Below are 54,541 nucleotides of genomic sequence, written 5' to 3'. Positions count from 1 at the left end.
CGCAATCGACAGGGGAAAGGCCAGCAGCACGGTGCGGCGCAGGCCGTAGATATCCATGCCTATGCCCATGAGCAGCTGGGCCACGCCGAAGGACAGTGCAAACAGCCCGGCAAACGAGCCAAGCGATTGTGCGGACAGGCCGAAGTCCGTGCGCAGACCGTCGGCGATGATGGAGGTGACGGTTCTGAAGGCCTGGCTCAGTGCAAAGCCCGTGAGCAGACAGACCAGCATGGCCCAGGCGGAAGAGTCGGGCTTGGGGCTGGCGTTCGGCGCAGCCTCGGCGGCGCTGTGATCGGAAGACATGGGCAATTTGTTGCGATGTTAGGTTTTGCACGGAGCCTAAATAATTCAGGCTGCCCGCGCTGTCACGAAAGAGCAGCAGGGGCAGCCTGAATGGCGATGGTCTTGATGGCCGGCCTACAGCTCGGTGCGCAGGCTCCAGATTTCAGGGAACAGCACCACGTCCAGCATCTTCTTGAGATAGCTCACACCGCCGGTGCCACCCGTGCCGCGCTTGAAGCCGATGACGCGCTCCACCGTGGTCAGGTGGCGGAAGCGCCAGAGACGGAAGGCATCTTCGATATCGGCCAGCTTCTCGCCCAACTGGTACAGATCCCAATACTTGTGCGGATCGCGGTAGACGGTGATCCATGCCTGTTTCACGCCCTCGCTGGCCTCATAGGGCTGGGTCCAGTCGCGCTGCAGGCGGTCGGCAGGCACGGCGATGCCTTCGCGGGCCAGCAATTGCAGGGCCACGTCGTACAGCGATGGCGATTCGTAGGCGGCCTGCACCTGGGCCAGCAGATCGCTGCGGTGGGCGTGGGGCTGGAGCATGGCCGCATTCTTGTTGCCCAGGGCAAACTCGATGCAGCGGTACTGGTAGCTCTGGAAGCCGCTGGAGTTGGCCAGATAGGGGCGCATGGCCGAATATTCGGGCGGTGTCATGGTGGACAGCACGGTCCAGGCGCTGACCAGCTGCTCCATGATGCGCGAGACACGCGCCAGCATCTTGAAGGCATCGGGCTTGGTCTCGCCAGAGGCATTGGCAATGGCTGCCGTAGCCGCGCGCACCTCGTGCAGCATCAGCTTCATCCACAGCTCGCTGGTCTGGTGCTGCACGATGAAGAGCATCTCGTCATGGGCGGGCGACAGCGGATGCTGGGCCGTGAGAATCTGGTCCAGATGCAGATAGTCGCCATAGCTCATGTCACGGCTGAAGTCGAGCTGGGCTTTCTCGTCGCGGACGATGGCTGCGCCGCCATGCAGGGGGCAACCGGAGGATTCATTCGTCATGGTCAAATCATCTTTGATAGGTCAGTGCGCGCAGCGTAACCGAATCCGGGCACACAAAGCCTGCAAGAACGTGGATGCATGCTGCCATCGCTTTGCGTAAAGTCGGGCCAGTCACAGACCGATGACAGAAAACGCACTCAGCCGAGATCAAGCCATGCCCAGTCCTCTGCCTTCCACCGCCGCTGCAAATTCGCAAACAGATGAGCGCATGATCCAGTGCTGCCGCTGGCTGGAGAGCGAAGAGCCCATGCCCGCGCTGGAGGAACTGGCGCAGCGGCTGGGACTCAGTCCCTGGCAGTTGCACCGCAACTTCAAGCGCACCACGGGGCTCACGCCCAAGGCCTATGCCAAGGCCCATCGAGGCAGGCATGTGCGTGCCGCGCTGGCGCAGGAGGCCAGCGAGTCGGTCACCGATGCGGCCTATCTGAGTGGCTATGAAGCCAGCAGCAGCTTCTACAAGGACGCACCGGCCATGCTGGGCATGGCGCCGCAGTCCTACCGCAGGCGCGGCCAGGACCAGCGCATCCGCTTTGCCCTGGCCGAGTGCTCGCTGGGCAGCCTGCTGGTGGCCAGCACCGACAAGGGCGTGTGCTGCGTGCTGCTGGGCGATGATCCCCATGCGCTGGTGGATGATCTGCAGCAGCGTTTTGCGGCGGCGCAGCTGATCGGAGCCGATGCGCAATATGAACAGACCGTGGCCCAGGTGGTGGCCCTGATGGAGCAGCCTCGGGTGGGGCTGGCCCTGCCGCTGGATATTCAGGGTACGGCGTTTCAGCAGCGCGTGTGGCAGGCGCTGCAGAGCATTCCGGCCGGCCAGACCGTCAGCTACAGCGAACTGGCCAGGCAACTGGGCCAGCCAAGCGCCACGCGGGCCGTGGCCAGCGCGGTGGCGGCCAATCCGATTGCCGTGGCCGTGCCCTGTCATCGTGTGCTGCGCAACGATGGCAGCATCTCGGGCTATCGCTGGGGCGTGGAGCGCAAGCGTGCGCTGCTGCTGCGCGAGGCCCAGCAGGCCCAACTCAAGCTCTCTTAAAGAGAGCTGTCATCGCATTTTCTTCAATGTTTCTGAATGGATATCTATCTGAAATCATTGATTGACGAGCGACAGCAGCTATGAATTTCACGAATGAAGCACAGACGCACTACGGCGCCGCCCCTGTGATAGAAAACCGCATGCTGCTTGAAGTCTCCATTGCCCTGCCCGCGCGTTACCGCTTCGACGAATTCGTGCATTTCCATGATCGCGACGAGCAGCAACTGGCCGAGCGGGTCGATGCCGTTGCGCACAGCCTGCACAAGGCCATCATGTGGAAGCGCAACCCCGCCTTGCTGCAGCTGCAATGGCAGACCGGACAGGTGCAGGCCCGCTTGCATGCAGCGCACGCAGAGCCGGCCGAGGCAGACCTGGCAGCGCTGCAAGCCATGGTGAAACGCATGCTGGGGCTGATCTACGCGCCTGGCCAATTGGAGCTGGCGCATGGCGATCACCCCGAGCTGGGAGTGCTGCTGTCGCGCCAGGCCGGCCTGCATGTGCCCGGCTCGCCCACACCCTTCGAGGCGCTGACCTGGGCCATCACCGGCCAGCAGATCACGGTGGCCGTGGCCGTTTCGCTGCGGCGCAAGCTGATAGCGCTGGCGGGCGAGCCGCTGGCGCAAGAAGGGGACATGCCGGCCCTGCACGCCTATCCCGATGCACAGCGCGTGGCAGCCTTGGGGCTGGACACGCTGCGCGGTGCGGGCTTTTCCCAGGCCAAGGCCCAGACCCTGCTGGCCGTGGCCCAGGCCGTTGCCGAAGGCCGGTTGCCGCTGGACGACTGGGCCGCCCGCAGCGCCGCCGGGCGCTGGGCCGAGGAGGATGTGGCCGCTGCCTCGGCGCAATTGCTGGCGGTCAAGGGCATCGGTCCGTGGACGGTGAATTACACCTTGCTGCGCGGCTATGGCTGGCCCGACGGCAGCTTGCACGGCGATGTGGCGGTGCGCCGGGCCATAGGCCTGCTCACGGGTGGCGACAAACCCGATGCGCGTGCCGCCAGCGACTGGCTGGAACAGTTCAAGCCCTGGCGCGCGTTGGTGGCCGCGCACCTCTGGGCCTCGCTGGCCGACAGCGCCTATTGAGAGGCGACAGGCGGCAGCGCTTCAGAGCGGGGGCGACAGCACCAGCAGCAGCAGGCGTGCGGGCTGGCCCGAGGCATTGGCCAGGCGGTGCTCGCTGTCCACCACCAGCGTGGCCGTGTCGCCCGCATGCAGCAGCACCTGCTCCTGGGCGGTGAAGACTTCGATGCTGCCTTCCAGCACATGAAAGACCTCGCGTGTGCCTGCGCGATGGGCCGCGAAATGGCTGGAGACCGCATGCGGCGGAAAGCGGTATTGCACGAGGTTCACACCCGCGCTGGGGCTGGCCAGGGCCAGGCGCTCCACGCCGCTGGCCTCGTCGACAAAGCGCAGGTTCTCGCCGGCGCGCGTGATCTGCGCGCTGGGCGCGCTTTGCACCAACTCGCCCAGCTCGCAGCCCAGACCTTGTGCAATCGCCATGGCATTGCGCAGGCTGGTGGCCAGCAGACCGCGCTCCACGCGCGACAGCGCGCCCGGTGAAACGCCGCTGGCCTGGGCCAGCTGATCCAGTGTGATGCCCAACTGGGCGCGGCGCGCGCGGACGGCGGCGCCGAAAAGCACATCCTGCTCCGATGCCTGCGATGCGGTGGTGGAGTTCAAGCCTGGCTCCTTGTCATGGCGTCTGTTCTTGTGTTGAAAATTTTCCTATGAGAAAATAATTTTGCGTATAGGAAATTATTTTTCGAGGATGAATGCAATGTACATGTTTATCAGTGCCTTGCCCGTGGCCACCGTCATCGCCGTCCTGCTGGCGGGCTGGCGCTCGCTGCATGCCGCAGCGCTGGGCGTGGCGGTGGCGCTGCTGGTGATTGCCCTGGCGTTTGCGCAGCCCGCTTCAACATGGCTGGCCGCCTGCATGCACTGGGCGCCGGTGTTGCTGGAAGTGCTGTTGATCGTGGCCGGCGGGCTGCTGCTGTCCGAGGTGCTGCGCGAGTCAGGGGCGCAGAAGGCCCTGGCCGACTGGCTGCTGGCCAGGGCCGGCAGCGGCACGGGCGCCGTGCTGCTGGTGGTGCATGGCATCACGCCGTTTGCCGAGTCGGTCACCGGCTTTGGCGTGGGCGTGACCATAGGCATACCGCTGCTCGCGCACTTCGGGCTGTCGCCGCGCAAGGTGGTGCTTATCGGCCTGCTGGGCCTTTGCGCCGTGCCCTGGGGCTCCATGGGGCCGGGGACGCTGGTGGCGGCCACCATGGCGGGTCTGCCGTTCAAGGAGCTGGGTCAGGCTTCGGCCCTGGTCAGCGTGATTCCGTTTGTCATCACCGGCATGGCGGCGGCTCTGGCGAGTGCGCCGGGGCGTCGCTGGCCGGCTCTGCTGCAGGGCCTGCTGTCGGGTCTGTCGCTGACGGCGGCCGTAGCCTTGATGAATACCCTGGCCGGCACGGCGCCCGCGGGAGCGCTCGGTGCCTTGGTGGTGGTGGGCTGGCATCTGCTGCGCCTGCGCGTGTCGCGGGCGGACGCGGACAAGCCGTCCCTGAGCGCGCCGGGGCGGCGTGCGCTGGCCGCCTATGCGCTGCTGCTGGGCGGCGTGCTGGCGGCCGCAGCGCTGCTGCGCACCCTGGATCTGCCCGCTGCCTGGCATGGGCTGGCCTCGCCGGGGCTGTGGCTGCTGGTGGCAGCGGTTTTTTTCACGCGAGGCCGGCCGGCGCGCCCATCGCTGGCAAAGGTCTGGCGCTCCTGGCTGCAGGTGGCGCCGGTCACAGCGCTGTTCATTGTGCTGGGCGTGCTGATGGCGGTTTCGGGCATGGCCGCGCAACTGGCGCAGGCACTGGCCCGCAGCGGGTCGCTGTATCTGCTGGCCGCACCCTTTGTGGGAGCGCTGGGTGGCTTCGTGACCGGCTCCAATACCGGGGCCAATGCCATGTTCGCGGCCACGCAGGCCGAGATAGCCCATGCGCTGGGCGCGCCGCTGCTGCCATTCATGGCCGTGCACAACGTCAGTGCCTCGCTGCTGCTCATGGCTTCGCCCGGCAAGGTGGAGATGGCGGTGCAACTGCTGGCGCAAGGTGCTGCCCAGCGGCGCTGGGTGCAGCAAAGCGTGCTGATGCTGGCCCTGGTCGCCGTGGCGCTGATGGGCGTGCTCAATTGGAGCTGGGCGCGGGCCTGATTGGAGGTCGCCCGGCCCGCCCCCGGTGCCTGCCTCAGGTCACGGCGTGTACGGTATTGAACTCGGGCCGTTGCCATTCGCCCGATTCCAGCACCTGACGCAGATGCTCGACGGCATTCCACACATCGGCAAAGCCCACATACAGCGGTGTGAAGCCGAAACGCAGAATGTCCTTGTGCTTGCCTGTGCCGCCGTCGCCCTTGCGGAAGTCGCCGATCACGCCGCGTGCAATCAGCGCCTGGACAATGGCGTAAGCGCCGCTGCCCTGGCCATTCACGCCCAGACCTTCTTCCCGGGTCAGGCAGACCTGGGAGCCGCGTGCCGCATGCTCGCGCGGTGTCGCCAGACCCAGGCCGTGGCCCTGGCAGCGCTCTTCCACGAGCTGGATGAACAGATCGGTCAGCGCCAGCGATTTCTTGCGCAGCGCGGCCATGCCTCCGAAAGCCTCGGCCTCGGTGTAGATGTCGATGCCGCACTGCAGCACGCTCATGCTGATCATGGGCTGGGTGCCGCAGAGATAGCGCTGGATGCCCTGGGCGGGGTGGTAGTCGGGCACGAACTTGAAAGGCTCGGCGTGGCCGAACCAGCCCGACAGCGGCTGCCAGAAGCGGTTGATCAGGCGCGGATGCGCCCAGACAAAGGCCGGCGCGCCGGGGCCGCCGTTGAGGTATTTGTAGCTGCAGCCCACGGCAAAGTCGGCATCGGCGCCCTTAAGGTCCACGGGCACGGCACCTGCGCTGTGGCACAGATCCCAGACGCAGAGAATGCCCTGGGCGTGGGCGGCGGCCGTGACGGCTGCCATATCGTGCATGGCGCCCGTGCGGTAGTTGACATGGGTGAGCATGGAGATCGCCACATCGGTCTGCAGCGCACCGGCGATTTCCTCGGGCTCGAGCAGCACCAGCTCCAGGCCGTATTCCTGGCAGACGGACTGGGCGATATAGAGATCGGTGGGGAAGTTGCTGCGCTCGCTGATCAGTTTTTTGCGGCCGGGCGCATCTTCGCGGGCGATGCGGGCGGCAGCGCTCAACACCTTGTAGAGATTGATGGAAGTGGTGTCGGTGAACACCAGCTCGCCCTGGCCCGCGCCCAGCCAGGCAGCGAACTGGTTGCCAAGGCGCTCGGGCAGCGTGATCCAGCCGGCCTTGTTCCAGGAGGTGATGAGGTCCTGGCCCCATTCCTGCGTCACCACTTCGGCCACGCGCGCGGCGGCGGCCTTGGGCTGGGCGCCCAGGGAATTGCCGTCCAGGTAGATCACACCCTGGGGCAGGGCAAAGCGCTCGCGCAGCGCGCGCAGCGGGTCCTGGGCGTCCAGAGCCTGGCAGTCTTGCAAAGTGGTCATTGTCTTCCTTCTCTCGTTTTGATAGCTACTGACGATGATTGTGTCTACGTCAGAGCCGGTTCTGATTCAAATATGACTGGACTCGGATTCGCCCATTGTGTCCGAGACCGGGGCGGCCCGGCCGCCTCGCAGCGAGGACATCGGTTTCTTTGCGCCAAGCGCTTCAGAGCAGGCTGCGCAACACGGCACGCACCGGCGAGGCATCGGCTTCGGTGAGCTTGAGCGGCAGAGCGATCAGCTCATAGTCGCCTTCGCTCACTGCGTCGAGCACCAGGTTCTCGAGCACGCGCAGGCCGCGCTGGCGGATCACCATATGGCTGTCCAGGCTCTTGCTGCTGGCGGGGTCTATGCTGGCAGTGTCTATGCCGATCAGCTTGACGCCCAGGTCGGCCAGCTTTTGCACGGTCTCGGGGGCATAGGCGGCGAGGTCGGCATCCCAGCCGGTGGGCGCTTTCTCGTAGGTGCGCACCAGCACGCGCGCGGGCAGGCCGGCATCGATGGCGTGCGCTATGTGACGCCATTCGATCAAGGGCCCGCAGCCTATGGCGTGGATCACCCGGCAGGGGCCGAGAAAGGCATCGAGATCGACGGCGCCAATGGCCGCGCCCTGCGCATCGTAGTGCAGCGGCGCATCGGCATGCGCGCCTACATGGGGCGAAAGATGAATGGCGCTGACATTGACCGGGCAGCCCGGGCCAATGCTGGCCACCCATTCCTGGCTATAGGGCGTGTCGCCCGGAAACACCGGTGCGGCAGGATGGATGGCAGGAGAAATATCCCAGATCTGGCGTGTCATGGTGCAACTAGCAATATGTGTATTTCAGCGGGAGCGTGACAAGTAGCGCAGCCTATGCCAAAGACACCGAGCAAGGGCCGCCCCGCAGCGATGGTGTCGTCCCCCTCCCGTAGCGCGCAGCGCGCAGAGAGAGGGGGAAGCGGCGGGGCCGCCTAGGCAAAGCCGCTCAGGGGGTGACCTTCTTTTTCCTATACCAAAGAGCATAGACCAGTACCAGCACGATCAGAAACGGCACGCCCACCAGCACGGTGGTGTGGAATTCCTTGGTAAACAGCGTGGTGACGATCACGCCCGCCATCAGCAAGGCGCCGACCAGGGTCAGCACTGGAAAGCCCCACATGCGGAACTCCAGCTTCTGGCCCGGGTGTTCGCGCTGCCAGCGCGGGCGGAAGAACAGATGGGTCACGAACACCATGAACCAGGCAAACATGGCGCCGAACATGGCGATCGACATCATCAGCTCCAGCGACTGCTCAGGCTTGAGAACGTTGAGCACCATGGCCACGGCCATGCCCAGGCAGGAGACGGCAATCGCACCCAGCGGCACGCCGCTTTTGCTGAGCTTGCTCAGGCCCTTGGGGGCATAGCCGCCGCGCGAGAGGCTGAACATCATGCGCGATGTGACGTAGAGCTGGCTGTTCATGGCCGACAGCGAGGCCAGCAGCACCACGAAGTTGAGTGCCGCGGCCGCGCCGGGGATCTGCAAAATCTCCATCACCTTGACGAAGGGGCTCTTGTCCGTGCCCGCATGGCTCCAGGGTACGACGGCCAGCATCAGTGCCAGCGACAGCAGATAGAACAGCACCAGGCGCAGCACCGTGGTGCGGAAGGCGCGGGTCACGGCCTGCTTGGGGTTCTGGGCTTCGCCGGCAGCAATGGCAATGGATTCCAGGCTCAGATAGCTGAAGATGGCCACGATCACGCCCACCCAGGTGCCCCACCAGCCGTTGGGGAAGAAGCCGCCATCGACAAAGTAGTTGTCGAAACCCACGCCCTCGGGACGGGTGCCGAAGACCACATAAGCAGCGATCAGGATGAAGGCCACGATGGCAATCACCTTGACCATGGAGAACCAGTACTCGACCTGGCCGAAGGCCTTGACGCTGGTGGCGTTGACGGCGGCCAGCAGGACCGAGAACAGCGCCACCCAGATCCATGGGTCCACCGTGGGGAACCAGTAGGCCATGTATTTGCCCACGGCGGTGACCTCCATGCCCACGGCCAGCACCACGGCGCCCCAGTAGGCATAGCGCACCACAAAGCCGGCCAGCGGACTGATGTAGTGCTCGGCGTAGGCGCCGAAGGAGCCCGAGGTGGGGTGGGCCACGGTCATCTCGGCCAGGCAGCCCATGAGCAGCAGGCCGATGAAGGCGCCTATGGCGTAGCTGATGAGCACGCTGGGGCCGGCAAAGCCGATGGCGAAGGCGCTGCCCATGAAGAGGCCGGTACCGATGGCGCCACCGATGGCGATCATGGTCATCTGGGCCGAGTTCAGGTGCTGCTGCAAGCCTGTCTCGCGTTGCTGAATACTGTCAAAGTTGGCCATTGCTGACTTGCGCGTGCGAAAAATCGAAGCGGCAAGTATCCCGCGAATGACCGGCTGCGGCGGCGTGGGGGTGAATGTCCCTGACCGCGCCGGCTCAGCGCTGCGTGCCGGCGTAGTTGCCGGGCGTCAGCGCATGATGGGCCTTGAAGGCGCGCTGCATATGAGCCTGGTCGGCAAAGCCCATCTGGTGAGCGACCGAGGCCAGGGGCTCGCCCTTGGCTAGCAGGTGGCGCACGCCATTGAGGCGCAGGTTGAGGCGGTAGGCCCCGGGCGTGACGCCGGTGACGGCCCTGAAGCGGCGGATGAAACGGCTGGGGCTCATGCCGCAGCGCAGGGCCAGGGCCTGGACGCTGGTTTCGTCTTCGGGGTTGCGGTGCAGGTGCTGCAGCGCAGGCAGGACGGCATCGGGCGGGTGACCCGGTGTGCCCGGGTCCGTGGCGGCGCAGCCCAGTCGATGCAGAAAATCCGTCAGCGATTGCTCGTGCTGCCGCAACTGCGCATCCGTGGCGCTGCCGGCAAGCGGCTGGCAGAGACGGTCTGCCCAGCGCGAGATTTCTGGCTTGTGCAGCGCGCGCCGTGCAAAGCGCAGGGCACCGACGCCGAGCCGCTCATGAACCCAGTCGGCCTGCACGAACAGCATGCGGTAAGACCAGGGCTGCAATGTCTCGGGGTTGCAGGCATGCCAGTGGCCGGGCTCGATCAGCACCACGCTGCCAGCACTCAATGTTTCGGGGCCATCGTCATGCAGAAACAGGGTCTCGCCCTCATCCACGATGCCTATGGAGTACTGCGCGTGTGCATGCAGCCGGTAGCTGTAGCAGGATTGGCGGCTGATGCGCAGCTCGGCCCAGGGCAGGGCCGGGTGGCGGTGGAAATGGTGACTGGGGGCTGGCATGACGGCCTCATCATGCCAGCATGCTGACCACGCTTGTCACCAGCACCATGGCCAGGGCCTGGTTCAGCCGCCGTTGGCGCAGGGGCGTGCTCAGCCACCGGGTCAGTGCGTGGCCCAGCGCGGCCCAGCAGCCAACGCCTAGCAGGCAGGCCAGCAAGGAGACGGCGCAAAACAGCAGCAAGGCGGTTGGCAGCGAGACCTGCTGCGCGGCCAGCGGGGCGACAAACATGCCGATGCCCGAAAGCGCCACCAGCCAGGCCTTGGGGTTGAGGCTTTGAATGGCAATGCCTTGCACGAACGCTCCGCCCGGACCGGCCGGCAGTGAGGCGGGGGCGCTCTCCCTGGCCGCCAGCCCATGGGCCCCGGGCTCCTTGGCCAGCTGCCAGGCCAGCCAGAGCAGATAGAGAGCACAGACACGCGGCGCCCAGCGCAGCAGCTCGGGCTGCTTGAGCAGCCATTGCCCGCTCTGGCCCATCAGCCAGACGATGACGGCATAGCTGACGCTGGCGCCAAGCACGTAGCAGAAGGCGGCTGCAGCGCGGCCGTTGCCATGGCGCAGGGCCAGCACGTTCACCGGCCCTGGCGTGATGGCGCCGGCGAGTGCAAATCCGGCCATGGCCAGAACAGAAGAAAGCATGGACAAACCTGAAACAAGAGGTCGCCAGTCTGAGTCCTGGGCTTTTCCAGGTATTGAACAAAATTGCGCCTTTGCTTGGTTAACAAGTGCAAAACGGTGTCTTTTTCAGACAAAGAGCGAAGCTGACTTGCGTTACGCTTGAATGCTTTCGCGAACCTGACCCCCGTCCCATCTCCCATGTCATCCGCAGCAGCTTCTAGTCCATCCCGAGTCTGGCCGGCCGTACGCATGGTGGGCCGTGCAGACATGGGTCGCCAGCGCAGCAATAACGAAGACTCGGTGGGTCTGGAGCCGCAGGCCAGGCCCTGGCCGGTTGCCGTGCTGGCCGATGGCATGGGCGGCTATAACGCGGGCGAGGTGGCCAGCGTCATGGCCGTGGAGCTGATCACGACCAGCGTGCAGCACGGTCCGGCAGCCGATGAATCCATACTGGCTGCGCAGTGCGAGCTGACGGACGCCCTGCACATGGCCAATACGGCCATCTATGCCGCAGCACAGTCCACGCCCGGTTGCAGCGGCATGGGCACCACGGTGGTGGCCGCCCTGGTGCTGGCGAACGAGGTGCTGATTGCCCATCTGGGCGACTCCAGGGCCTATGCCTGGCGCGCGGGCCGGCTGCAGCGCCTGACGCGCGACCATTCGCTGGTGCAGCAGGATATCGATGCCGGCCTGATCAGCGAGGCCGATGCCAGGACCTCACGCTACGGTCATCTGGTGACCCGAGCGCTCGGCGTGATGCCCCAGGTGGAGCCGGAGCTGAACCACTGGCTGCTGCAGCAGGGCGACCGCATTTTGCTGTGTTCGGACGGCCTGACTGATATGCTGAGCGACGCCAGCCTTGCCTCCTTGTTCGATGAAAACCTGCCGCTGGCGCGGTTGCAGGAGGCCTTGATCGAGGCGGCCAATGCCGCAGGCGGCAAGGACAATATCGGCGTGGTGCTGATCGAGCAGGACGCCTGATCCTGGTATCTGGCGGGACTCTTAGAGCAGACCGCTTTCCAGCAGAGGCAGCTGATGGCGCTGGCGCACGCGGTTGCAGGCGTCCGAACCCGCGGCAAATTCCCGGCAAGGGGAGGGGCGCCATTCATAAATGCCGCAGTACGCCTTCTCTCCCACCTTGCCCACCAGAGCTGCACAGCGTGGCCTGGCCCAGTCCGTGCCGCGCATGCGGCATGTGTAGTCGGTGACTTCCTCAACCAGTCCTGCGGGGACACTGCCCCCATGCTCCTGGGACTCGTGCACGGAAAAATCGACACGAAAGGACGCGCAACAGGCGCCGCAGCTAAGGCAGGGATGGGTCATGGGAGGGCGGAATTTTTCCGGTGGGGCGGCGATTTTCGCAGCTGTGCAAACCCTTTGGTTGTGCCGGGCCGCAGATTTGTCAACCGCGCCGCTCAATACCCGCCCAAAAGTCCATGCTGCTGGTGCCAATTCGCCACCGTTGTGCACCAATCGCCTACAGTAAATGGAAAATGAGAATCAAAATCAATTAATAATGCGCTATGAGTTCTTTGCAGTCCCCCTCGGCGAGGTCTGAGGCAGTGTCAGTTACTTCGTCCATGAATGCTTTTTCTGTTCAAGCGTCCGAATCCGGCGTGCCATCTTCCAGCGCTGCAGCCACGGCTGCCGCAACCGGGCCAGTCATTGGGCTGGACCAGCTGGTGGTGAATCAGCCAGCCCTGGTGGTGGATCTGGCTTCCTCCGAAGGCGAGGATGAAAGCCTGCTGCTCAGACTCATGGAAATCGGCTTTCTGCCCGGCGAGTCCGTGCGCGTCGTCGCCACCGGTTTTCCCGGCCCCGACCCGCTGGCCGTGCGCATAGGTCAGGCGACGTTTGCGCTGCGCCGCCACGAGGCGTCTCAGGTGCTGGTGCAACTGGAGGCAGCAGCATGAACGCGCGCGAATCCCAGATCACCATGATGAGCCCTCAAGCCGCAGAGCAGGCTCCCCTGCGCGCCGCGCTGCTGGGCAACCCGAATTGCGGCAAGACGGCGCTGTTCAATCTGCTGACCGGCGCCCGCCAGAAGGTGGCCAACTACGCGGGCGTGACCGTGGAGCGCAAGGAAGGCTGGCTGAGCACGCCCGGCAAGCGCCGCGTGCGCGTGCTGGACCTGCCCGGCACCTACAGCCTGGATGCGCACAGCGAGGACGAGCGCATCACGCGCGACATCGTCAAGGGCCAGCATCCGCGCGAAGCGCCGCCCGAGCTGCTGGTCTGCGTGACCGATGCCACCCATCTGCGTCTGAACCTGCGTCTGGTGCTGGAGGCACGCGCCCTGGGCCTGCCTATGGTGGTGGTGCTCAATATGAGCGATATGGCACGCCGTCAGGGACTGGTCATCGACAAGGCCAGGCTCAGCGAGCTGCTGGGCGTGCCCGTGGTGGAGAGCGTGGGCGTGCATCTGTCCGGTGCCAAGGATTTGCTGGCCTGGCTGGACAGCGAGCAGGCCAGGCAACTCAAGGCACCGACGCTCGAAGGCCAGTTCAAGCCCGTGACGGGCAGCAATTCACGCGCCCAGCTGCTGGCCCTGCACCAGCAGGTGGCCGAGATCATGCGCCTGACCGTGCAGGAACCCGCGGCCCCCACGCAGCGTGACGATCGCATCGATTCCGTGGTGCTGCACCCGCTGTGGGGCACGCTGCTGCTGGTGGTGACGCTGTTCCTGATGTTCCAGGCCGTGTTCAGCTGGGCCCAGCCGCTGATGGACGGCATCGAAGGGCTGGTCAGCGATTTCGGACAGTGGGTGCATGGCGTGATGCCCGATGGCGTGCTGCGCAGCCTGCTGGTCGACGGCGTGATCGCCGGCACCGGCTCGGTGGTGGTCTTTCTGCCTCAGATCCTGATTCTGTTCTTCTTCATCCTGGTGCTGGAAGACTCGGGCTATCTGCCACGCGCCGCCTTTTTGCTGGACCGCATCATGGGCAGCGTGGGCTTGTCCGGACGCTCCTTCATCCCGCTGCTGTCCAGCTTTGCCTGTGCCGTGCCCGGCATCATGGCCACGCGTTCGATTTCCAGCTGGCGTGACCGTCTGCTGACCATCATGATCGCGCCGCTGATGACCTGCTCGGCCCGCTTGCCCGTGTACACGCTGCTGATCGGTGCCTTCATTCCCGAGCAGACCGTGGCCGGCTTCTTCAATCTGCAGGGCCTGGTGCTGTTTGCCCTCTATGTGGGCGGCATTGCCAGCGCCATGGCCGTGGCCTGGGTGGGCAAGCTGGCCACCAAGGTCAAGACCCGCACGCCGCTGCTGATGGAGCTGCCTTCGTACCGTATCCCCAGCCTGCGCAGCCTGGTGCTGGGCCTGTACGAGCGGGCCATGATCTTCCTGCGCCGCGTCGGCGGCATCATCCTGACCGTCAGCATCGTGTTGTGGTTCCTCTCCAGCTACCCCGGCGCCCCCGAGGGCGTGACCGAGGGCGCGATCCGCTACAGCTTCGCGGGCCAGATCGGCCGTGCGCTGGAAGTGGTGCTGGCACCCATCGGCTTCAACTGGCAGATCGCCATTGCGCTGGTGCCCGGCATGGCCGCGCGCGAGGTGGCAGTGGGTGCGCTGGGTACGGTGTATGCGCTGTCGGCCGTGGGCGATGACGCCATGGCCCAGCAGCTGAGCCCGCTGATCGCCAGCAGCTGGTCGATGGCGACCGCGCTGTCGCTGCTGGTCTGGTTTGTGTTTGCGCCCCAGTGCATCTCCACGCTGGCCATGGTCAAGCGCGAAACCAATGGCTGGCGCTATCCGCTGCTGATGGCCGGCTATCTGTTTGCTCTGGCCTATCTGGCCAGCTTCGTGACCTATCGCATCGCCGTGGCCCTGGGCTGGGGCTGAGAAAGGATTGTCTATGTGGCAGGAACTGATAGTGGGCGCCATCGTGCTGGTGGCCGCCGTGTCGCTGACCTGGCGTTTCATGCCGGCCGGCCTGCGCCGCAGGCTGACGCGGGTTCATCCTTCGCTGGCGCCGGCGGCCAAGAGCGGCAGCTGCGGCGGTTGCAGCGCCTGTGGCGGCGACAGCTGCTCGGATACCCGCAAGGCCTGAACACAGGCGAAGCCAGACCGCATCAGCTAAAAATATAGCTGCCTGCGCTTGTCATCTCTGCATTTCAGATGCTTTTGCATCTGAGATTCTTGATTGACAGGCGCAGGCAGCTTTTTATTTGGTAGCGATAGTGCTTGCGGGCTTGCCGAAAGCTCAGGCCGCTTCCAGCCAGGGCTGGACTTCCTCCTCACTCAGTGCCGACAGGCCGAATTTCTCGCGCGTGTCGTGGCAGCCGTAGGAGGCAAACGGAAAGTCGCGGCAGGGGCGCGAGCGCTGCTCGTAGATGCCGCAGCCTATGCAGCCCGCGCCGACCTCGGGCAGCTCGCGCAGCGCCACGCAGCGCACCGGGTGACGTTCCGTGCCGTTCATGCGCGCGCGGTTGCCCTTGCCGGGCACTTCATGGGCCAGCTCATCGGGGACGGTGCCGCCCATGGATTGCAGCTCGTAAATGGAAAACTCGACGCGGTAGTTCTGGCAGCAGGCGCCACAGTTCAGGCAGGGGTGGACGGATTCGGACATCGTGTTTCTTCAAGGGTTCAGGCATCGGGGTCGCGCCGTCCTCCTTGGGCAAGGACGGCTTTTTGAGGTCTGGAGGAGAAGTCGGCGCGCAGGGCTGCCTCCGGCTCCGGTGCCGGGCCACTAGGTATGGCCTTGAAGAAACTTCAGATAGAAGGTGTGGATGCGTACATAGAGCGCACGCACGCGCGCGGCAAAGGATTTGCGCGGGCCGAAGAAGGAAGGCACGCGCGTGTGGCGTGCCATATGGGGCTGGCGCAGCGCCAGCAGGCCGCCGCGCTGGCCGTAGCGCGCATCGCCCTGGGTGGGGCGCAGCGGAAACAGAAACACCGCCAGCTGGCGCAGGGCCCTCTGGCGGTGTGGGGATGTGATGTGGCTCAGGTGCATGGGTGTGGTGGTATGCAGATGAGCCCGGACGCGGCGAATCAGCCTGGCTGGCGACCCAGCAGCAGGTACTCCATGAGTGCCTTTTGCACATGCATGCGATTTTCGGCCTCGTCCCAGACCACGGATTGCGGCCCGTCGATGACTTCGGCCTCCACTTCCTCGCCGCGGTGGGCAGGCAGGCAGTGCATGAACAGGGCATCGGCCTTGGCCGAGGCCATCATCTCGGCGTCCACGCACCAGTCGGCAAAAGCCTTCTTGCGCGCTTCATTCTCGGCCTCGTAGCCCATGCTGGTCCACACATCGGTGGTGACCAGGTCGGCGCCCTTGCAGGCTTCGAGAGGGTCCTTGAACACCTTGTAGCAGCCGGGATTGACGGGCTTGCCGTTGAAGGCCAGCTGTTCGTCCACCTCGTAGCCGCCGGGCGTGCTGACATGGACCGTGAAGCCCAGCAGATCGGCGGCCTGCAGCCAGGTGTTGGCCATGTTGTTGCCGTCGCCCACCCAGGCTACCACCTTGCCCTTGATCGAGCCGCGGTGCTCGATGAAGGTGAAGATGTCGGCCAGGATCTGACAGGGGTGGAACTCGTTGGTCAGGCCGTTGATGACGGGCACGCGCGAGTACTGGGCAAAGCGCGCTATCTTGTCCTGACCGAAGGTGCGGATCATGACCAGGTCGGTCATGCGGCTGATGACGCGTGCGCTGTCCTCGATGGGCTCGGAACGGCCCAGCTGACTGTCGCCCGTGGTCAGATGGACCACGGAGCCGCCGAGCTGGTACATGCCGGCCTCGAAGCTGACGCGGGTGCGCGTGCTGGCCTTCTCGAAGATCATGGCCATGGTGCGGTCGGTCAGCGTATGGTGCTTTTCGTAACCCTTGAACTTTTTCTTGATCAGGGCGGCGCGTTCCAGCAGGTAGTCGTATTCATCTGCCGTGAAGTCGCTAAATTGCAGGTAATGCTTCATGCGGAATTCCTTGGAGGATCAGGCAGCCAGAATAGCTTGAACCAGGGGCTTGAGCCTGGCGACGATTTCGTCGGCTTCGGCCTTGCTCAGGATCAGCGGTGGCACCAGGCGAATCACGGTGTCGGCGGTCACGCTCAGCAGCAGGCCGGCCTCTGCGGCCTGGCCAATCAGCTCGCCGCAGGGCTTGGTCAGCTCCACGCCAATCATCAGGCCCTGGCCGCGCACTTCGACGAAGCCTTCGAGGCTGCCCAGTTCAGCCTGCAGTTTAGCTTTCAGATATTCGCCCACTTCCGTGGTATGAGCCAGCAGGCCGTCTTCTTCCATGATGCGGATGGTTTCCACGCCGGCACGCATGGACAGCGGGTTGCCGCCAAAGGTGGAGCCATGGTTGCCGGCCTTGAGCACTTCGGCCGCGGCCTTGTGCGCCACCACGGCACCCACGGGCACGCCAGAGCCCAGGCCCTTGGCCAGGGTCATCACATCGGGGGTGATCCCGGCCCATTGGTGGGCAAACCATTTGCCGGTGCGGCCCATGCCGGCCTGCACCTCGTCCATGATCAGCAGCCAGCCATTGGCATCGCACAGCTCGCGCACCTTCTTGAGATAGTCGGCGCGCATGGGGTGCAGGCCGCCTTCGCCCTGGATGGGCTCCATCATGATGGCGACGATATTGGGATTGCCTTCGGTCGCGTCGATCAGGGCTTCGTAGTCATTGGGGGGCACGCGCGTGAAGCCTGCGAGCAGATCGCCAAAGCCGTTACGTACCTTGGGGTTGGCCGTGGCGCTCATGGTGGCGATGGAGCGGCCGTGGAAAGCATGGTCATAGACCACGATCTCGGGCTTGGCAATGCCCTTGTCCACGCCGTATTTGCGGGCGATCTTGATCGCGGCCTCGTTGGCTTCCAGGCCGGTGTTGCAGAAGAACACATTGGTCATGCCCGAGCGCTCGGTCAGCAGCTTGGCCAGGGTTTCCTGGCCGGGCACATGGTAGTAGTTGGAGGTGTGGATCAGCTTGGCAACCTGCTCTTGCAGGGCAGGCACCAGCTTGGGGTGGTTGTGCCCCAGGGTGTTGACGGCGATGCCGCCCAGCGCATCCAGATATTCCTTGCCGTTCACGTCCCAAACGCGGCAGCCCTGGCCGCGCTCCAGCGCGATGGGTACGCGGCCGTAAGTGGGCATAACGTGGGGCGAAGCTGCCTCGATGAAAGCGGTCATTGCAAGAATCTCCTGAGAAGGAAGGTCAACGGTGCACTGCGGCACCTGAAAAATGAGAGCTTTGATTCTAGAGTGCCCGGATAACCCCAACATTGCGGATTGCGCATCGCTGCCATGCAATCAACCTACGCCATTGTGGGGTTGACAGCATGGCTCTTATACAAGAGTTAGAATGCTCGTTTAGGCATGTTGGCGGGGATCCCGCCTGGTTGCCGGATCTTTTTGGCGAATATTTGATGGTTACCCCTTCCAGCAAAGAACTGTTCATCATGGGTATGACCCATGCCGGAAAAACCTTTCGACCCAGCGACTGGGCCGAGCGCTTGGCCGGTGTCATGAGTCAGTTTCGCCCTGGTGGAGCCTGCGCCGGAAGCCATCTGAGCTACTCTCCCTGGTGCGTGCCCACGGTGATGAACGGCACCAAATGCGTGGTCATCAACCGGGATCTGCGTGACTACGAGCCCATGGCCTGGGACTTCTGCCTGAACTTCGCCAAGGACAACGATCTGCAAGTGGCCGAGGCCTGCCTGCTGCCCGACAAGCTGCCAGCCGGCAAGAAGTGATTTTTCAGGTGCCAAGAGGCGCCGCGCAAACGACAAAGGCTTCCACGGGAAGCTTTTTTTGTATCTGTGCGCTGCGGGCCTAGCTCTGCTCTGTCGGGCTGTCCAGCAGCCGTGACCGGCGCCACGGGCCCCAGCGGTAGTAGGTGATGGACAGCAGCATGGATGCCAGGGCGCTGAGCGGAAAGCTCCACCACAGCGCATCCTCCCCCCACAGCGGCTGCAGCCCCCAGGCCAGGGGCAGGCGCAGGCCCCAGAGCGTCAGGGCCAGGATGGCCAGGGGCGCCAGCACCGCACCCGTGGAGCGCACCACGCCGGCCAGCACGCTGCTCACGCCCAGCAGCATGAACGAGCCCAGCACGATGCGGTTGAGGTGGCGTGCAGGCTCCAGGGCCGTGCTGCCCTCTGGCAGGAACAGGGCCAGCACGGATCGGTCGCAGGCCAGGATCAGGGTCACGCAGGCGCCGGTCAGCAGCAGGTGGCAGGCCACGCCGGCACGCGCCGTGCGTGCCACACGCGGCCAGTGGCCGGCGCCCACGTTCTGGGCTGCGATGGTGGTGCAGGCCGAGGCCACGGCAATCGCCGGCATCTGGACATAGGCCCACAGTTGCAGGGCCGCGCCGTAGGCGGCCGAAACCTGGGCGCCATGGGTGTTGATCAGGGCCAACATCAGCACCAGGGAGAGCGAGAGCACCAGCATCTGCAGGCCCATGGGCAGGCCCTTGATGACCAGGCAGCGCAGCAACTCAGGCACAGGCCGCCAATGGCGGCGCTGGCGCCAGCCTACCCACAGCGGCAGGCGCTGCCAGCGCAGCCAGGCCAGCAGGCCCGCAAGGCCGAGGCTGTTGGCCACCAGGGTGGCCAGTGCCGAGCCCGCCATGCCCAGGCCGGGCAGGGGGCCGGCGCCGAAGATGAACAAGGGGTTGAGCAGGGCATCGCCCAGGGCCACGCCCAGCAGGGCCACGAAAGGCGTGCGACTGTCGCCTGTGCCACGCAGCACGGCGGCCACGAAGATCAGCAGCAGCATGGGCGGCAGCGCGAGAAAGAGCACGCGCAGATAGTCCACGGCCAGTGCGGCGGTGGCAGGCTCGGCCCCCATCGCGCCCAGCATGGGGGCGGCCAGCGGCCAGCCCAGGGCGGCCATCAGCAGGGACATGCCCAGAAACAGGCTGGCACTGGTGCCCGTGATGCGGCGGGCCAGGGCCCAGCGGCCCGCCCCCACGGCCTGAGCCACCAGCAGATTGGCGGCCTGGCTGATGCCGAACACCAGAGCGATCAGCGCGAACAGCAGATTGTTGGCATGCACGGCCGCAGACAGTGCGCTCTCGCCCAGATGACGTCCGATCCAGAAGGCATTGACCGAGGTATTGAGCGACTGCAGCACATAGCCGCCCCACAGAGGCAGGGAAAACCGCAGCAGAGCGCGGCCTATCGGTGCATGGGTCAGTGGCTGGTGCATGGATAAAAGGAGGTGGCGGAACCTCAAGCGGCGGGCTCCGCAAGAAAAAGCCCCGCGCGGCACGGGCCGGCGGGGCAGGCACCGGCGGGCCGGTGCGGGGAGAGCGGGGCTTAGAGCGCCTGCATTTCCTTGTTCAGCTGGGTGGGGTTCTGAGGAGCTGCGGCAGGTGCGGGAGCCGCTTCGGCCTTCTTGCCCAGATCGGCAGGGACATCCACATAGGGCAGCTTCAGGGCCGAGCTGGTCATGCGGCGGATCTCGTTGGTATAGGCGGCATCCTCGTTGATCTTGCGGCCGTAGGAGGGCACGATCTGCTGGATGTGGGCCTTCCACTCGGCGCTGGCCATCTGCTCGGGGAAGGACTTCTTGAGCAGGTTCAGCATGATGTGGGGTGCGGTCGAGGCACCGGGCGAGGCACCCAGCAGGGCGGCGATGCTACCGTCTTCCGAACCCACGATTTCGGTGCCGAACTGCAGCACGGCGCCTTTTTCAGGGTCGCGCTTGATGATCTGCACACGCTGGCCGGCGGTGACGAGCTTCCAGTCCTCGCGCTTGGCTTCGGGGAAGTACTGAGCCAGCACGGCCTGACGGTCTGCGTCGGTCAGCTCGGCCTGCTGCATCAGGTACTGGACCAGGTCCAGGTTGTGGATGCCCACGCGCAGCATGCCCATCAGATTGTCATGGGTGACCGAGGAGAACAGGTCCCACCAGGAGCCGTTCTTGAGGAACTTGGTGGTGGCCAGGGCGAAGGGGCCGAACAGCACCACGGGCTTGCCGTCGAGCTGACGGGCGTCCAGATGGGGTACGGACATGGGGGGCGAGCCGGTGGACGCAATGCCATAGGCCTTGACGTCGTGGCGCTTGGCCAGCTCGGGGTTCTCGATGGCCAGGAACTGGCCGCCCACGGGGAAGCCGGCGTAGTTCTTGGATTCGGGGATGCCCGAGGCCTGCAGCAGCTTGAGTGCGGCACCGCCGGCACCGACGAAGACGAACTTGGCCTTGACGGTCTTTTCCTGGCCGCCCTTGGCCAGATCAGCCACGGTCACGTTCCAGGTCTTGTCGGCGTTCTGGCGCAGGGCCGTGACTTCGCTTTGCAGGTGCAGCTGGAAGTTGGGGCCCTTCTGGAGCGAGGCCATCAGCTGCTCGGTCCAGACGCCATGGTTCACGTCGGTGCCCAGGGGCATGTAGGTGGCGGCGATCTTCTGGGCCGGGTCACGGCCTTCGATCATCAGCGGGGCCCACTTCTTGATCTGTGCCTGGTCTTCGGAGTACTCCATGCCGTAGAACAGAGGATTCTGGACCAGGGCTTGCTGGCGCTTCTTGAGGAAGGCAATGTTGTCATCGCCCCAGACGAAGCTCATATGGGGCGTGGCGTTCACGAAAGTCTCGGGCGACTGCAGGTGGCCGCGGCCGACCTGGTGGGCCCAGAACTGGCGCGTCACCTCGAACTGCTCGGCAATGCCCACGGCACGCTTGGTTTCCACGCTGCCGTCGGGCAGCTGGGGCGTGTAGTTGAGCTCGGCAAAGCCGGAGTGGCCGGTGCCGGCGTTGTTCCAGCCGTTGGAGCTTTCCAGGGCCACGCCGTCAAGGCGCTCGAAGACCTCGATCTTCCAGTCGGGCTGCAGCTCCTGCAGGTAGGTGGCCAGCGTCGTGCTCATCACGCCGGCGCCTACCATCACCACATCGACGGGCTGCTCGTTCTCGGCCTTGGGCACGGAGCGAGGAAATATTGGCCAAAACAAAAATAACAGCGCGGCCAGGACCAGGGCCGCGACGGCTCCCAGTCCTGCTTTGATCGACTTTTTCATGACTTTTTCTAGACTTGACTATCAAAAAAGCCTGCGGGCAGGCGGCAGGCTTTTTGCGAAGATACGGGGCAAGTCCTATAAAAGACATGAGACTCCCCGACCTGGGGATTGTCCTAGGGAAGTCAAAAACTGACGCTAATCAATTCGTATTAGGGCGCTTTGTGCTAAAGGAGAGGCGGTTTGCGCATGCGCTGATGAGGCAGTCAACTGTCGAGCGCGGGCAACAAAAAAACCGCCCTAGGGCGGTTTTGATGTTTTTGCTGACAGCGCACCCGTTACAAACGGCAGATGACCGAAGTCATCCGTGCTTGAGGGAGGCTGGTATTAAGCAGCCAGAGCCAGGGTCTTGACCTTGGCGGACAGGCGGCTCTTATCACGAGCTGCCTTGTTCTTGTGGAAGATGCCCTTGTCAGCGATCGCGTCGATCACGGACTGAGCCTTGGCAAACAGTTCAGCTGCCTTGGTCTTGTCGCCGGCCACAACAGCCTTCTCGACATTCTTGACAGCAGTGCGGTACTTGGAACGCAGCGAAGTGTTCGCAGCGTTCAGCTTGACGTTCTGGCGGGCGCGCTTGCGGCCAGAAGCCAGGCGGGGGTTCTTTTTGGCTTTAGTTGCCATGATTATTTCCTTGTGTGTCTGAGGATGATGTCAGCAAAACCGTGGATTGTATCACCCCCTGTGCGGCTTTGCCGCTTCCCCCTTTAAGGGGGACGACATCCTCGCGGCGGGGCGGCCCTTGCTCGATGTCTCTGTGTTGGGCCGTGTCTGGTTTGAGATCGCTGGATTGCTACAGAGTGAAAAGCGCCGCAAATCAGCCTGCAGCGCTTGGCATGAACGCATACACTTCGCTGCGTGTCACTGTTCAAAGCCGCCTCCACCGTATCTCTTCTGACGCTGGCCTCCCGTGTTTCGGGGCTGGTACGCGATCTGCTCATGGCCTCCATGTTCGGCGCCAATGCGCTGACCGATGCCTTCAATGTCGCCTTCAGAATTCCCAATCTCTTTCGCCGTCTGTTCGCCGAGGGTGCTTTCAGTCAGGCCTTTGTGCCGGTGCTGGCCGCGAGCAAGACCCGGGATGGCGAGGAGGCCACGCGCCACCTGATCAGCCATGTCGCGACCCTGCTGTTCTGGGCGCTGCTGGTGGTCTGCGTGCTGGGCGTGATCGGCGCTCCGCTGCTGGTCTGGCTGCTGGCCAGCGGCATGCGCCAGTCGCCCGACGGCTATCACGCCGCCGTGGTGATGACGCGCTGGATGTTCCCCTATATCGGTTTTATGTCGCTGGTGGCGTTGTCGGCAGGCATTCTCAATACCTGGAAGAAGTTCGCGGTATCGGCGGCCACGCCCGTGCTGCTCAATCTCAGCATGATCGTGGCGGCTCTGCTGGGAGCTCCCTGGTTCGAGAAGCAGGGCATAGAGCCCATCTACGCCATGGCTGGCGGCGTGATGCTGGGCGGCGTGCTGCAGCTGGCGGTGCAGATTCCTGCGCTGCGCTCCATGGGGCTGATGCCCAGGATCGGCTTTTCGCCGGCGGCCATTCGCGCAGCCTGGGACGAGGCGGGCGTGCGCCGTATCCTGACGCTGATGGGGCCGGCGCTGCTGGGGGTTGGCGTGGCCCAGGTTTCATTGATGATCAACACCCAGATCGCTTCCTATATGGCGCCCGGCAGCGTGACCTGGCTGTTCTATGCCGACCGGCTGATGGAGTTTCCCACAGCCTTGCTGGGCGTGGCCCTGGGCGTGGTGCTGACGCCGCAGCTGGCGTCGGCCAAGGCGGCCGGTGACGGCGAGCGCTATTCCAATATGCTGGACTGGGGTCTGCGCCTGGTGGTGCTGCTGGCCGTGCCCTGCGCCGTGGGGCTGCTGACCTTTGCCACGCCGCTGGTGGCCACGCTGTTCCATCGCGGTGCCTTGCATGACAGCGATGTGGGGCAGATTGCCCTGGCGCTGATGGGCTACGGCGCCGGCCTGCTGGGTCTGGTGGCCATCAAAGTGCTGGCGCCCGGCTACTACGCCAGCCAGGACATCCGCACACCCGTGAAGATCGCGATCGTGGTGCTGGTGATTACGCAGTTGCTCAATCTGGTGCTGGTGCCCTGGCTCAAGCACACCGGGCTGGCCCTGTCCATCGGCCTGGCCGCGCTGGTCAATGCGACCTGGCTGCTCATCGGCCTGCTGCGCCGCGGCACCTACAAGCCCGGAGCGGGCTGGCTGAAGTTCATCGTGCAGGTGATTGCGGCCAGTGCCTTGCTGGCGGTGCTGCTGCTCTGGGGCAGTCAGCACTTCGACTGGGTGGGCTTGCGCAGCAATGGCTTGCTGCGCGCAGGTCTGCTGGCTGTCATGATGGTCGGTGCCGCCGTGCTTTACTTTGGCGTGCTGATGCTGTCGGGCCTGAATCTGCGTCAATTGCTGCGCCGTTAAAGCTTGAGCTGCTCATGGAAAAGTGAGCGGTCAGCGCAGGTTTTACAGGCGTATCAAGGGGATTTCGCTTGCATGACCTGCCAAGGCGGCTTACAAATCAGCCTATGAGCTGGACGATAGACGAGTACCCCACGGCCCTGCAGTATTTTGCGTCTTTGGTGCAGAGTGATGAAAACTTTGCCTTGATGGAAGCCGCCATCAGCATTGCTCAGGATGCCGAACCTGATCTTGACCTGCAGGCCGTGCTGGCCGAGCTGGACAGGCTGCAGGTGCGTTTGGTGCAACGTCTGGCAGGCGAGGAGGACGGTTTGCGCAAGCTCAGTGCGCTCAACAAGTTCTTCTATGGCGAGCTTGGCTTTGCCGGCAACCTCAACAACTATTACGACCCCGCCAACAGCTATATCCACCATGTGCTTCAGACAAGGCGCGGCATTCCCATCAGCGTGGCGCTGATCTGGCTGGAGCTGGCTGCCGGCATTGGTCTGACGGTGGAAGGCATAGGCTTTCCAGGGCATTTTCTGGTCAAGGTCATGCTGCCGCAGGGGCAGGTGGTGCAGGATCCGTTGACCGGCGACTCCTACTCCGCAAGCGCCTTGGCAGAGCGCCTGCAGCCGTTTCTCGATCAGGCCGGCATTACACCCGATGATGCGCCCCCGCTGGGGCTGTATCTGCAGGCAGCTCATCCGCGCGATGTCGTGGCGCGCATGCTGCGCAATCTGCAGGAGATTCATCAGGTCCAGAAAGACTGGCCCATGCTGGTGGCCGTGCTCAATCGCCTGATCCTGCTGCAGCCCGGCCGCGAGGAGCTGTTCCGGGACCGCGGCATGGCGTATGCCCAATGGGGAGTGATTGAAAGAGCGCTATCGGATCTGGAGCGTTATGCGCCTGCCGCGCAAGGACAGGAGGCCGATTACATCGCCAAAACCATTGCCCGGCTGCGCCGGGCGGGTTGAGCGCCTTGGTGGCAAGCCGCTGGCTTACACCAGTTGTGCGGCTTCCAGCTCTTTCTTGAGATAGGCGTAGAACAGCGGCGCTGCCACCAGACCTGCGGGGCCGAAGACGGACTCGGCCACAAACATCACGGCCAGCAGCTCCCATACGCCCATATGCGTGCGTGTTCCCACTACCTTGGCGTTGATCACGTATTCAGCCTTGTGAATCAGGATCAGGAAGCCCAGGCAGGCGGCAGCAGCTATGGGCGATACGGACAGGCCAACCAGCGTCAGCACGGCATTGCACAGCAAGTTGCCGACGATGGGGATCAGCCCGGCGATGAAAGTCAGCGTGATCAGCGCGGGGGTGTAAGGCAGTTGCAGCTTCCAGATCGGCAATATGGCCAACAGGAAGACGGACGTCAGCAGCGTGTTGAAGGCTGCAATCCAGAACTGGGCGGCCACGATCTGCTTGAAGGCCAAGGCAAAGTGACCGATGCGCTGCTGCAGGGCCAGCACCAGCGGCGGGTGGCGCGTGGCGATGGGGCGAACGGCTGCCAGCGCGCCGATGATCAGGCCTACATAGGCATAGAGCAAGCCAGTGAGCCAGGCTCTGCCTGCCGTGGCCAGCACACCGGCCTTGGCGGCCAGATAGCCGGCCAGCTTGCTTTGAATCTCCTGAGCGCCGTCAGGCAGCTGATCGGCAATGTCCGAAGGTAGTTTCTCTCGCAGCTCCAGCACCGTGGCCGCCAGATAGTCCAGCAGTTCCTTGTACTGGGCGGGGGCTTCGGTGATATAGGTTCGGGTCTGGGAGAGTGCGCCGCTGAGCAGGGCCAGCGGTGCCAGAATCACGATGGTGGTGGCAACCACCTGGGCCCAGCGTGGCAGCTGGTTGCTGGCAAAGGCGCGAGGGTTGGCGCGTGACAGCAGGCGCGACAGCGAGCGGGTAAGCATGAAGCCTACGCACACACACAGCAGGCCGGGGAGTATTCCCTGATGCATGACGAGCAGCAATGCTGCTCCCATCAATATGTAACTGGCCAATATGACCTTGGGCGAAGGGCCCGGTTGCGTAGTGATGGGGGCGGGCAAATGCTGCGTCATTCAGGCTCGGGGTAGAGGGGCTGTGATGAAGATTTGCTTAGCGAACTTCAACGGGCTTGCCGGAGCCGATTTCCGTGATGGCGCCGATGCTGTAGACCTTCTCGCCCAGCTCGGCCAGTGTGGCTGCCGTGGCTTCTGCGTCTTCAGCGGCCACCACAACCACCATGCCGATACCGTTGTTGAACGTGCGGTTCATCTCGATGTCGTCAATGCCGGCGGTTTTTTGCAGCCAGGCGAACAGCTCGGTCTGGGGCCAGCTGCCAGCCTTCAGATGGGCAGCGGTGCCTTCGGGCAGCACGCGGGGGATGTTTTCCAGCAGGCCGCCGCCGGTGATGTGGGCCAGGGCCTTGATGGGGTGCTTGTCCAGTGCTGCCAGCACGTTCTTCACATACAAACGGGTGGGCTCCATGATGGCAGCCTTGAAGGGCTTGCCGTCCAGAGTCTCGGGCACGCTGCCCTGGGCCTCGGCGCGCTCTATGCACTTGCGCACCAGGGAGAAGCCGTTGGAGTGCACGCCGTGCGAAGCCAGGCCCAGCACCACGTCGCCGGGCTTGACGTTCTGGCCGCTGAGGATCTTGGACTTTTCGACCGCACCGACGGCAAAGCCGGCCAGATCGTATTCGCCATCGGGGTACATGCCGGGCATCTCGGCGGTTTCACCACCGATCAGCGCGCAGCCGGACAGCTCGCAGCCCTTGGCGATACCGCCCACCACGGCAGCGGCCGTGTCCACATGCAGCTTGCCGCAGGCGAAGTAATCGAGGAAGAACAGGGGCTCGGCGCCCTGCACCAGCACATCGTTCACACTCATGGCCACCAGGTCGATGCCCACGGTGTCGTGCATATTCCACTCGAAAGCCAGCTTGAGCTTGGTGCCCACGCCGTCGGTGCCGGACACCAGCACGGGTTCCTTGTAGCGCTTGGGCACTTCGAACAGGGCGCCGAAGCCGCCGATGCCGGCCATCACGCCTTCGCGCATGGTTTTCTTGGCCAGGGGCTTGATGCGTTCGACCAGGGCGTCGCCTGCGTCGATGTCAACACCGGCGTCTTTGTAGGAAATGGGGGTAGAGGAGGATGCGGAAGAGCTCATCGATGGATCCGGTGCGGGGGCGCCCTGCTGGGCGGAAACCCCGGGATTCTACGGCGCTTGCCCGTGCAGCGGGGGCGCCCGGACATGCGTCAAAGGGTTTTGCTGGAGCATTCATGGCCTGACTACAACAACGGCAGTAGGCAAAATCAGCCTGAAGCCGCTCGGGGGCTGCGAGTGCAGACTAAAATTGGTGCTTTTGTTACCGAGTGATCACGCTAGGGCATATTGCAGGGCCTGATCTAGTGCGCGTCCGGGCCTTTGTATCTTCCACCATTGATGCTGATGAATCTCCTGCCAGATTTCGCCGCATGGGCTGTTGAATGCCCAGGAAAGGGGGCGCTGCGCGTATGTCGCAGATGAAGCAGCTGGCTCTGGATATCAGCATGGCGCCCGGCCCGACGCTTGCGCGTTTCTTCGTCGGCCCGAATGCCGCGCTGATTGATCATCTGCGTCACTGGGTGGGCGACGGTCAGCTGCAGCAGTCGCGCACGCCTGTACCCACCTATCTCTGGGGAGAGGCCGGGTCCGGCAAGAGTCATTTGCTCAAGGCGGTGCGTGAAGCTTTGCGTGAGCAAGGCGCGATGGTGGGCTGGATGGATGCATCCACACCGTTCCCGCCCGAGTTCGACGAGCGCTGGGCCGCCGTGCTCATGGACGATGTGGATATCTACACCCCGTTCCAGCAGGCGCGTGCCTTCAACTGGTTCGTGAATGCCACCAGCCCCGCCACCGGCCTGCCGCGCTGGGTGCTGGCTGCGGGTCAGTTGCCGGTGGCCGATCTCAAGATGCGTGAGGACCTGCGCACCCGCCTTGGCTGGGGTCACGTCTATCAGCTGCATCTGCTCGACGAGTCGGCGCGGCGTGCCGTGCTGCGTCAGGAAGCCGATGCCCGTGGCGTGTTTCTGAGCGACGAAGTGATGGATTACATGCTCAGACGCTTTTCTCGCGATCTGGGCTCGCTGATGCAGCTGCTGGACATGCTGGACGGTTTTGCCTTGCGCAACAAGCGCGCCATCACCATCCCGCTGCTCAAGACCATGCTGGAAACCGAGTGAGGCCTCAGGCCACGCTCCCCGCTTTGGCCATGCCACAGCACTTTTTGTTGGATTTGAATGTCGACTTCTGAATTGGCTATCAAGCCCAGGCTGGCCCTGTTTGACCTGGACCATACGCTGCTGCCTCTGGACTCCGACCATGGCTGGGGCGAGTTCTCCATTGCCATCGGCTGGTGCGACCGCGAGGAGTTCGGGCGCCAGAACGATGCCTTTTTTGACGACTATCTGGCCGGCCGTCTCAACATCCCCGACTATGTGCGTTTTGCCACGGCTGCCGTGGTGCAGCGCGGCGAGGCTGCGGCCACGGCTGCGCACCAGCGTTTCATGGACGAAGTGATTCGCCCCGCCATGAAGCCTGCCGCCCTGGCATTGGTGCAGCAGCACCTGGATGCGGGCGATACCGTGGTCATCACCTCGGCCACCAACGAGTTTGTGACGCGTCCCATCGCCCATGCCTTCGGCGTGCAGCACCTGCTGGCAACCGAGCTGGTGCGTGATGGCAGTGGCTGGTTCACCGGCGAGATCGCCGGCACTCCCAATATGCGCGAGGGCAAGGTCGTGCGCATGACCGAATGGCTGACCCAGCGCGGCCTGCGCTGGGAGGACGTCGAGGCGACCTTCTACAGCGACTCCATGAACGATGTGCCCCTGCTTGAAAAAGTGGATCACCCGGTGGCCACCAACCCCGATGCGCGCTTGCGTGCCCTGGCCGAGGAACGCGGCTGGCGCATCGTGGACCTATTTAGCGAAGCACCATGATCAAGACCATTATTGACAAGCTGCTGGGCAAGGCGCCCGCAGCCCCCCGCTCGCGCAAGCCAAAGTTCGGCAAGCGTGAGGAAGTGCCGGTTCAGGTGCATGGCATAGACCCGAACCTGGTGGACCGTCGCGCCATCGACGTGGTGCAGACGCTCAAGCGCTCGGGCCACGAGGCCTACATCGTCGGCGGCGCCGTGCGCGACCTGCTGCTGGGTCTGCGTCCCAAGGACTTCGACGTGGCCACCGATGCCACGCCCGAACAGGTCAAGAACCTGTTTCGCCGCGCCTTCATCATCGGCAAGCGTTTTCGCATCGTGCACGTGGTCTATGGCCGCGGCCGCGAAAACGAAGTCATCGAGGTGTCCACCTTCCGTGCCTTTCTGGACAACAGCGCGGCCGAGCAGGTCAGCGGCAATGAACGTACCAGCAAGAATCAGCTGGCTGGGCTGAAGCATGCCGTGGATGCCAGCGGCCGCGTGCTGCGCGACAACGTCTGGGGCCCGCAGGACCAGGATGCCACGCGCCGCGACTTCACCATCAACGCCATGTACTACGACCCCGAGACACAGATCGTGGTCGACTATCACGGCGGCATTGCGGACGCCAAGAAGAAGGTGCTGCGCATGATCGGCGATCCGGCCACGCGCTATCGCGAAGACCCGGTGCGCATCATTCGTGCCGTGCGCTTTGCCGCCAAGCTCAGCAGCAAGGGCTTCAAGCTCGAAGCCAAGACCGCCAAGCCTCTGGTCGAGTGCGAGCCGCTGCTGCAGGAAGTGCCGCAAAGCCGCTTGTTCGACGAAATGCTCAAGCTGCTGCAGACCGGTCACGCGCTGGCCTCGGTGGCACAGCTCAAGGAACTGGGTCTGTCGCGCGGCATCTATCCGCTGCTGGACGTGGTCATGGAGCGTGCCGACCATCCCTTCGTGCAGGCCGCACTGATGGACACCGACCGCCGCGTGGCCGAAGGCAAGCCCGTGGCGCCCAGCTTCCTGCTGGCCTGCGTGCTGTGGCAGGACGTCAAGCAGGGCTGGGAAAAGCGTCTGGCCAAGAGCTATCACCCTTTTCCTGCACTGCAGGAGTCGATTGACGAGGTGTTCGATCAGCGTATCGGCGATGTCTCGGGCCGGGGCAAGCTGGCTGCCGATATGCGCGAGATCTGGGTCATGCAGCCGCGCTTTGACAAGCGCACCGGAGCCACTCCGCACTCCATGGTGGCGCAGCCGCGCTTCCGTGCCGGTTTTGACTTCATGCGCTTGCGTGCCGATATCGGCGAGGTCGAGGAAAGCCTGGCCAGCTGGTGGCAGGAGTTCCAGCAGGCCGACGATGCCCAGCGCGATGACCTGATTGCCCAGGCCCGCGACGAGCAGCGCGCCCGCCAGCGTGCCCAGCAGCAGACGGCTCCCAAGGTGCATCGCGTGGCCAAGAAAAAAGCCGAAGGCGAGCAGGACAGCCCGCTGGATCAGGTGGCCGCAGAAGGCGATGCCGCCGCTCCCAAAAAGCGCCGCCGCCGTCGCCGCAAACCATCCGCCGGTGCGGCTCCAGCCGCCGGTGGTGATGAGTAAACCGGTGGCGCTGGCGGCCGACACGGTTGCCGTCGGTCTCGGGGCCAATCTGGGCGATGCACGCCGGACCTTGTCCTGGGCTGTGGCGGCGATGGCCGGGCTGGCCCGGACCGAGCTGCTGGCCGTGTCCTCGCTCTACAGCAGCAAACCCATTGATTCGTCCGGGCCTGACTATCTGAATGCAGTGGCGTTGCTGCGCACCGAACAGGAACCGCTGGATCTGCTGCATGCGCTGCAGGCGATCGAGCAGCAGGCCGGACGCGAGCGTCCCTACCGCAATGCACCCCGCACGCTGGATCTGGATATCGAGTTATGGGGTGATCGGCAGTCGCAGGCTCCCGAGCTGATCCTTCCCCACCCGCGCATGTGGCAGCGAGCCTTTGTGCTGCTGCCGCTGGCCGAAATTGCGCCTGGAAGCGTCAGCACCGAGCAATTGCAGGCCGTGGCAGACCAGGGCATAGCACGCAGCCTGGCCCAGGGCTGGTGGATAGAGCAGTCAGCGTAGTTCTGATTTGATAGCTTCTCGCACTTGCCTGGAAAGCGATTGAGGCTGAAACTACATGAAAAAGCCCCGGAGCCGTCAGGCTGCCGGGGCTTTTTCATCAGCGCCAGGGTCCGTCAGTCGACCTTGGCGCCGGAGGCCTTGACGATAGGCTGGTACTTGGCGCGCTCGGCGGCCATGAACTTGTCGAATTCGGCGGGCGTGGAGCCCACGGGTTCGGCCATCAGTGCGTTGAAGCGGGTCTTGGTTTCCGGTGCTTGCAGGGCATCATTGAAGGCCTTGCTCAGCTTGTCCAGCACGGGCTTGGGGGTGCCGGCCGGGGCAACCAGTCCCCACCAGGTGTCGATGGCAAAACCAGGGTAGCTCTTGGACAGCGCGGGCACGCCGGGCAGCAGCGGTGTGGCGTTGAGCGAAGTCACAGCCAGAGCCACCAGCTTGCCGCTCTTGATATTGGGCGCGGCCGCAGCCAGGTTGTCGATATTGAAGTCCACCTCGCCAGACAGCAAGGCCAGCTGGGCGGGGTTGGCGCCACGGTAAGGCACGTGCAGTGCAAAGATGCCGGCCTTTTGCTTGAGCATCTCGCCTGCCAGATGGCCTGCAGAGCCATTGCCGCCGCTGCCGTAGTTGAGCTTGCCGGGATGGCTCTTGGCGTAGGCGATCAGATCGGCCACGCTATGGATCTTGAGCTGCTCGGCCTTGGCGGCATTCATCACCAGCACATTGGGCACGCGCACCATCTGGGTGATGCCCGCAAAGTCCTTGCCCGCGTCATAAGGCATCTTGGTATAGAGCCAGGGGTTGACGGCATGGGTGGCCGTGGCGGCCAGGCCTATGGTCAGGCCGTCGGGCTGGGCCTTGGCAATGGCATCGGCGCCGATATTGCCGCCGGCACCGGCCTTGTTGTCGATGATGACGACGCCCAGGGAATCGCGCACCCGCTCTGCCAGCGCGCGCGAGGTGATGTCCAGCGGACCACCGGGCGCATAGGGCACGATCAGACGGATGGGTTCTTGGGCCTGGGAGAGGGGAGAGGCCAAGGCAGCAACGGCCGCCATGACCGAGAGAAGGCTGTTTCTACGGTTCATAGAGCTCTATTGTGCAAAAAATTGCAGCGGCTCTGGAACTGGCGGTTACTTGTGCAAGAAAATTGCGCGTAAACCCTGATGCGGCATGGAATGCATCGGGGTTTTCGCAAAACAGCGTTCTTACTTGTCCGCTTCGGAGGTAAAGGCGTCGGCGTAGAACTCTTCGGCTGGTAGCGCGCGTTCGCTGGTATACGCGGTGCGGGCCGAATCCACGACGATGGGGGCACCGCAGGCATAGACCTGGTAGCCGGACAGGTCGGCAAAGTCGTCCAGAACGGCCTGGTGGACAAAGCCGGTACGGCCCGTCCAGGCATCTTCGGCCAGGGCGTCGGAGATCACGGGCACATACCTGAATTGGGGCATGGCGGCCGTGTGCTCGGCAATCCAGCTGGCGTCATACAGGTCGGTGGGGCGGCGGCCACCCCAGTACAGCGTGACGGGGCGGTTGATGCCCTTGTGGAGCATATGCTCGATCAGTGCCTTGATAGGGGCAAAGCCCGTGCCCGAGGCAAGCAGGATGATGGGCTTGTCCGAGTCCTCGCGCAGGAAGAAGCTGCCGAACGGGCCCTCCACACGCAGGATTTCCTTTTCCTTCATGCCGCCGAAGACATGATCGGTGAACTTGCCGCCTTCCATGTGACGGATATGCAGCTCGATGCCGGGCGCCGTCTCCTGCACATGGGGCGCGGTGGCCATGGAGTAGGCTCGGCGGGCACCGTCGCGCAGTATGAACTCCACATACTGGCCGGCGTGGTAGCGGAACTTCTCGCTGGCCGGCAGCTGCAGGCGCACCTGCATCACGTCATGCGACTTCTTCTCGAGCGCGGCCACGCGCACGGGCATCTTCTTGATGGGGAAGGAGCTGGCGTCCGTGACCTGGCGTGACTCCAGCACCACATCGCTGTGAGGCGTGGCGCAGCAGGTCAGCACATAGCCGCCAGCTTCCTCTTCGGCTGTCAGAGCTTTGTCCGAGTGCGTACCGTGGCTGACTTCGCCGCTGAGCTTCTTGCACTTGCAGGAGCCGCAGGCACCGTCCTTGCAGCCATAAGGCAGGCCGACGCCGGTGCGAATGGCCGCGGCCAGAATGGTTTCAGCGCCCTGAGTGGCAAAAGCACGTCCGCTGGGCTGGACGGTAATTTCAAACGAAGCGTGGGCAATCTCGGTCATGACGTTTTGGTTATCCTTGAAGGCGTATCCGGCAGCCTTTTTTGTCGGCGCTGCTGCTGTCGCAGCAACGCCAGTGGCTCCTTAGAACTTGTACGCAGCAGGTCCCGATTTTGCCCTCAAACCAAAGCCCATTGGGCGCGCTGCCAGCGCGCTTTCGTCGTGAACGTCTATTGATCGTCGGCCTCGGCGATGTGGGTCAGCGCGTGTCCCGATTGCTGGCCACTTCAGGCCGCGGCAGGCAGGCAGTCCAGGTGCTGGCCTTGAGCCGCAATCCGGAGCGGGCCGAGCAACTGCATGCCCAGGCCGTGAGGCCTTTGTGGGGGGATCTGGATGATCCGGCCAGCCTGCGCAGGCTGGCCGGTATCGCGACGCGGGTGCTGCATCTGGCTCCGCCACCGGCACCGGCTGCCGGGGATGAGCGCTGGTGGCTCGACACCCGCAGCACGGCGCTGCTGCGGGCGCTGCGCCTGCGCAGCCTGCCGCGCAGCCTGGTCTATGCATCGACCTCTGGCGTTTATGGCGACTGCAAGGGGCAGTGGGTGAGCGAAACCCGATTCGTCGCGCCGACGACTGCCAGAGCGCAGCGCCGCGTGAATGCCGAGCTCGCGGTGCGCTTTGCCGGTCGCTCGGGTCTGCGGACCAGCATCTTGCGCATTCCCGGCATCTACGCCCCCGATCGTGAGGGCGGAACGCCCCGCGCCCGGCTGCAGCGAGGCACGGCCGTGCTGCAGGCCGACGACGACGTCTATACCAACCATATTCATGCCGACGATCTGGCACGTGCCTGCCTGCTCGCCTTGTGGCGCGGCAAGGCGCAGCGCATCTATCACGCCAGCGACGACACGCAGCTGAAGATGGGGGATTACTTCGATCTGGCGGCCGATCTCTACGGCCTGGCCCGCCCGCCGCGCATTTCGCGCGAGCAGGCGCAGACAGAACTGCCTGCGAGCCTGCTGAGTTTCATGAGCGAGTCGCGGCGACTGTCGAATCAGCGGCTCAAGCATGAATTGCGACTCAGGCTACGCTATCCCACGGTGACCGAGGGCCTGCAAAGCTAGGCAGGGCAAAAAGCACGGCCCTCAAAAAATCGCGGGACCAGGCAATGGGCAGCAAGCAAGTAAGCAAGCGTCGCCACGCAGCGAAGCTGTTGTCCCCAGGGGGAAGGCGCACAGCGCCTCAGGGGGATTACGGTATCGGATGAACGCCGCCGCGGTTGTCATAGCAGCGGAAGACATTGCAGTTGACGATCTTGGCGGGCGGCTGCGATGGCGTGGGACGTGCCGGCGGGTAGCGGTTGGGATGGCCATAGCCCCACTGCGGGCGGTTGATGGCATTGGGCTGCAGCGCCCGGCTTTGCTGCAGCTGCTGGTAGGCAGCTGCGCCCAGGCAGCTCATCTCCATCTGGGCCTGGGCCGCCTGGCTGCGCTCTCCCCAGGTGGCTGGGTCGGGGCTGGCTTCGGCCAGTATCGCGTTGTAGCGCTCGCGGGCCTGGCGGCAGGCGGGCGTGTTTTCCAGATTGGCCCCGGCCCGGGCCTGGGCTCTGTCTGCGGCCTCGCGTTCCTTGCGCTCCTGCTCTTCACGCTGACGGCGCTGGGCATCGTCGCGCGCCATCTGGGCCTTGCTGCGCTCCCGCGCCTGGCTGGCATTGGCACGCTCGGCCGCAATTTCCTCGGCGCTTTGTGCCGCCTGAATCTGCGTGCTCATTTCGCCCGAGATGCAGCGGCCATTGGTATAGGTCACCTCGCCGGTCTTGGCATCGACACAGCGCATGACCTGAGCCTGGGCCGAGCCTGCGATCAGCGCCCAGCCCAGCAGCAAGCCCAGCGGCAGCTTGCGCATGGTGACGGCGGGAGATAGGGGCTCTGGCATGACCGCTCCTTCAAAGGCGTTTGAGTGCCTGCAAATTATGAGGTGGCGGCAGGAAAAGCAGAAGCGGTGCCGTGCTGCAGCATCCGGTCAGCGCCAGTCACCGCGAGGAGGAAAGCCCTGTTGCTGACCTTCGCGCTGGCGTTGCTGCTGGCGCTGATCGCGGTCTTGCTGCTGGCGGTCGCGGGCCTGTTGCTGGCGATCGCGTTCGGCCTGCATGCGGTCACGCTCGCGTTGCTGCGATTGCTGTTGCTGCTCGCGCTCCTGCTGGCGGCGCATCTGGTCCTGATCGCGACGATTCTGAGACTGCTGACGATCCCATTCGCGACGCTGCTGATCCCGGTCGCGTTCCATCTGACGTTGCCATTGCTCGCGATCGCGCATGTTCTGGGCGCGATCGCGTTCCAGCTCGCGCTGGCGCTCCCATTGACGGCGCTCACGTTCGCGCCATGCCCAGTCATTGCGGTCCTGGCCCTGGTACACAGGGTAGGCGGGATAGGCCGGATAGGCGGGCTGGGTGCTGTAGATGGTGGTGGAGCCATAGCTGCCACCGTAGCCGCCGCCATAGCCAGAGTCATACTCGCCGGGAACCGCGCAGGCTGTGCACAGCACGGCCAAAGCCCCCATGCTGGCCCAGCGTGTGGAGGTGGACATCAATGCCTGCAGGGATGGTTTCATGGCGTGTCTGGTGAGGTGTGGGGGCGCAATGCCCTGTGCTCTTAACGTCCGGCGGCTATTCCAGGTTGACTTCACGACGCTGTATGCTCATCAAATGAGAGCTCGTTTCGCTTTGTGGCTGTGCGTTAAGGGTGGTTTTTTCTTGATTTTTCAGATTGACACCATAGTGACCCTTTTGCCAAAAGCGCTGCCAAAGCGTCGCTAGAATGACTTCGTCTTGTGGTGAATCCAGGTTCACCGCAAAGCAGCGTTCTCAGGGCGGGGTGCAATTCCCCACCGGCGGTATCTGTGGCAATGCCTTGCATTGACTGCAGCAGCCCGCGAGCGCCTGCAGTCTCGCCAGAGCCAGCAGGGTCAGCAGATCTGGTGAGATGCCAGAGCCGACGGTCATAGTCCGGATGAAAGAGATCGCGCAGCATCGGTCCGTGATGCAGCTGTCGCTGCCGCATGGGCGGGTGTATTAGCGCACGCCCTGATTCATTGGAATTTTCTGGAAATACCACCATGAATCAGACCCCCATCTCCATGAACTTTGCCACTCACGCGACTTCCGAGGGTACGCCCTGGAAGGCTGTGGCCGGCCGCAGCCGCATTGCCATCATCAGCGCCAGCTGGCACACCGAAGTGGTCTACCAGGCCCGCGATGCGGCCCAGGCCGAACTCCAGGCACAGGGCGTGCAGGCAGGCAACATCACACATTTCAGCGTGCCCGGTGCCTTTGAAATCCCGCTGCTGGCCAAGAAGCTGGCGCAAAGCGGTCGTTTCGATGCAGTGATCGCCACGGCACTGATCGTCAACGGCGGCATCTATCGCCACGAATTCGTGACCACGGCCGTGATCGACGGCCTGATGCGCGTGCAGATGGACTCCGAAGTGCCCGTGTTCTCCGCCGTGCTGACGCCGCGCGACTTTCACGAGCATGGCGATCATGTGGAGTTCTTCCGCCAGCACTTCGTGAAGAAGGGCGTGGAAGTGGCCCATGCCTGCCTGAGCACGCTGGACCAGCATGCCAAGGTGGATGCGCTCCTGCAGGCCAAGGCTGCCTGAGCGGCAGGTGTCGATGAAGGAACGCCCCAGTCTGGGGCGTTTTTCTTTGGCGCTGCTGCCATTTCGCGAGCAAGGGCGTGCGGCGGGTTTTTCCAGCACAGCCCGGGGCGCTTGCCGATCCCTGAAAACACTGATTGTTGTGCCGGTGTAGCACTCGCTGCACCTATGTGATTGCCTCATTGCCAATTGCCTGTCGCGGGGCATAAGGTTGCGTCTTGTCTCAACCGAGTGGAGTGCGCAATGAAGAATTTTGGCAAGTTGTGTATCGCGACAGTCGTAGCAGGTATGGCAGGGGGCGTGATGGCCCAGGAGCAGATCATCAAGATCGGCCATATCGGCCCGACCTCCGGCCCTCAGGCTCACTTCGGCAAGGACGATGAAAACGGCGTGCGCATGGCCATTGAGGACCTGAACGCCAAGGGCATGGAAATCGGCGGCAAGAAGGTCAAGTTCGTGCTGGTGGCCGAAGACGATGTGGCCGATCCCAAGCAGGGCACGGCAGCTTCGCAAAAACTGTGCGATGACAAGGTGGCCGGTGCAGTGGCCTTTGTGAACTCCGGTGTGGCGATTCCTTCTTCCAAGGTCTTCCAGGACTGCGGCATTCCCATGATCACGGGCGCTGCGACCAATCCCGACCTGACCAAGCCCGGCTGGAACACCACCTACCGCGTGATTGCCAACGACAACGCCCTGGGTGCGGCGCTGGCCAGCTATGCGGCCAAGAATCTCAAGCTCAAGAACGTGGCCGTGATCGACGACCGCACGGCCTACGGCCAGGGCCTGGCCAATGTGTTCAAGAAGGATGCCGCAAAGCACGGCATCAAGATCGTGGCCAACGAGTTCACCAACGACAAGGCCACGGACTTCATGGCCATTCTGACCTCCATCAAGGCCAAGAAACCCGATGCCATCTTCTACGGCGGCATGTACGGCCAGGCCGGCCCCATGCTGCGCCAGATGGCCCAGCTGGGCATGAACGACGTCAAGATGTTCGGCGGTGACGGCATTTGCGTGACCGAGCTGGCCAAGGTGGCTGCCGGCGCCAAGCCGCTGGAGAACGTGGTCTGCGCCGATGGCGGAGCCTCCATTGCCAAGATGCCTGGCGGCACGGAGTGGAAGAAGCGCTATGACGCCAAGTATCCCGGCCAGTTCCAGGTCTACAGCCCCTATTTCTATGACGGCACCATGCTGCTGGCCGACGCCATGAAGCGTGCCAATTCATGGGACCCCAAGGTCTATATCCCCTTCCTGCAGAAGTCCGACTATTCGGGTGTGACCTCCAAGATCCAGTTCGAGAAGAATGGCGAGATGAAGAACCCCAGCTATACGCTGAGCCGCTATGTGAACGGCAACAAGATGCCTATCGACCTGAACTGATTGCCTTGAGTGCACCGGGCCATGTGGTGTGGCCTGTTTTGCAAAGCCTGCGGATGCCTCGCATTTGCAGGCTTTTTTGCTTTCGGCCTTTGGGGCAGGCATGGATGGTTGCTGGCTGGGGCATTGCACGCGAAAGGATTGCGCTAGCTCTGCATGCCCCGGAGCTGCGCAAAATACTGGCGCAGCACCTCGATGGCCTCGCGCACCTTGGCGGGCAGGCTGTCGCGGCTGGCGGTGACAGCCCAGATATCCAGCATGCCCATATCCCAGTCAGGTAGCAGGCGCACTAGGCTGCCCGTCTCCAGACTTGCCGCCACGTCATGGGCCGAGAGCAGGGCAAGCCCCAGGCCCGCTTCGCAGAACTGCTGCACCGCGCCGCGATGGTTGCTGACCATGAGCGGCCGCACCTGCAGCCGGTACTCCTGCGCCGTGCCCTGCTGACGCCACAGAAAGTCGGCCTGAGGATCGTCACTGCGGCTCATGTCCAGCCAAGGCAGATGTGCCAGCTCGCTGGGGTGTCGAGGCGTGCTGCCGTTGGCCTTGATCCAATGCGGCGAGGCGCAGAGCACGGTGGCGCTGCGTCCCAGGTGGCGGGCCACCCAGCTGGAATCCTGCAGATTACCGAAGCGCAGCGCCAGATCCACGCGCGCCTGGATCAGGTCTATGGGAGCGTCATCCATCAGCAGGCGCAGCCGTAGCTCAGGGTGCATGGACAGCCACTTGCCCAGCGCCGGGGCCGCATGCTGGGTAAAGCCGGCCGGGGCGGCCAGACGCAGCTCGCCGCTGGGGCGCTGATGCTCGGCGGCCAGCTCGGCGCGGGCTCGGCTGGCGGCCTCGCACATGGCGGCGCACTGTATGTAGAAGCGCTGGCCGGCATCCGTCAGCGTGAGCTGGCGCGTGGAGCGGTGCAGCAGCGTCAAGTCAGCATCGTGCTCCAGCTGACGGATATGCTGGCTGACCGCCGAGGGCGTCATGTCGAGCTGGCGGGCGGCTGCGCTCATGCTGCCGCGCTCCACCACGGCGGCAAAAATGGCCATGCGTCTGAAATCTTCCATGGGGCTATTTTGAAGTGCTACTTCAAGGTCATGGTGGCTGAAAGGGGTTTTTCTCGCAATTAATGCCGATTAATCTTTAGCCCTGTTGAAGATACAAGGAGTTTTTCATGAAAGTTGCATTGATTGGCGCCACGGGTTTTGTCGGTGCCGGATTGCTGGATGAGTTGCTGCGTCGCGGTCATGAAGTCGTGGCCCTGGTACGCAAGCCCGAGGCCGCTGCAGCGCGCGAACATGTGCAGTTCGTCAAGGCTGACGTGCTCAATGCCGACGAGGTGCAGCGCGCCGTGACCGGCTGCGATGCCGTGGTCAGCGCCTATAACGCAGGCTGGAGCAATCCCAATATCTATGACGATTTCATGCAGGGATCGCGTGCCATCGTGCAAGGTGTCAAGGCTGCGGGCATCAAGCGTTATCTGGTCGTGGGCGGAGCCGGCAGTCTGTATGTGAATGGTCAGCAACTAGTGGATTCGCCCGATTTTCCGGCCTTCATCAAGCCCGGCGCCTCGGCGGCGCGCGACATGTTTGCCGAGCTGCAAAAGGAGGCCGCTCTGGACTGGACCATGCTGAGCCCGGCCGTGGGCTTCCATGGCGGCTCCGATGCGCAGTCCAGGGGGCGAACCGGTCAGTACCGCACGGGCAAGGATGAACCTTTGGTGCAGGCTGATGGTCAGCCTGGCGATATTTCGGTGCAGGATCTGGCCGTGGCGCTGATCGATACACTGGAGCAGGGCCTCCATGTGCGTGAGCGCTTCACGGTGGCCTATTGATTCTGCGGCAGCTTGGGTCTGCGCTTTACCTGGGGCGCAAGCGCCCGGGGCACTTGAGCTGCCGCGGATGGCGGTGCGTGTCTGCATAAGGTAAGCGCGAGCGCTATCCGGCAGTTGTTTCTATAGTGGTGCTTTCAGCGACGGAAACGCCCATGAGTTCACAGTCGTCACTGCGCACTGCGGTCAAGGCCATGGCCGTGTTCGAGGCCACCAAAGGCGTTGCGGCGCTATTGGGGTTGTGGGGCGTGCTGAGTCTGCTGCACCATGATATCCACCGGCTGGTGCTGGAGTTGATCGGCCATATGGGCCTGTCGCCTCAGCAACGCTATCCGGCCCTGCTGCTGCACGCCGCAGATGCCCTCAACGTCACGCCCGTCAGTACATTGGTGTTGCTCGGCTGTCTCTATGCGGCTGTGCGCTTCATCGAGGCCTGGGGGCTGTGGCGGGACAAGGCCTGGGGGGAGTGGTTCGGCGTACTGGCCAGCACCGTGTACCTGCCGTTTGAGCTGCTCCATCTGCTGCATCGCAGCAGTTGGCAGGCGATGCTGGTGCTGGCCTTCAATATTGCACTGGTTCTGGTGCTGCTGGCCAGGCTCATTCAGAAGCGCAGGCAGGTCCTCGTCCCTGCAACGGCTGCGGAATAAGCGGACCGCACGCCCTATTTGACGCATGGGCGCGCACAATTCGGTCTTTATGCTGCGTTGCAGCAAGCTGCAAATTCATGACAGAGCCCCTAGCCTCTCCGATCTCCACCTCGATATCTCCTGCCCGATCCCCCGCCCAGGCCTGGCTCAGCGTGATTGCGCTGGCGCTGGGCGCTTTTGTCTTCAACACCAGCGAGTTCGTGCCCGTCGGTCTGCTCAGCAGCATTGGCGCCAGTTTCGGGATGCAGGTGGAGCAGGTGGGGCTGATGCTCACCATTTATGCCTGGGTGGTGGCGCTGGCCTCGCTGCCCTTCATGCTGCTTACACGCAAGATGGAGCGGCGCAAGCTGCTGATGGGCGTGTTCGCGGTGTTCGTGCTCAGCCATCTGCTCTCGGGTGTGGCCTGGAGCTATGCGTCCCTGCTCATCAGCCGTATCGGCATTGCGCTGTCGCATGCGGTGTTCTGGTCCATCACGGCGTCGCTGGCCGTGCGGGTGGCGCCTCCGGGCAAGAAGGCCATGGCGCTGAGCCTGCTGGCCACAGGTACTTCCGTGGCCATGGTGCTGGGTATTCCGCTGGGCCGCATCGTGGGTGAATGGCTGGGCTGGCGCATGACGTTTCTGGCCATTGGCGCGGTGGCGGCGGCGGTGATGCTGGTGCTGGGCAAGCTGTTGCCTCGGCTGCCCAGCGAGAACGCAGGCTCCCTGTCCAGTGTGCCCATGCTGTTCAGGCGCCCGGCCCTGGTTGGCATCTATGTGCTGCTGGTGCTGGTGATTACCGGCCAGTTCACGGCCTACAGCTATATCGAGCCTTTTGTGCAGGACATTGCCGGCCACGCCGGCGATGTGACCACGGCCGTGCTGCTGCTGTATGGCGGCATGGGCATTGTGGGCAGCGTGCTGTTCGGCTGGTTTGGTCTGCGCTTTCCGCGCGGCTTTCTGCTGGCGTCCATCGGCGTGCTGGCGCTGAGTCTGTTGCTGCTGGTCATGAGCAGCACGCATGTCTGGAGCCTGTATCTGCAAAGCTCGGTCTGGGGCATTGCCATGATCTGCTTTGCACTGTCCATGCAGTCCAAGGTGCTGAATCTGGCGCCCGATGCCACCGATGTGGCCATGTCCATGTTCTCGGGCATTTTCAATATCGGCATTGGCGGCGGCGCACTGCTGGGCAGCATCGTCAGCCAGCAATGGGGCATGACGCATATCGGCCTGGTGGGAGGCCTGCTGATTGCCATGGGCGGCGCGCTCTGGTTGTTCATGATGCTCAAGCTGGCCGACAGCTTCCGTTTGAAGTCCTAGTTTTGTATACAAAACTGGCCTGACTCTTGCATGGGTGGTTTGTCTCAAACTTTTTAGAGAGGAAACCATCCATGAAAGCGTTTGCCGCTACCTTCACCACCATCGCCCTGGCTGCGGCCAGCCTGTCGGCCCAGGCACAGAGTTCCGTGCAGCTCACAGGCACCATCGATAGCTATGCGGGCTCCATGAAGCTGGCAGGGCAAGAACGCGTGGCTTCGGTCGGCTCCGGCGGCCTGACCACTTCGTGGTGGGGTGCGAAAGGCGTGGAGGATCTGGGCGGCGGTCTCAAGGCCGACTTCAATATCACCAGCTTTTTTCGTGCCGATACCGGTACCCCAGGTCGCTTTGATGCCGACCCCTTTTTCTCGCGTGATGCCAATGTGGGCCTGGCCGGCAGTTTCGGCCGTGTCAGCCTGGGCCGTGGCCTAGCGCCGAACTTTCTGCCTACGGTGCTGACCAATCCGTTTGGCGATTCCTTCACGGTCTCGCCGCTGGTGTTGCATGCGAATATGACGACGGCAGCCTGGGGAGCGGACAGCCTGACCACGGCATCCAACACCGGCTGGAGCAACCAGATCCTGTATTCGACCCCCAGCTTTGGCGGCCTCAGGGCCAATGTGCATTACCAGTTCGGCGAGCAGACCAGCAGCGGCAACAAAGGCAAGAAGAATGTGGGCCTGAACCTGATGTACTCGGGCGGCCCGCTGAGCCTGACCGCCTTCTATGAGCGCGCGCAGATCAACAACCCGGTATCGCTGGCGGTGATGCCGACCAAGAGCAACTGGATGGTGGGCGGCAGCTATGACTTCAGCGTGGCCAAGCTCTATGCCACTTACGGCCAGGCCAAGATCAACGTCCAGGATCGCGAGAACACCACCTACTCGCTGGGTCTGGACATTCCCGTCAGCGGCACGCCTGGAACCTTCAAGGCTGCGGCTGCACGCACCAAGTCGGAAGTGGGCAATGTCAGCGGCACACGCACCACCGTCAGCCTGGGCTACGACCATTTCCTGTCCAAGCGCACCGATGTCTATGCCGTGGCCATGTATGACCGCGTGAGCATGGACATTCCCAACAAGTCCGGCACCAGCGCCCTGGTGGGTATCCGTCACCGTTTCTGAGAACCGGTCTTGCATTGCACCAGTTTCATGCATGAGCACTTGGCTTGTGCATGAGGCGGGGCAAAGAAAAAGTCCTCGCCGGTATGAGCCGGCGAGGACTTTTCTCATGTGCAGCAGACGCTTATTCGTCCATCTTCAGATTCTGCTTTTGCACCACGTTCTTGTAGACGGCCAGCTCTTCGGCCATCTGCTTGGCAAAGGCTTCGGGGGTGTCGGCCATGATGATGGAGCCGCTTTCCTCGATGCGCTTCTTCACGTTGGGGTCCTGCACGGCCTTGCGCACTGCGGCGTTGATCTTGGCCACGACATCCTTGGGCAGGTTCTTGGGGCCGACGATGCCGTAGTACGCCATGCGGTTGACCTGGGGCAGACCGATTTCCTTGAAGGTGGGCACATCAGGCAGGGCGGCCACGCGCTGAGGGGCTGCCACGACCAGGGCCGTGAGACGCTTTTCCTTCACAAAGGGCAAAGTGGAGGGCAGGTTGTCGAAAATCAGCGGCACCTGACCGGCCACGGTGTCGTTGAGCGCAGGGCCCGAGCCACGGTAGGGCACGTGGGTCATCTCGGTCTTGGTTTCCAGCTTGAACATTTCCATCATCAGGTGGGTGATGGAGCCCAGGCCGGGCGAAGCGTAGGAGTACTTGGCGGGATGGTTCTTGATCTCGGCCAGGAAGCTCTTGTAGTCCTTGCCGGCGAACTTGGGGTTGGCCGCAATGATGTTGGGCGTGGCGGCAATGTTCACGATGGGCGTGAAGTCGGTGGCCACGTTGTAGGGAATCTTGGGGTTGATGGCCGGGTTGGTCGCCGTGGTGGAGACGGTGGCAATGCCCAGGTTGTAGCCATCGGGTGCCGCGCGGGCGGTTTCGGAGGCGCCGATGCTGCCGCCGCCGCCGCCCTTGTTTTCCACCACCACGGACTGGCCCAGTTCGCGGCTCAGCGGCTCGGCAATGATGCGGGCGATCAGATCGGTCGTGCCGCCAGCGGCAAAGGGAACCAGCAGGCGGATGGGCTTGTTGGGATAGGCTCCTTGTGCCTGTGCAGCGCCGCAAAAAGCCATGGCAGCCAGAACGGTGGCTGTGAACTTGAACATCAATGTCTCCTTGGAAAGTGTGATTGGCAGTGCATCTCTGGTGAAATTGCCTGCGGTTTTCGGGGCTTGGGCCCTCTTTTGTTGTCAGGAGGTTGCTTTGGCCATGAAGGCCTCAAACCACTCCTTGCTCATGCAACGCAGCAATGGCGTTGTCATCAAGTCCGATTTCGCGCAGCACCTCATCGGTGTGCTGGCCCAGTGCGGGCGGGGCGTTGCGGTAAGTCACCGGCGTGGCCGACAGACGTATGGGGTTGGCGACGGTGGCAATATGGCCAATGCCGTCACAGGCGTTGCGCGGCAGACTTTTCTGAATGCCGCGTGCCTTGACCTGAGGGTCTTCAAAGGCCTGGGCAATGGTGTTGATGGGGCCGCATGGCACGGCTTTGTCTTCCAGCAGCGCAATCCAGTCAGCCGTGCTGCGTTCAAGCATCTGTGGCTTCATCAACTCCAGCAGTGCCGCACGGTTCTGTACACGGGCGGTATTGGTGGCAAAGCGTGCATCCAGAGCCCAGCCGTCCTGGCCGATGGCTGCGCAAAAGCGCGCGAACTGACCGTCATTGCCGATGGCCAGCAGCACATTGCCGTCCAATGTCGGAAAGTCCTGATAGGGAGCGAGGCTGGGGTGGGTATTGCCGGCGCGGCCCGGCGCCTGGCCGGTGGCCAGAAAACCTGCAGCCTGGTTGGCCAGCACGGCCATGCCCACATCCAGTAGCGCCATATCGATGTACTGGCCCTGGCCGGTGCCGTTTCTCGCATTGTCGCGGGCGTTGAGTGCAGCCAGGATGGCATTGCTGGCATACAGCCCCGTGAACACGTCGATCACGGCCACGCCGACCTTGAGCGGACCTCCGCCGGGTTCGCCATCCGCATGGCCGGTGATGCTCATCAGGCCGCACATGGCCTGCACCATGAGGTCATAGCCGGCGCGCTCGGCATAAGGGCCATCCTGGCCGAAACCCGTGATGGAGCAGTAAACCAGGCGCGGGTTCAGCGCCTTGAGACTGTCATAGTCCAGGCCGTATTGCGCGAGCCCTCCGGTCTTGAAGTTCTCCACCACCACATCGGCCTCTTGCGCCATGCGCTGCAGCAGGGCCCGGCCCTCGGGGTGTGCCATGTCCACAGTGAGGCTGCGCTTGTTGCGGTTGCAGGCCGTGAAGTAGCTGGCCTCGCGCGTGTCGTTGCCCGCATCGTCCCTGAGGAACGGAGGCCCCCAGTGGCGTGTGTCGTCGCCGGCAACCGGGCGCTCCACCTTGACCACGTCGGCCCCCAGATCGGCCAGCATCTGAGTGGCCCAGGGGCCCGCCAGCACGCGGGAAAGATCCAGCACCTTGATGCCTGCCAGTGCGCCCATGGGAGTGGTGGAGCTTGCGTTCATGTCGGATGATTCCGTAAAGCGAAACAATGAAATAAATAGCTGCTTGCGCTTTATTTGTCTGGGTTCTGAGCTGAAAACTATTCAAAACCCAGACAAATCAAACGGTACTAGCTCGTTAATAGATAGTGAGCAGAAGGTGTCGGTGACAGCAATCTTTGCCATCATCCCGAGGCCAGGGCAACAAGCAAGGGCCTGGGTGGCCCCGCCGCCCCGCAGCGAGGTTGCCGTCCCCCTCCGGCGCGAAGCGCCAGAGAGGGGGAAGCGGCGGGGCCGCCTAGGCGCAGCCGCTCTGGGGGTGCTATCAGTTCGCAAACGCCGCGATACCGGTCTGGGCGCGACCCAGAATCAGCGCATGCACATCGTGCGTGCCTTCGTAGGTGTTCACCACTTCCAGGTTCACCAGGTGGCGAGCCACACCGAACTCGTCGCTGATGCCGTTGCCGCCCAGCATGTCGCGCGCCATGCGGGCGATGTCCAGCGACTTGCCGCAGTTGTTGCGCTTGACCAGAGAGGTGATCTCGATCACGTTCTGGTGCTCGTCCTTCATGCGGCCCACGCGCAGCGCGGCCTGCAGGCCCAGCGTGATTTCGGTCTGCATATCGGCCAGCTTCTTCTGGATCAGCTGGTTGGCAGCCAGGGGGCGACCGAACTGCTTGCGGTCCAGCGTGTACTGGCGGGCGGTGTGCCAGCAGTCTTCTGCCGCACCCAGCGCGCCCCAGGCAATGCCGAAGCGGGCGCTGTTCAGGCAGGTGAATGGGCCCTTGAGGCCGCGAACCTCGGGGAAGGCGTTTTCTTCGGGGCAGAACACATCGTCCATGACGATTTCGCCGGTGATGGAAGCGCGCAGGCCCACCTTGCCGTGGATGGCGGGGGCGGACAGGCCCTTCATGCCCTTTTCCAGCACAAAGCCGCGGATCTGGCCCACAGTGCCGTCCTCGGAGACTTCCTTGGCCCAGACCACGAACACGTCGGCCACAGGGCTGTTGGTGATCCACATCTTGTTGCCCTTGAGGCGGTAGCCGCCGTCGACCTTGTAGGCGCGTGTGGCCATGGAGCCAGGGTCGGAGCCGTGGTCGGGCTCGGTCAGGCCGAAGCAGCCGATGAACTCGCCCGAAGCCAGCTTGGGCAGGTATTTCATCTTCTGCGCTTCGGTGCCGAATTCGTTGATGGGCACCATCACCAGCGAGGACTGCACGGAGGCCATGGAACGGTAGCCCGAATCAACACGCTCGATCTCGCGCGCCACCAGGCCGTAGCTCACATAGTTCAGACCCGCGCCACCGTATTGCGTGGGGATGGTGGGGCCCAGCAGGCCCAGCTCGCCCATCTCGCGGAAGATGCTGACGTCCACGGACTCGTTGCGGAACATGGCTTGCACGCGAGGCTTGAGCTTGTCCTGGCAGTACTCGCGCGCTGCGTCGCGGATCATGCGCTCGTCTTCGGTCAGTTGCTGGTCGAGCTGGAAGCAGTCGTCCCACTGGTAGCCATTGGCCATGTTCATCTCCTGAATGCAAGGTGTCGGGTTGCAGGCGTATTTCCGCCTGAGTGCTTGCACACATATTAGGTTCGCAGAACAGGGGCTGGCAAACGATGAATAATCATCTATGGATGAGTAAAACGCATGTATAAACGAATTATTCAGGGTTTCCCCGTTGTTTTGAGATTGATTGATGCGTTCTAAGCACAAGAGATATGCGCAGAGTTCTCCCTTCCACCCAGGCTCTGGCCTGCTTTGAATCGGCTGCCCGCCATGTCAGCTACACCAAGGCTGCACAGGAGTTGTCGCTGACGCAAAGTGCCGTTTCGCGGCAGATCATTGCGCTGGAGGAGTTTGTGGGCGTGGCGCTGTTCAAGCGCACACGCCACGGCGTGCTGCTCACCGATGCGGGACTGCATTACGCCAAGCAGGTGGGACGCTGGCTGCAGGGGCTGGAGCGCGACACGCTGGACCTGATGAGTCACCAGGGCGAGGGCGGCCCCATCAATCTGGCGGCCGTGCCCACTTTCGCCACGCGCTGGCTGCTGCCGCGCCTGCCGCAACTGGCACAGCAGCACCCAGACATTACTGTGCATATCGATGTGCAGACCCGGCCTTTCCTGTTTGCCGACACGGTGTTCGATGCCGCTCTCTACGCGGGCACGCCCGAGCAGGTGGCACGCTGGCCCGGCGTGCAGGCGCAGTGGCTGATGGACGAAGAGGTCGTGCCCGTGTGCAGCCCGCAACTGCTGGCCACGGCCCAGCAGCGCGATCCGGGCCGCGCCTGGCTGCCGGTGGGCCCCGAGGTGATTGCGCGCCTGCCGCTGCTGCAGCAAAGCACGCGCCCCCAGGGCTGGCGCCAGTGGTTCGACGCGATGCATATCGATGCACCGCGCGCGCTCGACGGCATGCGGCTCGAGCTGTTTTCCATGCTGGCCGTGGCTGCCAGCCAGGGTCTGGGCGTGGCGCTGATCCCGCCCATGCTGATCGAGCAGGAGATTGCGCGCGGCGACCTCATCGTCGCCTGCCCCCAGCCGCTGCGCGGCAACCGCGCCTATTACCTGGTCACGCCCGAGTTGGCGGCCGAGGCACAACCGTCGCCGGCGCTGAGGGTGTTCAGCCAGTGGCTGCAGGGCCGCGCACAGGAAATTCGCGGTGGAAAAACAGCGTGATTGAACTGGTTGCGTTATGTCTTTTTCAAGGCGGAGCCTGAAGCCCTGATGAGTAGCAGTACATCGGCAGCGATGCGCTGCATCCAGTGGCTCTGGCTCTTGAGGATTGGCTCGGTAAAGGCTCTGCTGAAGGTTGGGCGCACGATCTGTGCGTAATTGAGGCTGCCCAGAATAATGGTCAGCAAAGCAACGGCAGCGATGTCTTGACGCAGCAATCCGGCGGACTGACCTTCCTCGATCAAGGCCACACTCTGGAACAAAAAGGTCTCTAGCGGCCGGGTATGAGCCTGCTCAATGCGCTCGGAATTGTCCAGCAGCTCGCGAGTAATGAGTTTGAAGCCCGAAGGGCGGGCCTGCATCCATTCGATCTGCAGCAAGATGAAGGCCTGCAGGCGCTGTTGCAGCAGGTCCTCGGACCGGACGCCTTGCTCCATGCGCTGCATCAGCTCGTGTGCCTGAGCCTCGAGCACGGTGCGGTACAGCACTTCCTTGCTGGGAAAGTGGTGCAGCAGGCCGGGGTTGCCAATCTGGCAGTCACGGGCGATGGCCGATAGTGATGCCCCCTGAAATCCGTGGTCGGCGAAATGCTGTTCGGCACGATCCAGGATCAGTTCTTTACGAGAGAGCGGTTTGCAGGGCATCCAGTGATTATAGAAACGGGAGGATGCAGGCCGGAAGGCGGCGCGTGTGCTGTGGCTCGTTCAGTTGATGGCCCGCTCTTGTCCCGCCCAGTACGGCGCGCGCAGTTGGCGCTTGAGCAGCTTGCCTGATTCCGTGCGCGGTAGGCTTGTCAGAAACTCCACGCTTTTCGGGCACTTGAAGTGCGCTACTTGCTCGCGCATGAAATTGATCAACTCGTCTTCGCTGAGTGTGGTTCCGGGGCGCAGTACGACGCAGGCCTTGACGGACTCGCCCCAGACGGGATCTGGCACGCCGATGATGGCTCCGTCCGCTATGGCCGGGTGTTTCATCAAGGTGTTCTCCAACTCCGCTGGGTATATGTTCTCGGCGCCGGAAATGATCATGTCCTTGATGCGGTCACTGAGGAATAGATAGCCGTTGAGCAGGTAGCCGGCGTCACCCGAGCGGAACCAGCCGCCCAGGGCGTCGCGGCCTTCGGGATAGACCTCTTGGGTGGCTTCGGGCTTTTGCCAGTACTCGTGAAAATTGCGGTCACTGCGAATCCAGACCTCACCGACCTGGCCGTCCTCCAGCTCTGTGAGGGTGACGGGATCCACAATACGCAGTTCCGTGCGCGGCAGTGGGCGTCCTCCCGAGCGCAGTAGTCCAGCAGCTTTGCGGTGGTCTTCGGGGGTGAGGTTGGTGACGACGCCTGCAACTTCAGTCAGTCCATAGATCTGTGAGAAATCGCAGTTAAATCGTTGCATGGCTGCTTGCAGCACGGGCTCGGTGATGGGAGAGCCTCCATAAGCGATGAGTTTGAGCCGGCTGAAATCAAGGTCAGTATTGGCTGGCTCGGCCAGCAGGAAGTTGATCATGGCAGGCACCAGGAGTACATGCGAGATCGACTGATTGGACAGGGCAGCGAGAAAGCTTGCGGGCTTGAAGTCTCGAAAGGCCACGCACCGGCAACCCATATACACAGGAAACAGCAGAATCAGCAGGCCGGCGATGTGAAAGATGGGCACTACGTGGCCCAGCACGGAATGAGGCTCAAGGCCCCAGGCCTCGGTGGTGACTTGGCAGGCAGATAGCAGGCTCTTGTGGGTGAGCACCACGCCCTTGGGCTGGCCGGTGGTGCCTGAGGAATAGATGTGAATCGCGGCCCGGTGGGCCTCCAGGGTGGTAGCGGGTAATTGGTCGCTAAACGCTGCGAGCCAGGAGCCCAGCCGTTGGTGTTCGGGATCGGCACCATCTGTCGTAAAGATGCGCAGTCCTGACGAAGTACTGCGAGCGTCGATACGGTCCAGAAACTCCGTGTCGATGATCAGCACGTGGGCGTCTGAATCTTCAAGCACAAAGCGCACCTCATCCACGCTGAAGCGCCAGTTGATCGGCATGCCAACGGCACCGATTTTCATGCAGGCAAAAATCAGCAGGGCGGAATCAATCTGGCTCTTGCTCAGCAAAGCAACCCGGTCCTGCGGTCCCACCCCCAGTGATTTCAGCGCGTTCGCCAACTGGTTGGTCTGGCGGTTCATCTCCGCAAAGCTGACGGTTCGGAGGCCGGCAGTGAACAGGGCGGTTTGCGGGGATTGCTCTGCTTGCTGCATCAGGCAGTCGATCAGATTCTGGGCGCTCATGGCTTATCTCCTGAAATGCTGTGTGGGTCTCAGCAGGTGGTCGTGGCTCAATCAAACGCAGAGGCAAATGCACAGGGAAGGGGTCAGCTAGTGGCTGTCTTCACAGGCTTATGGGTCTGAGGGCTGGGTTGGAGTGAGTCCAGCTGTTGTTGGAGCTGCGTGTGAAAGCGGGGCGCGCTGTACTCGAAAGAGCCAAAGGTGAGGTTGTCATTGGCGCCTGAGGCCAGGCCGGCCTGTATGGACTCTGCGAGGGCGTAGTCTTCGGCCAGAGTCCGGCGGTACAGGTCCACGTTGGCGTTCCAGTACGCAGCGGCCTTGTCCGTGGCGGGCTCTGTCGGAATCAGTGTGATCTCATGAATCCGTGTGCGGGAGGCGCTGAGCGGCTCCAGGTAGCTGAGCTGCCCGTGGTCGGGCTGGACCAGGATCATCGTGTTGGGAAAGAAGTAGTAAGTCAGGTTGCCGTACTTGCGCGGGTCGAAGCCGTTTGCTTCGGGTTGCTCTTTTGGAAAGCGGGACTTGATGAGGTACAAGCGCCGGTGCAGGTCAAATTCGTCCACCAGTTGCAGGTTGTTCATGAACATGTGGGCAATGGTCTGGCGGTGCGCAACCTTGAAGTGATAGGCTTCAAAGATGCCATCTATCAGCAGCTTCCAGTTGGCGTTGACTTCGAGCGAGCGCTGCGCATAGGACACGGGGGAGTGGAGCCCGTCCAGCGACTCCAGGTTCTCCATGAGCGGGCCCAGGTGTGTGCCGATATCTCTGATGGGTGATGTGGGGTCAAGCACAACCCAGATGACGCCGCCTCGCTCTACGGCGGCCAGCCTTTTGAGACCGGACTTCTCTTTCTTCAGGCTGGGGAAGCCGAAGGAGTCGGGAACACCTCGCAAGCCACCATCGGGCTGGTAAGTCCATGCGTGGTAGGGGCAGATGAAGGCTCGTGTTTCGGTGCCGCTGCCCTCGGCCACAACGCGTGCGCCGCGGTGGCGGCAGACATTCAAGAAAGCGTGGACGGCTCCGTCGGATTGCCTGACCAACAGCAGCGGAACATCGAATGGACTCAGCGACAGCCAGGCGCCGGGCGCGGGAATGGATGAGCTACCGGCCACGGGCTGGGGAAACTGGCGCAACAAGCGCAACTCCTGCGTGGTCTGCTCGTCGCTGGTGTATTGGGAGACTGCGACCTGCCCGCCCTGTGTATCGGCGTCGGCCAGTCCGGTGTGCATGGCATGTGTGGCGCGTCGGTGAAGCTCGTTTGCAAAATGGGTATTCATTCCCCAGGCTCCTTTCAATACATGTGATGTTTTGGTGATTCCTTGATGCAAGTCTATGAACTGACTGATCAGTCAGTCAATGGGGCTAATGAGGCTAATGAGGCTTTTGGTGCCTATGGTTTCCCCTGCCTTGTTCATCGGTTTGGCGCTTGCATGAATCGGCGGACAAATTCGGGGGGCGAATGGAGCGCATCAGCTGCAATACAGCTTTGACCTCAAAGCCGCAGCGGTATGAATAGCAAATGGCTTATTTCAGGTAAAACAGCCTCTAATGCAGTCAGCAAAGCGCTGGCTGCTATGAATTCTTGAAGTGGAGAGTCGAATCATGTCTTTCAGCCAAAGCCTGTGGAATGCCAACCAGGCGCTGTTTCAGAGCACCCTGGAGCTGCCCTTCAACCAGGAGCTGGCGGCCGGCACGTTGAGTCGGGAGCGCTTTTGCCACTACATGATTCAGGATGCGCATTACCTCGTCGCCTATGGTCGCGCGCTGGCCGTGACGGCGGCCAAATCCGATAACGCCGAAGGCGTGGTGCAGTTTGCCAATGCCGCCAATGAGGCCGTGGTGGTGGAGCGTGCCCTGCATGGGGGCTTCATGCGCGACTTCGGCATCACGCCCGAGCAGTTCGCGGCTACGCCGCTGACGCCGGCCTGTCATCACTACACCAGCTATCTGCTGGCCACGGCATGGAGCACCGCTTACCCGGTGGCCGTGGCCGCGCTGCTGCCCTGCTTCTGGATTTATGCCGAGGTGGGGCGCGACATTCACGCGCGCTCGGCCAAGGACAATCCGTATCAGGCCTGGGTGGACACCTATGCCAGCGAGGAGTTTCATGCGGCGGTGCGCGGCGTTTGCGCCACGGTGGATCGCCTGGCCGAGGAGGCCACCGAGGCCACGCGCGCAGCCATGCATGCCGCCTATAAGGATGCGGCCCGGCTGGAATGGATGTTCTGGGACAGTGCCTACCGCCGGGGAGATTGGCAAGGGCCGCTGCGCTGAGTCGCTGAGTTGCTGAGTTTTAGTGCATAAACGGGGTGCTGATTAAAAAATAATCAGACCCCCGTTTTTCCTAATGTGACAAGGAGTTAGGTCGCTTATTCAAGTGCTTGCTCCGGTTTGTCCACAAGCTTGTAGTGATTTAGTGGGGAAAACTGGGCTACGGCCCAATTTGGGTGGACGTGAGCTGCTATGAAATGCGGAGTTTGCAGGCTTTAAGAGCCGTATAGCGTGATTTGCTTAAAAATTAAGCGGGCATTGAAAAATCTTTGCAGAACAATGGCTTGATACGCTTATCCCGTTGAGTGGTGGGTATTGTCCACAAGCTTGTAGCGGGCGAATGGGGATATCCCAATACGATGCGCGCTCAAAGCATCGAGGGAGAGGGAATTGAAGAAATCAACATACCGGGCCATTGTTCTTGCCTCCATGCTCATCCCTGTGGCGGGCCTGTGCCTGGATTCCTTTTCTGCGCTGATCCCGGCGAGTCTGAAGTCGGTGTATGACAGCATGGTGCAGTTCGGTGGCATCAAGAGTTATCCGCCAGGGGTATGGCTGGCCATGGCGGTGGTGGTTGTGACTACGCTGGCTTCTTTTTACGGGCAACTGCGCTTCAGGAGCTGGGCGCCGAGTCTGGCTATCAGCTCGACGCTAGCCGGCTTGCTGTTGTCCTGTTTTACGGGGCCGATTTTGCAATCGGGTGTGGGTGATGCAGCTGCTGGTGCGGGCGGGATGCTGAGCGGGATGGCGCTGATCCTGCCTTATGCCAGCGCCGAAGTGCGGGCTCTTTTCTGGCCACAAGCCGCTGCAGCGACTGCCGATGCGGCTGACCATCAGGCGGCTGCGATTGGGCCAGCTTGAGTTACGGGTTTAATGCTTGCCGGCCTCGACTAGGTGATCAATCAGCGCCCGCACCTTGAGCGGCAGGTGGCGCGAGGGCATATACAGCGCATAAGCGGTGCGCGGCGCGTAGTTGCCCGTCAACTGCCAGTCGGGCAGCACCTGTACCAGCGCGCCGCTGCTCAGCACGGCCTGGGCGGCAAAGTCTGCCACCAGGCCTATACCCTGGTGCTGCAGCGCCAGATTGATGATGCCCGTGCTGCTGTCCATGGACAAAGGAGAGTGAACGGCGACTTCGGTCACTGCGGGCGCCGGGCTGCGATCTTGGCTGTGCACCCATTGCAGCCGGCTCTGAAAGTCGCCATAGCCCAGCGTGATGCATGCCACGCCATGCTCGGGTCCCAGCTCTTGTGGATGCTCGGGCGGCTTGATCAGACCCCTGAGGTAGGCCGGCGAGGCCACGGCGATGTAGCGCACCTGGCGCAGCTCGCGCGCCACCATATGCGGCGGTAGCTGTTCGGGCCGGGTCAGGCGGATGGCCAGATCCAGACCTTGCTGCGCCAGGTCCTGCATCTGGTCGCTGAGGCTGACGGCGACCTCAAGCTCGGGCCATTGGCGGCGCAGTGCAGGCAACTGGGCACTGAGCCAGATTTCCCCAAAGATGGTCGGTGCCGTCAGTCGCACCGTGCCGCGCGGCACGCCGCTGTAATGGCCGGCGATGGCGTGGATATCGCTGGCCGTCTGTGCCAGCTGGCTGCAGGCGGCATAGACCTCGGCTCCGAGCTCGGTCAGGGACAGGGAGCGGGTTGTGCGGTGCAGCAGTTGCACGCCCCAGTGGGCTTCGAGCCGGCCCACGCTGCGGCTGACGGCC

54 protein-coding genes and 1 riboswitch (2 of these 55 only partly in view) are annotated in these 54,541 nt (G+C 63.2%); of the genes, 24 read left to right on the top strand and 30 right to left on the bottom strand.

The features are described from left to right. Together CTR2_RS21165 and kynA are read right to left on the bottom strand one after the other, a co-directional pair. Positions 1 to 303: the 5' end (the start) of an MFS transporter gene (locus CTR2_RS21165; RefSeq protein WP_087081233.1), read on the bottom strand. The gene continues 963 nt to the left of window position 1, outside the view; the window shows 303 of its 1,266 coding nt (coding positions 1-303); it begins with the start codon at positions 301 to 303; its stop codon lies beyond the left edge, outside the window. A 114-nt stretch (positions 304 to 417) separates the two neighbouring features. Continuing rightward, complete coding sequence (kynA, locus tag CTR2_RS21160) at positions 418 to 1,293, bottom strand: tryptophan 2,3-dioxygenase (RefSeq protein ID WP_003067178.1); 876 nt, start codon at positions 1,291 to 1,293, stop codon at positions 418 to 420. Positions 1,294 to 1,447: 154 nt separating this feature from the next. Between kynA and ada the strand changes: the two genes are divergently transcribed. Further along, positions 1,448 to 2,326, top strand: a complete 879-nt coding sequence (gene ada / locus CTR2_RS21155) for a bifunctional DNA-binding transcriptional regulator/O6-methylguanine-DNA methyltransferase Ada (protein ID WP_087081235.1) — start codon at positions 1,448 to 1,450, stop codon at positions 2,324 to 2,326. 80 nt (positions 2,327 to 2,406) lie between these two features. Next, entirely contained in the window at positions 2,407 to 3,408 is a 1,002-nt protein-coding gene (locus CTR2_RS21150; RefSeq protein WP_254913232.1) for a DNA-3-methyladenine glycosylase 2, read from the top strand. A gap of 21 nt (positions 3,409 to 3,429) precedes the next feature. On the opposite strand, the gene CTR2_RS21145 is transcribed toward CTR2_RS21150, so the two are convergent. Next, positions 3,430 to 4,005 carry a helix-turn-helix domain-containing protein gene (locus tag CTR2_RS21145; RefSeq protein WP_087081237.1) on the bottom strand — a complete coding sequence of 192 codons (576 nt, stop codon included), beginning with the start codon at positions 4,003 to 4,005 and terminating at the stop codon, positions 3,430 to 3,432. 97 nt (positions 4,006 to 4,102) lie between these two features. Between CTR2_RS21145 and CTR2_RS21140 the strand changes: the two genes are divergently transcribed. Then, positions 4,103 to 5,509 (top strand): L-lactate permease, encoded by a 1,407-nt coding sequence (locus CTR2_RS21140; RefSeq protein WP_087081239.1) that lies wholly within the window; start codon positions 4,103 to 4,105, stop codon positions 5,507 to 5,509. A gap of 34 nt (positions 5,510 to 5,543) precedes the next feature. On the opposite strand, the gene kynU is transcribed toward CTR2_RS21140, so the two are convergent. The 5 genes from kynU to CTR2_RS21115 form a co-directional block, all read right to left on the bottom strand. Continuing rightward, positions 5,544 to 6,851: a kynureninase gene (gene kynU, locus CTR2_RS21135; protein ID WP_087081241.1), complete on the bottom strand. Its 1,308-nt coding sequence runs from the start codon at positions 6,849 to 6,851 to the stop codon at positions 5,544 to 5,546. A 163-nt stretch (positions 6,852 to 7,014) separates the two neighbouring features. After that, positions 7,015 to 7,647 carry an arylformamidase gene (gene kynB, locus CTR2_RS21130; RefSeq protein WP_087081243.1) on the bottom strand — a complete coding sequence of 211 codons (633 nt, stop codon included), beginning with the start codon at positions 7,645 to 7,647 and terminating at the stop codon, positions 7,015 to 7,017. A 166-nt stretch (positions 7,648 to 7,813) separates the two neighbouring features. After that, entirely contained in the window at positions 7,814 to 9,193 is a 1,380-nt protein-coding gene (locus CTR2_RS21125; RefSeq protein WP_012839465.1) for an amino acid permease, read from the bottom strand. A 94-nt stretch (positions 9,194 to 9,287) separates the two neighbouring features. Further along, the gene (locus CTR2_RS21120) at positions 9,288 to 10,088 is read right to left on the bottom strand and encodes an AraC family transcriptional regulator (RefSeq protein ID WP_087081245.1); all 801 of its coding nucleotides are present in this window, start codon (positions 10,086 to 10,088) and stop codon (positions 9,288 to 9,290) included. A 10-nt stretch (positions 10,089 to 10,098) separates the two neighbouring features. Then, on the bottom strand, positions 10,099 to 10,725 hold the full coding sequence (locus CTR2_RS21115) for a LysE family translocator (RefSeq protein ID WP_087081247.1): 627 nt from the start codon (positions 10,723 to 10,725) through the stop codon (positions 10,099 to 10,101). 228 nt (positions 10,726 to 10,953) lie between these two features. Between CTR2_RS21115 and CTR2_RS21110 the strand changes: the two genes are divergently transcribed. Next, positions 10,954 to 11,685, top strand: coding sequence for a Stp1/IreP family PP2C-type Ser/Thr phosphatase (locus tag CTR2_RS21110; protein ID WP_087081249.1), 732 nt, complete (start codon positions 10,954 to 10,956; stop codon positions 11,683 to 11,685). Between the two features lie 21 nt (positions 11,686 to 11,706). Here the strand turns inward: CTR2_RS21110 and CTR2_RS21105 are convergent, their stop codons facing one another. Then, positions 11,707 to 12,027: a YkgJ family cysteine cluster protein gene (locus CTR2_RS21105; protein WP_087081250.1), complete on the bottom strand. Its 321-nt coding sequence runs from the start codon at positions 12,025 to 12,027 to the stop codon at positions 11,707 to 11,709. Between the two features lie 257 nt (positions 12,028 to 12,284). Between CTR2_RS21105 and CTR2_RS21100 the strand changes: the two genes are divergently transcribed. From CTR2_RS21100 to CTR2_RS21090, 3 genes are read left to right on the top strand one after another with little or no spacing between them, the layout of a single operon-like run. Further along, complete coding sequence (locus tag CTR2_RS21100) at positions 12,285 to 12,617, top strand: FeoA family protein (RefSeq protein WP_087081252.1); 333 nt, start codon at positions 12,285 to 12,287, stop codon at positions 12,615 to 12,617. Beyond that, positions 12,614 to 14,548: a ferrous iron transporter B gene (feoB, locus tag CTR2_RS21095; protein ID WP_087081254.1), complete on the top strand. Its 1,935-nt coding sequence runs from the start codon at positions 12,614 to 12,616 to the stop codon at positions 14,546 to 14,548. Before CTR2_RS21100 ends, feoB begins: the two co-directional genes overlap by 4 nt. A gap of 13 nt (positions 14,549 to 14,561) precedes the next feature. After that, positions 14,562 to 14,756, top strand: coding sequence for a hypothetical protein (locus tag CTR2_RS21090; protein ID WP_003078625.1), 195 nt, complete (start codon positions 14,562 to 14,564; stop codon positions 14,754 to 14,756). Between the two features lie 153 nt (positions 14,757 to 14,909). Here CTR2_RS21090 and CTR2_RS21085 read toward each other — a convergent pair whose 3' ends face one another. The 4 genes from CTR2_RS21085 to CTR2_RS21070 form a co-directional block, all read right to left on the bottom strand. After that, entirely contained in the window at positions 14,910 to 15,275 is a 366-nt protein-coding gene (locus CTR2_RS21085; protein ID WP_003078627.1) for a YkgJ family cysteine cluster protein, read from the bottom strand. A 120-nt stretch (positions 15,276 to 15,395) separates the two neighbouring features. After that, entirely contained in the window at positions 15,396 to 15,659 is a 264-nt protein-coding gene (locus CTR2_RS21080; protein ID WP_003067103.1) for a hypothetical protein, read from the bottom strand. Between the two features lie 38 nt (positions 15,660 to 15,697). Then, entirely contained in the window at positions 15,698 to 16,621 is a 924-nt protein-coding gene (argF, locus tag CTR2_RS21075) for an ornithine carbamoyltransferase (RefSeq protein ID WP_087081256.1), read from the bottom strand. Positions 16,622 to 16,639: 18 nt separating this feature from the next. Beyond that, complete coding sequence (locus CTR2_RS21070) at positions 16,640 to 17,836, bottom strand: aspartate aminotransferase family protein (RefSeq protein WP_087081257.1); 1,197 nt, start codon at positions 17,834 to 17,836, stop codon at positions 16,640 to 16,642. Between the two features lie 236 nt (positions 17,837 to 18,072). Here CTR2_RS21070 and CTR2_RS21065 point away from each other — a divergent pair, with 236 nt between their 5' ends. Beyond that, complete coding sequence (locus CTR2_RS21065; RefSeq protein ID WP_003052588.1) at positions 18,073 to 18,399, top strand: DUF3579 domain-containing protein; 327 nt, start codon at positions 18,073 to 18,075, stop codon at positions 18,397 to 18,399. 79 nt (positions 18,400 to 18,478) lie between these two features. Here CTR2_RS21065 and CTR2_RS21060 read toward each other — a convergent pair whose 3' ends face one another. The 3 genes from CTR2_RS21060 to rpsT all read right to left on the bottom strand — a co-directional run bounded on the left by CTR2_RS21060 (position 18,479) and on the right by rpsT (position 22,278). After that, the gene (locus CTR2_RS21060; RefSeq protein WP_087081259.1) at positions 18,479 to 19,855 is read right to left on the bottom strand and encodes an MATE family efflux transporter; all 1,377 of its coding nucleotides are present in this window, start codon (positions 19,853 to 19,855) and stop codon (positions 18,479 to 18,481) included. 110 nt (positions 19,856 to 19,965) lie between these two features. Further along, positions 19,966 to 21,660: a malate dehydrogenase (quinone) gene (gene mqo / locus CTR2_RS21055; protein ID WP_087081261.1), complete on the bottom strand. Its 1,695-nt coding sequence runs from the start codon at positions 21,658 to 21,660 to the stop codon at positions 19,966 to 19,968. Between the two features lie 324 nt (positions 21,661 to 21,984). Further along, positions 21,985 to 22,278 carry a 30S ribosomal protein S20 gene (rpsT, locus tag CTR2_RS21050; protein WP_003052598.1) on the bottom strand — a complete coding sequence of 98 codons (294 nt, stop codon included), beginning with the start codon at positions 22,276 to 22,278 and terminating at the stop codon, positions 21,985 to 21,987. Between the two features lie 234 nt (positions 22,279 to 22,512). Between rpsT and murJ the strand changes: the two genes are divergently transcribed. Together murJ and CTR2_RS21040 are read left to right on the top strand one after the other, a co-directional pair. Continuing rightward, a complete protein-coding gene (gene murJ / locus CTR2_RS21045; protein WP_087081263.1) occupies positions 22,513 to 24,078 on the top strand; it encodes a murein biosynthesis integral membrane protein MurJ in 1,566 nt (521 codons plus the stop codon). Between the two features lie 104 nt (positions 24,079 to 24,182). Continuing rightward, complete coding sequence (locus CTR2_RS21040; protein WP_087081265.1) at positions 24,183 to 25,031, top strand: SirB1 family protein; 849 nt, start codon at positions 24,183 to 24,185, stop codon at positions 25,029 to 25,031. Between the two features lie 24 nt (positions 25,032 to 25,055). Here CTR2_RS21040 and CTR2_RS21035 read toward each other — a convergent pair whose 3' ends face one another. Together CTR2_RS21035 and purM are read right to left on the bottom strand one after the other, a co-directional pair. After that, entirely contained in the window at positions 25,056 to 26,114 is a 1,059-nt protein-coding gene (locus CTR2_RS21035; RefSeq protein ID WP_087081267.1) for an AI-2E family transporter, read from the bottom strand. A gap of 37 nt (positions 26,115 to 26,151) precedes the next feature. Further along, positions 26,152 to 27,204 carry a phosphoribosylformylglycinamidine cyclo-ligase gene (purM, locus tag CTR2_RS21030; protein WP_034380447.1) on the bottom strand — a complete coding sequence of 351 codons (1,053 nt, stop codon included), beginning with the start codon at positions 27,202 to 27,204 and terminating at the stop codon, positions 26,152 to 26,154. A 356-nt stretch (positions 27,205 to 27,560) separates the two neighbouring features. Here purM and hda point away from each other — a divergent pair, with 356 nt between their 5' ends. The 4 genes from hda to folK are packed head-to-tail and all read left to right on the top strand — an operon-like array spanning position 27,561 to position 31,085. After that, a complete protein-coding gene (hda, locus tag CTR2_RS21025) occupies positions 27,561 to 28,259 on the top strand; it encodes a DnaA regulatory inactivator Hda (RefSeq protein ID WP_003070849.1) in 699 nt (232 codons plus the stop codon). A 57-nt stretch (positions 28,260 to 28,316) separates the two neighbouring features. Next, positions 28,317 to 29,018 (top strand): HAD family hydrolase, encoded by a 702-nt coding sequence (locus CTR2_RS21020; RefSeq protein WP_087081269.1) that lies wholly within the window; start codon positions 28,317 to 28,319, stop codon positions 29,016 to 29,018. Beyond that, positions 29,015 to 30,580 (top strand): polynucleotide adenylyltransferase PcnB, encoded by a 1,566-nt coding sequence (pcnB, locus tag CTR2_RS21015; RefSeq protein ID WP_087081271.1) that lies wholly within the window; start codon positions 29,015 to 29,017, stop codon positions 30,578 to 30,580. Before CTR2_RS21020 ends, pcnB begins: the two co-directional genes overlap by 4 nt. Then, positions 30,573 to 31,085, top strand: a complete 513-nt coding sequence (gene folK, locus CTR2_RS21010; RefSeq protein ID WP_087081273.1) for a 2-amino-4-hydroxy-6-hydroxymethyldihydropteridine diphosphokinase — start codon at positions 30,573 to 30,575, stop codon at positions 31,083 to 31,085. The genes pcnB and folK overlap by 8 nt, the downstream gene beginning before the upstream one ends. A 113-nt stretch (positions 31,086 to 31,198) precedes the next feature. Here the strand turns inward: folK and CTR2_RS21005 are convergent, their stop codons facing one another. Both CTR2_RS21005 and CTR2_RS21000 read right to left on the bottom strand, forming a co-directional pair. After that, positions 31,199 to 32,167, bottom strand: a complete 969-nt coding sequence (locus tag CTR2_RS21005; RefSeq protein ID WP_238707746.1) for a Bug family tripartite tricarboxylate transporter substrate binding protein — start codon at positions 32,165 to 32,167, stop codon at positions 31,199 to 31,201. 120 nt (positions 32,168 to 32,287) lie between these two features. Beyond that, positions 32,288 to 33,334: a CDP-6-deoxy-delta-3,4-glucoseen reductase gene (locus CTR2_RS21000; protein WP_087081277.1), complete on the bottom strand. Its 1,047-nt coding sequence runs from the start codon at positions 33,332 to 33,334 to the stop codon at positions 32,288 to 32,290. A 170-nt stretch (positions 33,335 to 33,504) separates the two neighbouring features. On the opposite strand from CTR2_RS21000, the gene CTR2_RS20995 reads away from it, so the two are divergent. Then, positions 33,505 to 34,392, top strand: coding sequence for an NAD-dependent epimerase/dehydratase family protein (locus CTR2_RS20995; RefSeq protein ID WP_087084479.1), 888 nt, complete (start codon positions 33,505 to 33,507; stop codon positions 34,390 to 34,392). A gap of 127 nt (positions 34,393 to 34,519) precedes the next feature. On the opposite strand, the gene CTR2_RS20990 is transcribed toward CTR2_RS20995, so the two are convergent. Beyond that, on the bottom strand, positions 34,520 to 35,203 hold the full coding sequence (locus tag CTR2_RS20990; protein ID WP_087081279.1) for a DUF4124 domain-containing protein: 684 nt from the start codon (positions 35,201 to 35,203) through the stop codon (positions 34,520 to 34,522). Between the two features lie 87 nt (positions 35,204 to 35,290). Then, positions 35,291 to 35,878 (bottom strand): hypothetical protein, encoded by a 588-nt coding sequence (locus CTR2_RS20985; protein WP_087081281.1) that lies wholly within the window; start codon positions 35,876 to 35,878, stop codon positions 35,291 to 35,293. Between the two features lie 245 nt (positions 35,879 to 36,123). Further along, positions 36,124 to 36,292, top strand: a riboswitch (FMN riboswitch). 90 nt (positions 36,293 to 36,382) lie between these two features. Between CTR2_RS20985 and CTR2_RS20980 the strand changes: the two genes are divergently transcribed. Next, positions 36,383 to 36,925 (top strand): 6,7-dimethyl-8-ribityllumazine synthase, encoded by a 543-nt coding sequence (locus tag CTR2_RS20980; RefSeq protein ID WP_087081285.1) that lies wholly within the window; start codon positions 36,383 to 36,385, stop codon positions 36,923 to 36,925. 240 nt (positions 36,926 to 37,165) lie between these two features. Then, entirely contained in the window at positions 37,166 to 38,302 is a 1,137-nt protein-coding gene (locus CTR2_RS20975; RefSeq protein WP_087081287.1) for a branched-chain amino acid ABC transporter substrate-binding protein, read from the top strand. A 143-nt stretch (positions 38,303 to 38,445) separates the two neighbouring features. On the opposite strand, the gene CTR2_RS20970 is transcribed toward CTR2_RS20975, so the two are convergent. Further along, positions 38,446 to 39,357 carry a LysR family transcriptional regulator gene (locus tag CTR2_RS20970; RefSeq protein ID WP_087081289.1) on the bottom strand — a complete coding sequence of 304 codons (912 nt, stop codon included), beginning with the start codon at positions 39,355 to 39,357 and terminating at the stop codon, positions 38,446 to 38,448. 107 nt (positions 39,358 to 39,464) lie between these two features. On the opposite strand from CTR2_RS20970, the gene CTR2_RS20965 reads away from it, so the two are divergent. The 4 genes from CTR2_RS20965 to CTR2_RS20950 all read left to right on the top strand — a co-directional run bounded on the left by CTR2_RS20965 (position 39,465) and on the right by CTR2_RS20950 (position 43,187). Next, the gene (locus tag CTR2_RS20965; protein WP_087081291.1) at positions 39,465 to 40,124 is read left to right on the top strand and encodes an NAD(P)-dependent oxidoreductase; all 660 of its coding nucleotides are present in this window, start codon (positions 39,465 to 39,467) and stop codon (positions 40,122 to 40,124) included. 152 nt (positions 40,125 to 40,276) lie between these two features. Then, the gene (locus tag CTR2_RS20960) at positions 40,277 to 40,768 is read left to right on the top strand and encodes a DUF2127 domain-containing protein (protein ID WP_087081293.1); all 492 of its coding nucleotides are present in this window, start codon (positions 40,277 to 40,279) and stop codon (positions 40,766 to 40,768) included. A 77-nt stretch (positions 40,769 to 40,845) separates the two neighbouring features. Continuing rightward, entirely contained in the window at positions 40,846 to 42,066 is a 1,221-nt protein-coding gene (locus CTR2_RS20955; protein ID WP_087081295.1) for a sugar transporter, read from the top strand. A gap of 71 nt (positions 42,067 to 42,137) precedes the next feature. Then, the gene (locus CTR2_RS20950) at positions 42,138 to 43,187 is read left to right on the top strand and encodes a porin (RefSeq protein WP_087081298.1); all 1,050 of its coding nucleotides are present in this window, start codon (positions 42,138 to 42,140) and stop codon (positions 43,185 to 43,187) included. Positions 43,188 to 43,308: 121 nt separating this feature from the next. On the opposite strand, the gene CTR2_RS20945 is transcribed toward CTR2_RS20950, so the two are convergent. From CTR2_RS20945 to CTR2_RS20935, 3 genes are all read right to left on the bottom strand, one after another. Then, positions 43,309 to 44,277, bottom strand: coding sequence for a tripartite tricarboxylate transporter substrate binding protein BugE (locus CTR2_RS20945; protein ID WP_087081300.1), 969 nt, complete (start codon positions 44,275 to 44,277; stop codon positions 43,309 to 43,311). 112 nt (positions 44,278 to 44,389) lie between these two features. Then, entirely contained in the window at positions 44,390 to 45,652 is a 1,263-nt protein-coding gene (locus tag CTR2_RS20940; protein ID WP_087081302.1) for a CaiB/BaiF CoA transferase family protein, read from the bottom strand. Between the two features lie 301 nt (positions 45,653 to 45,953). Then, positions 45,954 to 47,147 carry an acyl-CoA dehydrogenase gene (locus tag CTR2_RS20935; RefSeq protein WP_087084480.1) on the bottom strand — a complete coding sequence of 398 codons (1,194 nt, stop codon included), beginning with the start codon at positions 47,145 to 47,147 and terminating at the stop codon, positions 45,954 to 45,956. Positions 47,148 to 47,344: 197 nt separating this feature from the next. Here CTR2_RS20935 and CTR2_RS20930 point away from each other — a divergent pair, with 197 nt between their 5' ends. Then, positions 47,345 to 48,301 carry a LysR family transcriptional regulator gene (locus CTR2_RS20930; protein WP_087081304.1) on the top strand — a complete coding sequence of 319 codons (957 nt, stop codon included), beginning with the start codon at positions 47,345 to 47,347 and terminating at the stop codon, positions 48,299 to 48,301. Positions 48,302 to 48,315: 14 nt separating this feature from the next. Here the strand turns inward: CTR2_RS20930 and CTR2_RS20925 are convergent, their stop codons facing one another. The 3 genes from CTR2_RS20925 to CTR2_RS20915 all read right to left on the bottom strand — a co-directional run bounded on the left by CTR2_RS20925 (position 48,316) and on the right by CTR2_RS20915 (position 51,836). Then, positions 48,316 to 48,942, bottom strand: a complete 627-nt coding sequence (locus tag CTR2_RS20925) for a TetR/AcrR family transcriptional regulator (RefSeq protein WP_087081306.1) — start codon at positions 48,940 to 48,942, stop codon at positions 48,316 to 48,318. Between the two features lie 60 nt (positions 48,943 to 49,002). Beyond that, positions 49,003 to 50,565: a long-chain-fatty-acid--CoA ligase gene (locus tag CTR2_RS20920; protein WP_087081308.1), complete on the bottom strand. Its 1,563-nt coding sequence runs from the start codon at positions 50,563 to 50,565 to the stop codon at positions 49,003 to 49,005. Positions 50,566 to 50,648: 83 nt separating this feature from the next. Further along, entirely contained in the window at positions 50,649 to 51,836 is a 1,188-nt protein-coding gene (locus tag CTR2_RS20915) for an aromatic ring-hydroxylating oxygenase subunit alpha (RefSeq protein ID WP_087081310.1), read from the bottom strand. A gap of 325 nt (positions 51,837 to 52,161) precedes the next feature. Between CTR2_RS20915 and tenA the strand changes: the two genes are divergently transcribed. Both tenA and CTR2_RS20905 read left to right on the top strand, forming a co-directional pair. Beyond that, complete coding sequence (gene tenA / locus CTR2_RS20910; protein ID WP_087081312.1) at positions 52,162 to 52,833, top strand: thiaminase II; 672 nt, start codon at positions 52,162 to 52,164, stop codon at positions 52,831 to 52,833. Positions 52,834 to 53,220: 387 nt separating this feature from the next. Next, the gene (locus CTR2_RS20905) at positions 53,221 to 53,691 is read left to right on the top strand and encodes a hypothetical protein (RefSeq protein WP_087081314.1); all 471 of its coding nucleotides are present in this window, start codon (positions 53,221 to 53,223) and stop codon (positions 53,689 to 53,691) included. Between the two features lie 9 nt (positions 53,692 to 53,700). Here CTR2_RS20905 and CTR2_RS20900 read toward each other — a convergent pair whose 3' ends face one another. Next, on the bottom strand, positions 53,701 to 54,541 hold the 3' portion of the coding sequence (locus CTR2_RS20900; RefSeq protein ID WP_087081316.1) for a LysR family transcriptional regulator. Its footprint extends 104 nt past the window's final position; only the last 841 of its 945 coding nucleotides appear in the window; the start codon falls outside the window, past its right edge — the gene reads right to left on this strand; the stop codon is at positions 53,701 to 53,703.

The organism is Comamonas thiooxydans (assembly GCF_002157685.2).
GTDB classification, from domain to species: Bacteria; Pseudomonadota; Gammaproteobacteria; order Burkholderiales; family Burkholderiaceae_C; genus Comamonas; species Comamonas testosteroni_H.
Note: the sequence above shows the minus strand (reverse complement) of the source record. Positions and strands in the feature narration are given on the sequence as shown.

What these genes read in the sequence shown, in the direction of transcription:
- CTR2_RS20935 (WP_087084480.1), bottom strand. Translation starts at nt 47,147, where the DNA reads ATGGCCAATGGCTACCAGTGGGACGACTGCTTCCAGCTCGACCAGCAA.
- CTR2_RS20920 (WP_087081308.1), bottom strand. Translation starts at nt 50,565, where the DNA reads ATGAGCGCCCAGAATCTGATCGACTGCCTGATGCAGCAAGCAGAGCAA.
- CTR2_RS21065 (WP_003052588.1), top strand. Translation starts at nt 18,073, where the DNA reads ATGGTTACCCCTTCCAGCAAAGAACTGTTCATCATGGGTATGACCCAT.
- tenA (WP_087081312.1), top strand. Translation starts at nt 52,162, where the DNA reads ATGTCTTTCAGCCAAAGCCTGTGGAATGCCAACCAGGCGCTGTTTCAG.
- CTR2_RS21090 (WP_003078625.1), top strand. Translation starts at nt 14,562, where the DNA reads ATGTGGCAGGAACTGATAGTGGGCGCCATCGTGCTGGTGGCCGCCGTG.
- CTR2_RS21035 (WP_087081267.1), bottom strand. Translation starts at nt 26,114, where the DNA reads ATGACGCAGCATTTGCCCGCCCCCATCACTACGCAACCGGGCCCTTCG.
- CTR2_RS20985 (WP_087081281.1), bottom strand. Translation starts at nt 35,878, where the DNA reads ATGAAACCATCCCTGCAGGCATTGATGTCCACCTCCACACGCTGGGCC.
- ada (WP_087081235.1), top strand. Translation starts at nt 1,448, where the DNA reads ATGCCCAGTCCTCTGCCTTCCACCGCCGCTGCAAATTCGCAAACAGAT.
- CTR2_RS21105 (WP_087081250.1), bottom strand. Translation starts at nt 12,027, where the DNA reads ATGACCCATCCCTGCCTTAGCTGCGGCGCCTGTTGCGCGTCCTTTCGT.
- hda (WP_003070849.1), top strand. Translation starts at nt 27,561, where the DNA reads ATGAAGCAGCTGGCTCTGGATATCAGCATGGCGCCCGGCCCGACGCTT.
- CTR2_RS21100 (WP_087081252.1), top strand. Translation starts at nt 12,285, where the DNA reads ATGAATGCTTTTTCTGTTCAAGCGTCCGAATCCGGCGTGCCATCTTCC.
- CTR2_RS20990 (WP_087081279.1), bottom strand. Translation starts at nt 35,203, where the DNA reads ATGCCAGAGCCCCTATCTCCCGCCGTCACCATGCGCAAGCTGCCGCTG.
- CTR2_RS20960 (WP_087081293.1), top strand. Translation starts at nt 40,277, where the DNA reads ATGAGTTCACAGTCGTCACTGCGCACTGCGGTCAAGGCCATGGCCGTG.
- CTR2_RS20915 (WP_087081310.1), bottom strand. Translation starts at nt 51,836, where the DNA reads ATGAATACCCATTTTGCAAACGAGCTTCACCGACGCGCCACACATGCC.
- feoB (WP_087081254.1), top strand. Translation starts at nt 12,614, where the DNA reads ATGAACGCGCGCGAATCCCAGATCACCATGATGAGCCCTCAAGCCGCA.
- CTR2_RS21070 (WP_087081257.1), bottom strand. Translation starts at nt 17,836, where the DNA reads ATGACCGCTTTCATCGAGGCAGCTTCGCCCCACGTTATGCCCACTTAC.
- folK (WP_087081273.1), top strand. Translation starts at nt 30,573, where the DNA reads ATGAGTAAACCGGTGGCGCTGGCGGCCGACACGGTTGCCGTCGGTCTC.
- pcnB (WP_087081271.1), top strand. Translation starts at nt 29,015, where the DNA reads ATGATCAAGACCATTATTGACAAGCTGCTGGGCAAGGCGCCCGCAGCC.
- mqo (WP_087081261.1), bottom strand. Translation starts at nt 21,660, where the DNA reads ATGAAAAAGTCGATCAAAGCAGGACTGGGAGCCGTCGCGGCCCTGGTC.
- CTR2_RS20970 (WP_087081289.1), bottom strand. Translation starts at nt 39,357, where the DNA reads ATGGAAGATTTCAGACGCATGGCCATTTTTGCCGCCGTGGTGGAGCGC.
- CTR2_RS21060 (WP_087081259.1), bottom strand. Translation starts at nt 19,855, where the DNA reads ATGCACCAGCCACTGACCCATGCACCGATAGGCCGCGCTCTGCTGCGG.
- CTR2_RS20925 (WP_087081306.1), bottom strand. Translation starts at nt 48,942, where the DNA reads ATGCCCTGCAAACCGCTCTCTCGTAAAGAACTGATCCTGGATCGTGCC.
- CTR2_RS21150 (WP_254913232.1), top strand. Translation starts at nt 2,407, where the DNA reads ATGAATTTCACGAATGAAGCACAGACGCACTACGGCGCCGCCCCTGTG.
- kynA (WP_003067178.1), bottom strand. Translation starts at nt 1,293, where the DNA reads ATGACGAATGAATCCTCCGGTTGCCCCCTGCATGGCGGCGCAGCCATC.
- kynU (WP_087081241.1), bottom strand. Translation starts at nt 6,851, where the DNA reads ATGACCACTTTGCAAGACTGCCAGGCTCTGGACGCCCAGGACCCGCTG.
- kynB (WP_087081243.1), bottom strand. Translation starts at nt 7,647, where the DNA reads ATGACACGCCAGATCTGGGATATTTCTCCTGCCATCCATCCTGCCGCA.
- CTR2_RS21125 (WP_012839465.1), bottom strand. Translation starts at nt 9,193, where the DNA reads ATGGCCAACTTTGACAGTATTCAGCAACGCGAGACAGGCTTGCAGCAG.
- CTR2_RS20940 (WP_087081302.1), bottom strand. Translation starts at nt 45,652, where the DNA reads ATGAACGCAAGCTCCACCACTCCCATGGGCGCACTGGCAGGCATCAAG.
- CTR2_RS20975 (WP_087081287.1), top strand. Translation starts at nt 37,166, where the DNA reads ATGAAGAATTTTGGCAAGTTGTGTATCGCGACAGTCGTAGCAGGTATG.
- CTR2_RS20945 (WP_087081300.1), bottom strand. Translation starts at nt 44,277, where the DNA reads ATGTTCAAGTTCACAGCCACCGTTCTGGCTGCCATGGCTTTTTGCGGC.
- CTR2_RS20930 (WP_087081304.1), top strand. Translation starts at nt 47,345, where the DNA reads ATGCGCAGAGTTCTCCCTTCCACCCAGGCTCTGGCCTGCTTTGAATCG.
- purM (WP_034380447.1), bottom strand. Translation starts at nt 27,204, where the DNA reads ATGAGCTCTTCCGCATCCTCCTCTACCCCCATTTCCTACAAAGACGCC.
- CTR2_RS21005 (WP_238707746.1), bottom strand. Translation starts at nt 32,167, where the DNA reads ATGAACCGTAGAAACAGCCTTCTCTCGGTCATGGCGGCCGTTGCTGCC.
- CTR2_RS21110 (WP_087081249.1), top strand. Translation starts at nt 10,954, where the DNA reads ATGGTGGGCCGTGCAGACATGGGTCGCCAGCGCAGCAATAACGAAGAC.
- CTR2_RS21000 (WP_087081277.1), bottom strand. Translation starts at nt 33,334, where the DNA reads ATGACCGAGATTGCCCACGCTTCGTTTGAAATTACCGTCCAGCCCAGC.
- CTR2_RS21085 (WP_003078627.1), bottom strand. Translation starts at nt 15,275, where the DNA reads ATGTCCGAATCCGTCCACCCCTGCCTGAACTGTGGCGCCTGCTGCCAG.
- argF (WP_087081256.1), bottom strand. Translation starts at nt 16,621, where the DNA reads ATGAAGCATTACCTGCAATTTAGCGACTTCACGGCAGATGAATACGAC.
- CTR2_RS20955 (WP_087081295.1), top strand. Translation starts at nt 40,846, where the DNA reads ATGACAGAGCCCCTAGCCTCTCCGATCTCCACCTCGATATCTCCTGCC.
- CTR2_RS20950 (WP_087081298.1), top strand. Translation starts at nt 42,138, where the DNA reads ATGAAAGCGTTTGCCGCTACCTTCACCACCATCGCCCTGGCTGCGGCC.
- CTR2_RS21140 (WP_087081239.1), top strand. Translation starts at nt 4,103, where the DNA reads ATGTACATGTTTATCAGTGCCTTGCCCGTGGCCACCGTCATCGCCGTC.
- CTR2_RS21020 (WP_087081269.1), top strand. Translation starts at nt 28,317, where the DNA reads ATGTCGACTTCTGAATTGGCTATCAAGCCCAGGCTGGCCCTGTTTGAC.
- CTR2_RS21120 (WP_087081245.1), bottom strand. Translation starts at nt 10,088, where the DNA reads ATGCCAGCCCCCAGTCACCATTTCCACCGCCACCCGGCCCTGCCCTGG.
- rpsT (WP_003052598.1), bottom strand. Translation starts at nt 22,278, where the DNA reads ATGGCAACTAAAGCCAAAAAGAACCCCCGCCTGGCTTCTGGCCGCAAG.
- CTR2_RS20980 (WP_087081285.1), top strand. Translation starts at nt 36,383, where the DNA reads ATGAATCAGACCCCCATCTCCATGAACTTTGCCACTCACGCGACTTCC.
- CTR2_RS21115 (WP_087081247.1), bottom strand. Translation starts at nt 10,725, where the DNA reads ATGCTTTCTTCTGTTCTGGCCATGGCCGGATTTGCACTCGCCGGCGCC.
- CTR2_RS20965 (WP_087081291.1), top strand. Translation starts at nt 39,465, where the DNA reads ATGAAAGTTGCATTGATTGGCGCCACGGGTTTTGTCGGTGCCGGATTG.
- CTR2_RS21080 (WP_003067103.1), bottom strand. Translation starts at nt 15,659, where the DNA reads ATGCACCTGAGCCACATCACATCCCCACACCGCCAGAGGGCCCTGCGC.
- CTR2_RS21040 (WP_087081265.1), top strand. Translation starts at nt 24,183, where the DNA reads ATGAGCTGGACGATAGACGAGTACCCCACGGCCCTGCAGTATTTTGCG.